This is a genomic window from Micromonospora sp. C51 (assembly GCF_018070435.1).
In the GTDB taxonomy this organism is placed as follows: Bacteria; Actinomycetota; Actinomycetes; order Mycobacteriales; family Micromonosporaceae; genus Micromonospora; species Micromonospora sediminimaris.
In genome coordinates this window covers 1-54368 of record NZ_JAGPXQ010000022.1, presented here as the reverse complement: position 1 = coordinate 54368, position 54368 = coordinate 1, and the positions used below count along the sequence as shown (strand labels likewise).

Here is a 54368-nt window from a genome sequence, read left to right as displayed (position 1 = left end):
GGTCGGCGTGTCGGCCACCTCGACTGCCACACATCACGGACGTGGGATGCGGCTGCGGGGTGTCAGTCTTTGCGGTGTCGGCCGATGGGCAGCTCGCGGGGAAGGGTGAGGGGCGGTTGGTGGCGGGTGCCGGCGCGGGACATGGCCGGCCGGCGGCGTAGGCCGAGCACCGCACCGATCTGCGCGCCGACGATGCTGGCCACGGCCAGCACGGCGGAGACAGCAAGTGGACGGTTCACCCGGTCGGGCTCGCCGGCCCGGGCCGCACCGACCGTCACCACCGGTGCCTGCTCCTGAGGCGTCTCGGCCGGCTCCGGCTGCCGCCCTTCGGGACTGGCCGGTGCGGTAGTGGCCGATCCAGGTCGCTTGGTCGGGTCACCGGGCAGTTCCACCGCCTCACCGGGCCGTTCCACCGAGTCGCCAGGCTTGGCCGGCGTTGGGCGGTTCTGCTCGGTGCGCTCCGCGCCGGGGGCGGGCCGGGGCTTCGGTGCGACCAGCCGGCCGGTGGCGTGTGACCGGGAACCCTGGTCACGCGCCTCGGCAGGAAGGTTGATGAGCTGGCCGGGGTGGATCTGGTCCGGGTCACGCAGCTTGTTGAGGGCGGCCAACCGGTGGTAGTCGTCGAAGTCGTCGAGGTAGCGGTCGGCGACCCCGCCGAGGTAGTCGCCCTTGGCGACCCGGTACACGGGAGCGTCCGTCGAGGTGCCGGCCCCGTCCGCCCACGCGCCTGCCGCCGACCCGGTCGTCGGGGGTGTGGTCGCCGGTCCGGCTGCCGCCGGGGCCGCCATCGCGGGAGCCGGAGTGAACGCGACGGCGGCTGCGGGTCCTCCGCCGTACGCCGTCGCGCCGTACGCCGTGGTGGCGGCTGTGGCGGCGGGGCTGGCGGCGAGGATCAGCGCGACCGATCCGACAAGCGCGGCGGCGGCCCGCTGCTGCCGGCCCAGGCCGGGCAGCCGGGGAGCGGGCCGGTCGAACGCCTGCGCACCCAACTCCACGAGCACCGACAGCGCGAAGGTTGCCCAGCCGAACCAGCCGGCGATGGCCAGCGCCCGCAGGAAGAGTTGCCCGTCGTCGCGGCTGGTCAGTGTGCTGCCGATCTCCGCGAGCGTGGGTACGTGGTCGGGGAGCGGATTGCCGGCGAAGGCCAGCAGCGCGATCGGCCCGCCGACCAGCAGACCGATCAGCACCACCAGCGCACCGAAACCGGTAAGCACCCGACCGATTCGCCGTACGGCGGTGCCACCCGATGCGGCCATGGCTACCTTCCTTCCTAAGACCCGGTCAGCGCCCGCGCGGTCGCCTCACCGGAGACGGTGACGGTGTTGGAGAAGCCGAACAGGCCGAGCGCCGCCCGGTCGTAGGTGACCTCGACGCGTACCCGGATCAGGGTTTCGCCGTCGACCACCGGGAAGGTCACGGTGTAGTCGCTGGCCCCGGCGGTGGCGAGGTAGCTCCGGACGGCGCGGTGGGCCTCGCGTCGGTTGATCCGCTTGGGTCCGCCCTCGATGGCGGTGGCCCGGTCGATGGCCTGGCCGCCCGCGCGGGCCGCCTCGGCGGCCAGGTTCTCGGCGCGTTGCAGCGTCCGCAGCTGACCCGCTCCGTCGAACGCCATGCCGATGATGGCGAGTACGCCGATCATGGCCACGGCCAGGAAGATGCTCACCCGACCGGCGTCGCCACGCCCGGCCGTCATCCCCGGCTCCGGTAGCGGTCCAGCGGCGAGGTGAACGACGCGGCGATTCGTTGTCCATCCGGCATGGTCAGCGCCGGCAGCTTGATGTCCGAATAGGAGACGGTGCAGGCGATCTCGACCGTGACCGAGGCGTTCTGCCCCAGGTCGCTGCTGAAGGCACGGTTGAAGGAGGTCGACCGTCCGTCGACCGCGCCGCGGAAGGTCACCTGAGGGGCCCCCGAGCAGGACACCCCCCGCCAGTCGAGCTGGCGGCGGGCCGCTTCCCGGGCCTCCCGGCGGGCGGTGGCGGCGTCCCGGGATATCGACGCCGCCCGAGCCGCATCGTGCGCGGCCGCCTCCAGCGCGGCGCTGGCCACCGCGGTCCGCCCGGCGACCCCGCCCAGCACCATCATCGCCACGAAGGCCGGTGCCAGCACCGCCACCTCGATCGAGACGGAACCCCGGCTCATGGCTCGGTCCATCGTTCCACCGTCCCGTGTGCCGTCTGCTGGACGGCGAAGCTGACGCCCGGCACCACCGACAGGGCCTTGCCGCTCACCGTGCAGGTCACGTCGGTGTCCGTGGCGGCGCAGCTGGGACCCGGTTCGTCCCAGTCGACCAGCCAGTCCCCGGCGGCCTGGAGGAACTCGGCCGCACGCTCCTCACCGGCACCCGCCGGGGCGTCGTAGAGCCGTTCCGCGTTGACGCCGCTCTGTGCGGCGTTGAGCGCGGTCGACCGGGCGACGAACACGACGGCGACCTGGATCGAGGCGAACAGCATCACCAGGATCGCCGGCAGGGCCACCGCCAGCTCGACCGGATTGCCGCCCCGCTCACCGTCGCCGGGCAGCAGACGGTGCCGGGTGGCGGCGACCACCCGGCACCAGCCGGCGGTGAGGCGACGGGACATCGATCAGTCGGCCGTCGGGTCCTGGTGGGCCGGGATGTTGTCCATCCAGTCGTTGGCCGCACCGAGGGCGGCGGCGGTCACCGCCATCGCCACGGCCACCAAGCCAAAGATGATCACAGCGGTCGGCACCGGGCTGTCGCCACGGTCGCCGCGCAGCTCGGCCAGCCGCGCCCGTAGCGCGACGTGCAGGTAGGTGATTACGGACATCGGGGCTCCTTCACTCGGGTCGGCCTAGAGACGGGCCAGGAACGGGTAGATGGCGAAGCCGAGCAGGACGAAGACCAGCAGCGCGCCGGGGATGTCGAGCCGGCTGGTCACCCCCTCGGCCCGGGCCAGGTTGTCGGTGCGGATCTGATCGCGTAACGAGTCGGCCCGGCTGCGCAGGGTCTCGTGCACCTGCGCGCCCTCGCTGCCGGAGGAGCGCATGATCGCGCCGACATCGCCCAACTCCGGGATGCCGATCCGGTCGGCGAGATCGCGTAGCTCGTCCCAGGGCGAGTGCATCTGCATCTGGGCTATCCGCAGCGCCTCGGAGATCCGGTCGAAGACCCAGCCCTCGCAGATCGCGGCGGCCCGCTCCAGCGACTGCACCGGACCGTGCGCCGCCGACAACTGCAACGCGACCAGGTCGAGGTAGGTACAGACCGCCTGACGGAACTCGTCCCGCGCGGCGTCGGCCTTGGTCAGCACCGACCGGTGCGCCACCAGCGCGCAGAGCAGCGCCAGGCCGAGGCTGCCCAGGACCGGCACGGCCAGCGGCAGCGACACGCCGACGGTGAAGAGGGTGACGCTGAGCAGCGCCGGAGCGGAGAGTCCGATCAGGGCGGACAACAGCAGGGAGAGAGCGTACTGCTCGGGGGTGCGGTCGAGCAGGGCCAGTTGCCGGTGTGGGGGCCGCAGCCAGCGGGCCATCCCGGTGAGCCAGTCAAGCCGCCGGTCGGCGGGGCCGGTGCGGGCGCTTCCCGGCGGCTGGTGCAGCCGGCGCAGCGCCGGACCGAGTGCGGGGGTCGCCGGCACCAGCTCGCGGACCACCAGGAACACGCCCAGGCCGAGCGTGGCACCGGCCACCACGGCGAGGGTGAGGTGCAGGTTCACGCCACCACCTCGCTCGGGTCGGGTGCCGGCAGGAAACGGGCCGGCCGGGGCGGCTGGCTCATCGAGCGCACCCAGGCCAGCAGCGCCACGAAGGCCGCACCGAGCACTGCCATCACCACCTGCCCGAACGGGGTGTCGTACGGCTGGACGTACTCGCGGTTGAGCAGTCCGTACGCGATGGTGGCCAGCGTCATCCCGGTGAGGAACCGGACCGCGAACCGGGGCTGGGTGCGCTTAGCCTCGATCTCCCGGCGGGTCGCGACCTCCGCGGCGGCGGCCGAGGCGATCGAGCCGAGCACGTCGCCGAGGCGCTCACCCCGGTCGGTGAGGTGCAGGATCAGCGCGGCGACCACCTGGTCACAGACCGGGTCGCCGATCTCGTCGGCGAAGGCCAGCAGGGCGGAACGGGCCAGCCAACCGGCCTGGAGCCGGGCGGCGAGCAGGCGCACCTCCTCCTGGATCTCCTCCGGCGCGGTGGTGACCGTGCCGATGATCGCCTGCTGGAGCCCCTGCCCGGTGGCGGAGACATCCTTGAGCCGGCGGGTCCACTCACCGACCGCTTCGATCCGGGCGATGGCCCGCTGCTCGGCCCGGCCGACCGAGAACAGCCACGGGGCGCCCGGCACCGCCACCGCGACCAGCAGGCCCACCACGGGCAGACCGGTCAGCAGGAAGGCCAGCGCACCGGCGACCACCGCGCCGATCAGCAACGCCTGGTACGCCCGCTGCTCGCGGGCCGTGGCACCGGAGCCGCGCCAGAGCCGCCCGAGCCCCGGGCCCGCTCCGGGTGCCCGCCCGGGCGGACGGCGGGTGCCGACGAGCGCGACGACCGCCAGCACCAGGCCGGCCACGCAGGCCGCGCCCGAGACCAGAGCGATCAGCTCGATGTTCGTACGCACCGGCTCACCGCCGACCGAGTCGGGTCTGCCGGGGTCGACGCCAGGCGCCCTGGCCGGCCTCGATCCAGCGGCTCAGCAACCGGGCGTCGTAGCCCACCCGCAGCAACTGGTCCCGGACCCGTTCCGGCAGGTGCCGGGGAACCGCCCGGCCGTCGGGGCCGGGGCCGAAGACCTGCGTGGTGGTGATCCGGCTGCTCTCACCGACGCCCAGCACCTCCTCGACGTGCGAGACGAAGCGGTGCTTCCGCCCGCCGATGCCGGTCTCGTCGTCGACGGTGACGTAGACGATCAGGTCGAGCGCGTTGCCGGCCATCCGGCGGGCCTGGTCGACGGTCATCTCGCGGCCGTGGGCGAGCGCCAACTCGATGATCCGCTCGCTCACCCCGGCCGGGGTACGCGCATGGATCGTGCACATCGATCCCCGGCTGGTGGTCATCGCCTGGAGCATCGGCACGATCTCCCGGGACCGCACCTCACCGACGATGATCCGCAGTACGCCCATCCGCAGCGAGACCGGGATCAGGTCGGCGATGCTCACCTCGCCGGCCGGTCGACCGTCCGGCCCGCGTTCGCCGTGTCCCTCCCGGGCCTCGAAGCTCATCACCGCCCGGTGGCGATCGCCGCGGCGGGCCGGCAGCAGCTCCCGACTCTCCTCCAGCAGCACGTACGGCTCGTCCGGCGGGATCTCGCTCATCATCGCCCGGATCACGGTGGTCTTGCCGGCGCCGGCCAGCCCGGCGACCATGATGTTCAACCCGGCCCGCATCGACGCCCGGAGGAAGTCGCGCAGCAGCGGGTCGATCATCTCGTCCAGGTCGCCCCGGCCACCGGCCAGGTCGTCCAGGGTCACGTCGAGGGTGTTGTGCTTGCGGATCACCGCGTACGGGCGGTGGCTGACCAGGAACACCGCGGCCAGTCGGCTGCCGTCCGGCAGTTGCAGGTCCAGGGTGGGCTTCGAGGTGGACAGCGAGCGTTCCGTCGCGCCGGCCCGGCGGGCCGCCGCCTGAAGGATCTCCACCAACTCGTCGTCGCTGTCCGCGATCGGGTCGGCCCAGTCGACCCCGCCACCGTGCCGGGTGATCCGCACCTGGTCGCAGCCGAGGATGTGCACCTCCTCGATGGTGTCGTCGACAAGCAGGGTCTGGAGTCGACCGAGGCCGGCCAGTTCGGCGGTCACCTGGTCGAGCAGCAGCCGTTCCTCACCCGCGGCCATCGGCGTGCCGGCGCGGCGCACCGCGTCGGCGTACTCGGCGACCAGCTCGACCGCGAGCCGGGCGCGCTCGGTGTCCTCCTCGGCGACGCTGAACTCGCGGCCACGCTGCCATCGGGTGAGCCGCTCGCTGAGCTGCCGGCGCAGCTCGCGCACCACCTGGAAATCCACCCGTGGCCGGGGCGGTGGCGCCGTTGGCGGTGCCGTGACAGGTGCCGAGGCGTTCGGTGGTTGGTGCCAACCGTTTACCGGGGGCAGCGGCGGGGCGGTGGAGGTGGCGCCCGGCGGTTGCCGACGCGGGTCGGACGAGACCGGTTCAAATCGCATCCGGCACCCCCTGGGAGACCGGCCACGCGAGCCGGGCCCGCCGCCGTTCCAGCAGCGCGCCGATCGGCACCTCCAACTCGCGGGCCGCCCGCAGCAACGGTCGGGTGGCCCGCACGGTCCCACCCAGACTCAACACCTCTGCGGTACGCGGATCGTGCGGCAGCCGGGCGATCACCGGAAGCTGAAGGGCCTTGCTGACCTCGCTTCTGCCGTGGCCGCCGCCGATCAGCAGCAGGCGCAGGGTGCCCGACGGCACCCGATGCTCGGCGAAGTCCCGCTCGATGGCCTGGAGCATGGCCCGGGTACCGGACAGGTCGGGCAGCTGCGCCCGGGACACCACCAGCACCACCGAAGCGGCGCGCAGCAGCGGCCAGGGCGGACCGAGGACGTGCAACCGGCCGCAGTCGACAAGCACGTCGTACGGTGGGTCGCCGCGCTCCAACCCGGTGAAGAAGTCCGCGAACCGCTGCCAGAGCGGCGTGACGCTGCCGGCCTGGGCCGGGTCGACCACGCCCGGCAGCAGGAGCCGTTCCCGGCGCGGCGCGTCCAGGTCGACCAGCTGCGACCAGAATGCGCTCTCCAGGCTGCCGTCCCGCAGCTCGCCGACGGCCAGCTCGCCGATGCCGCGCGGCCCGTCGAGCGCGCCACCGAGATAGCCGGCGAGGACCGAGCCGCCGGCCGGGTCACATTCGGCGAGGATCAGCCGCCGGTGCCAGCTCAACGCACAGGCCAGCGCGGTGGTGGTGACCCCCGGCGAACCCTTGGCCGAGACCAGCGCGATGATCGCCATACTCAGGCCGCCTTGGTCAGCACGACCGCGATCCGATCCTGGGCGGCCAGTGCCACCACGGCCGGTACGTCCCGGACAGCGAGCGCCAGGTATACGACGACCTCGTCCCGCCCGTCGGTGGAGACGGCGTCGGTGACGGTCGCGGTGAACCGGGTGGCACCGGACGACGAACCTCCGCCGCTGTCGTTGCTCGGCGTGCTGACCAGCAGTATCTGGTCACCGGGGCGCAGCTTCGGCGCCGGTACCTGGGCCGCGCGCAGCCCGAGAGCGAGCTGCTGCTGCCCGGGGCCGAGCAGTGGATCGTCGGTGAGCTGGGCCATCGTCAGCAGGGAACCCGGGGCCAGCGAGACGGCGGCGCGCATCCCGATCACGTCGGCGAGCCGAGAGGCGGGCACCGGTTCGAGTCCCTGCCCGCCGGCCACCTGCACCGAAACCAGGTCGTCGGCGCGGAGCACGCTGCCCACCTCGACCGCCCGGGCCACCGCCAGGTAGCTGCCGGTCGCCCGGACCGAGGTCACCGCGAACGCCGAACCCAACCCGCCGAGGGCGATCAGCAGGACGGCGAGGCCGAGCAGCCCGGGCCGTACCCGGCGTTGGCGGACCACCCGGGGAGGGGCGACCGGCGCGTCCACCGGAGTGCTTCCGTTGCGGGTCGCCACGCTCATCGGGTCACACCTTTCGTTCGCGACTGCGGGGCTCGCAGGACCGGCTCACTCCTCGCGCTCACGGACCTCACCTTTCGTTCGCGACTGCGGGGCTCGCAGGACCGGCTCACTCCTCGCGCTCACGGACCTCACCTTTCGTTCGCGACTGCGGGGCTCGCAGGACCGGCTCACTCCTCGCGCTCACCGGGTCACCACCTGAAGCTCGTTGATCTGGATGCCGACCGGGCCGGTGGTGCGGGTGACACCGCCGATGCTTCCGCTGTCGCCGCCACTGCTGGTCCACGTCACCGACCAGTACGTGGTCGCCCGGACCGTGTACGTGCCGGCCTCCGGGTAGCCGCTGTGGTAGCCGCAGTCGGGGGAGGGCTGTCCGGCGTAGGAACCTCGGCGGTCGTACGGGGTACCGGGGCCGGTGCAGGTGACCTCGTCGCCGTTGCCCATGTCCCAGACCACCCGGTCGACCTCGGCCTGAATCGTCACGGTCAGGCCACGGTCCGTGGCTTCGGCGCTCAACGGGCCGAACTGGTTGGCACCCCGTTCGGCCCACATCCAGACCGGCAATCCCACCAGCCCGGGGCCCACGGACTTGCGGGGCGCGACCGCCGCCCGGGGCGCGAGCAGGGTGATCGAGGCGAACGCCCGACGGGCCAGTTCCTCCGGGTCCGGCGGAGCGCCGAAGCCCTGCGGCGGCGCGTCCAGCAGCACTGTCCGCTGGTCACCGACGGCCCCGCCGTAGCAGGTGCGCACGTACCACTGCTGGCCCTCGGGCGCCTCCGGCTGCGGCTCGGCCAGCTTGTAGTAGCAGCCGTCGCCGCTGTTGAACCAGCCGAGCACGTCGTCGTAGCAGGGAATGGTGCGGCCCTCCCATTGGCAGACGCCGCCTCCGCCTCCGCCGCCGTTGTCGCCGCCGCTGCCGTTGTCCCCACCGTTGCCGCCGCCACCGGGGGTACCCGGGTCGTCGTCCCAGACGTTGCAGTTCGGTTGGGCCGGCGGGCATTCGGCACCGGGGTCGGCGGCGGTCGCCGGAACCGCGCCGCCAGTCGCCAGCAGCACCGCCAACGCGCCGCCGAGCAGCACCCGCCGGAGCGTGACGGTAGGGGCGGCGTCCGGTCGGCGCCGATGGCCGGCGCGGTCGGGCCGCGACGGTCGGCTGGACGGCGACGGCCGGCCGGCCCGCCGCTCGTGGCCGCTACTGGCGCTGTGCCCGGTCAGCACGGCTGGTCCTGGTGGGCCGCGCCGGTGCTGATCCGCCAGCGGCCGTCGGGATAACGGGTCGCGGTGGCGGTCGCCAGGTGGCGGGAGCCTCGGGTGCCTGGTACGACCTTGTCGTCGGCGACGTAGATCAGCCGGTAGTTGCTGGCATCGACGCAGTCCTGGATCTCCACTGTGGGGGGTGTGGCGTCCAGGTCCATCGAGATGACGGTGGGCCCTTCGGAGCGCAGCGTGCCGGCGCTCACCGCGCCGTTCTGGCGGGCCTGCCGCAGGCTGAACCGGACCCTGGTCAGCAGCGGGTCAGCGAGGAACCGGGTCAGCGCCGGCTCCTGTGGGTCGCTGCGCCGGCTCGCCGTGCGGGACGCCGTGAGGTAGCCGGAGTAGGCCGCCAGCGCCGCCTTCTCCGCAGCAGCCTCCTCGGCGGCCCGCGCGGCGCCGGCTGGTCTGTTCCGGTCGGGTGTCGCGGTGGTGGACGCCTCCTGGGTGCTGCCGCAGGCGGTGCTCGTGCCGACCGTGGCCACCGCGACCAGGCCGGCCGTCCAGCGGCTCAGCTGCCGTGCTCGCACCTCGTGCCCTCCTCGGTGCCGACCGGCGAACGTCGAAGCCAGCGTCGCCGGGCGTGCGGCGGCGCGATCGGGCGGATCTCTCCGGCCCCTGTTTCGCGCCCAGCCGCATTTGCTCTTGTGGATCTCCTGTTAATGCACTGGCCTGGCTGCTCGTCGGTAACGGACGTGGGTTGCGTCACATCCAAGGGGCGAGCATAGGCTGACGCTGGCCGATGCAACAGAGGCAATTCATTCGAACACGCTGAGTTATGAGTGGTGGTGGTGCCGCATGGTTACCGGTAGGTTGCCGGCATTGATCGACCCGGGGTGCGGCTTGGGCGGGTACGGGCGGCGGGGCGGGCGATCCCACCACCGAGCGGGCGGCCCGCCGGCTGGTCGCAATGGGGCGGGAAATGGCAATCGGTCCGATCCGTCCCCGGCAGAAACGGTGCCAATTGACCGTCAATTGCGATCTATGGGAATTCCATCTGCCCGTTCCGGGCAGCTGATCCGACGGCGGCGCGACGGCCCGGTGGGCGGCGTCGGACCTTCGGACCGCCACCCGAACCGACCGGACACACTACCCTCCGTGAAGGGGTGGTGGAGATGACCCGGCACCCTGCCCCGCCGGTGCCCCGGGTGACCGCGCCGGATGAAGCATCACCCGGGCCCACCGCCCGGTCCTGGCCGCGCGCCTCGGCTCTGCTGACGATCACCCCACTGCTCCGGTACGCCGTCGCCCGGCACGCCGTACCCCCGGGAACCGCCCGCCGGACCGGCTGCGACGCCTGCGGCGCGCCGATCGGCCCACACCGTCCCTGGCCCGCGCTGGGCCCGACCGCCCGCTGCGGCGGCTGCGGGGCCCGGGTCGGTGCCCCGCCGGCCACCGTCGAGCTGACCGCCCTGGCAGCGGTGGCCGCGCTGCTGCTGACCCGCCCACCCGCCGTCGAGTTGGCCGCCGCCGGGTGGTGGTTGGCCTTCGCGGTGCCGTTGCTCTTCATCGACGTCGCGGTGCACCGGCTGCCCGACCGACTGACCTGGCCGGCCGCCGTCGGCACCTGGCTGCTGCTCGGGCTGGCCGCGCTGACCGGGGCCGGTGCGGCACCATGGCTGCGCGCCGTCGCCGCCGGGCTCGGGCTGGCCCTCTTCTTCGCCGCCACCACCCTGTTGCTCGGTACGCGAGGCTTCGGCATCGGCGACGCCAAGCTCGCGCTGAGCGCGGGTGCCCTCCTGGGCTGGTACGGCTGGAGTGTGCCGGTGCTCGGGCTGCTGCTCGCGCTGACCCTGTCCGGGCTGGTCGCCCTGGGCCTGCTGGTGAGCCGGCGGGCCCGCTGGTCGAGTCACCTGCCGTTCGGGCCGTACCTGGTGCTCGGCACGCTAGGCGCGTTGCTGCTGGTGTGGTGAACCGGCCGGTGGGGAACTGTCAGCCCGCAGGGACCGTCGGAGAGTCCTGGAGGCACTGTGCACCCCACCCCTGACCAGCAGCCGGACGAGCCGCAGCCGGACGAGCGGTGGCGGATCCGGCGGACCCGGGACGACCTGGACCGGCTCGGCGAGACCGAGTCGGTCTTCGCGTTGAGCAACGGATGGCTGGGCTGGCGCGGCACCCTCGACGAGGGCCTGCCGGTCGACATGCCGGGCAGCTACCTCAACGGGCTGCACGAACGACGTGAGCTGAATTACCCCGAGAACGGCTACGCCTTCCCGCAGCTCAGCGACACCGTGATCAGCCCGCCGAACGCCACGCTGGTGCGGCTCTGGGTCGGTGACGAGCCGCTGGACCTGCGCACCGGCACGGTGCTCGCCCACGAGCAGGTGCTCGACCTGCGGGCCGGGGTGATCGAACGGCTCACCGAATGGATCTCGCCGGCCGGCTACGGGGTGCGGGTACGCAGCACCCGGCTGGTGTCGCTGCCCCGTCGCCGGGTCGCCGCCGTCGACTGGAGGGTGGAACCCCTGGACGGGCCGGTCGACCTGCGGATCTGCGCGGACCTGCTGGCCAACGAGCATGTCCCCGAGCGGGCCGACGACCCCCGGGCCGCCTCGCTGATCCAGGACCCGCTGACCGCCGAACTGCACCGCGTCGACGGTGCCGACGCGCTGTTGGTGCACCGGACCGAGCGCAGCGAGCAGCGGGTCGCCGTCGCGGTCGCGCACCGGTTGGCGGCACCGGCACACGTCACCACCGACGCCGACGCCACCCCGGATCGGATCCGGTTGACCCTCGCCGGCCCGCTGCGAGCCGGCGAACGGGTGCGGCTGACCAAGTACGCGGCGTACGAGTGGGGGCCCGTTGCCGACTCGTCCGTCGACGAACTGGGGGCGCAGGTGACGGCCGAGGCGGACGCGGCGCGTACGGTCGGCTTCGACGACCTGCTCGCCGAGCAGCGGACCGCCCTGGACGACGCCTGGCGTACCGCCGACGTGCTGCTCGACGGCGACGACGAGTTGCAGCTGGCGATCCGGTTCGCCATGTTCCACCTGATCCAGGCGGGCCGCTCGGACGGCGACCGGACCATCCCCGCCAAGGGGCTGACCGGCAACGGTTACGACGGGCACGTGCTCTGGGACACCGAGGGTTACGTGCTGCCGGTGCTTACCTACATCGCGCCGGCCGTGGCCCGGTCGGCGCTGCGCTGGCGGCACGCGCACCTGCCGCAGGCGTTCGACCGCGCGGCGGAACTGCGGCTCACCGGAGCCACCTTCCCCTGGCGGACCATCGGCGGCCGGGAGTGCTCCGGCTACTGGCCGGCCGGCACCGCCGGGCTGCACGTCAACGCCGACATCGCCGACGCGGTCCTGCGCTACGTCGCGGCCACCGGCGACGAGGACTTCCTGACCGGCCCCGGGCTGGACCTGCTGGTGGCCACCGCCCGGTTGTGGCACGGTTTCGGGCACTTCACCGACGACGGCAGCTTCCACATCGTCGGTGTCACCGGCCCGGACGAGTACGCCGCCCTTGTCGACGACAACCTGTTCACCAACCTGATGGCGCGGCGGAACCTGCGCGGCGCGGCCGACGCCGTCGAGCGGCATCCGGAGGCGGCCGGCCGGCTGGGCGTGGACCCGGCCGAGGTGGCGGGTTGGCGGGCCGCCGCCGAGGCGATGACCATGCCGTACGACCCCAAGCGGGGAGTGCACCAGCAGGCGGCCGGGTTCACCGACCGGCCGGAGTGGAACTTCGCCGACACCGGCGACGACGACTATCCGCTGCTGCTGCACTTTCCCTACCTGGAGCTGTACCGGCACCAGGTGGTCAAGCAGGCCGATCTGGTGCTGGCGATGCTGCGCTGCCCGGGCGAGTTCACCGCCGAGGAGAAGGCCGCCAATTTCGCCTACTACGAGGCGCGGACGGTGCGGGACTCGTCGCTGTCCGCCGCGCCGCAGGGGGTGCTCGCCGCCGAGCTGGGCCACCTCGATTTGGCGTACGACCTGTTCGCCGAGTCGGTGCTCCAGGACCTGGAGGATCTCGGCGACAAGACGGGCGACGGGCTGCACCTGGCCTCGCTGGGCGGGGCCTGGCTGGCGCTGGTGCAGGGCTTCGGTGGCCTGCGCGACGACCGGGAACTGTTGTCGTTCGACCCGCGGCTGCCCGACCGGATCGACCGCCTCGCGTTCAGCCTGCTCTGGCACGGCCAGCGGCTGCACGTCACGCTGACCGCCGACGAGGCCCGCTACGAGCTGCCGGACGCCGACGCTGACGTGGCGATCGAGCTGTGGCATCACGGTGAGCGGCTGCGGGTGGCCGCCGACCATCCGACCACCCGACCCATGCCCCCACTACCCGATCTCGGCCCCGAACCACCCTCGCCACCCGGCCGTCGCCCGGCCCGCCGCTGACCGCATGGGTGTCAGTGGACCGGCTCACCCTGGTCACCGTGGACCGGGCCGCCGGACATCCGCTGCCGCACGGCCGCCAGATCCTCGAAGGCGTACGCCCAGTTGTGGCACTTGAAGCTGCGCAGTCCCTCGATCGGTGACCGACAGTCGGCGCAGCGTACGCCGGGGATGGCGGCGGGCAGACCGGTGTTGACGTAGCGGCGGTCGCCGAGGATCACCGTCGCGATCATCATCGGGTCGTGCACGCCCTTCAGGGCCGAGGCGACGATGTCGTACCAGGTGATCCGACGACCGCACTTCGGGCAGTCCGGCTGGTCGCCGCTGACCCAGAGGGGCGCGCCGATGGTCCGGGGCGGCATGTTGAGCAGCTTCTCGATCCGCCGTACGTCGGACTCCGGGGTGGTCCAGCGGTGCCGGCCGGGCAGTGCGGCGGGCGAGTCGTAGACGGCTTGGAACAGGGCGGGGTCGACCTCGACGGTCTCGCGTTCGCTGGTCATCGGCGTCCTCCGGACTTCTCGGCGCCCCCACCGTGGTCACCGGCGGGTGGCGGGCACAACCGGATCAACGACACGGCGGGACGGCCGGCCCCGGTTGGGGCGTACCCGGGTGGGAGCACGACCCCGAACCGGGCCGGCCGAGGCGGTCAGGCTGGTGAGGCGGCGAGCGGCGTGGTCGGCGTCGTTCGCGGCGTCTCGGTGAGTGCCCGCTTCCGGACGCCGAAGACGACCAGGTAGCCGAGAATCCAGAGTTCGCCGACGGTCGCGGGGACCACCAGCAGGTCGCCGACGATCCCGGCGCCGGGGGCGAGGTACCCGACGAACGTCATCAGCACGTAGCCCACACCACCGGCGACGAGGATCCAGCCGAGGGCCCGGGGCAGCCAACCCGAACGCAGCACGCACCAGCCCATCGGCATCAGCCAGAGGCCGAAGAAGAGCCCGCCCACCGCCCACAGGTTCTCGCTCACGAGGTACAGCAACTGGACCGTGTCGGCGGCCCCGCCGGCCTCGCCGGTGGCCACCGTGACCGCGGTCCCGAGCATGGCGGCGCTGCCGAGGATGGCGACGGCGTTGACGAGGCCGAAGGCGGCGATGCTGCCGGCGGCGGTGCTGTTGACGGCACGGAACAGCCGGTAGAACCAGACGGCGGCCAGCGTCTGGGTGAGGACGACGAGCAGTTCGAATGCCACTCCGAGGCGCGCCAGTGACTCGTTGGCGACCAGGTTGGCGAGGGTCGCGTCGGCGTCACCGGACTCGAAGATCATGGGTCGGATGGTGAGGAAGCCCAGTGCGCCGGCGATGCCGAGCCCAAGGTAGAAAAGCCCGGTCGTCCGGGCGGTGCGGATCAGTGGATGCATGGTGGCCCCTTCGGTTGCGGCAGCTGCGACGCGGCATCAGCCTTACGTCGTAAGGCAACCATACGTTGTAAGGTCAAGGGAAGATGGGAGCCGCATGGGAGCGAGAAGACGCCGGGAGCCGCTGAGCCGTGAGCGGGCACTGGTCGCCGCGATCGCCCTGGTGGACGCAGAGGGGATGGCGGCGCTGACGATGCGCCGGCTCGCCGCCGACCTCGGCGTCGAGGCGATGTCGCTCTACCACCACCTGCCCGGCAAGGAAGGGCTGCTCGACGGCCTCGTCGATGCCGTGGTCGCCGAGATCGTCGCGGCCGCCGACCAGGCCGAGACGGAGGCGGCCGGCGGAAACTGGCGTACCCGGCTACGGCTACGTTTCCTCGCCGCACGCACGGTCATGCTGCGGCACCCGTGGGCGCCCGCCCTGCTCACTTCCCGCTCGGCCATTCCCGGCGGGGTGTACGGCTACTACGAAGGCATCCTCGCCATCCTGATCGACGGCGGCTTCTCGTACCGGATCGCCCACCGGGCGCTGCACGCGTTCGGCAGCCTGGCCCTCGGCTTCGCCCAGGAGGTCTTCCAACCTGCCGCCGGCGCGGAGGTCGACGCCGACGCGGCGGAGGCGGAGCTGGCCGAGCTGGCCGCACAACTGCCCCACCTGGCGGCTATGGTGGCCGCCGAGCTGCACGACGCCACCGACCCCACACTGGGCTGGTGTGACAGTCAGACCGAGTTCGAGTTCACCCTCGATCTGCTATTCGACGGCCTGGAACAGGCTCGCGGCGCAGCCGGCCCGGCGGCACCCCGTACGCCCGCTTGAAGGCACGACAGAACGCCGCCTCGGACTGGTAGCCGAACCGCCGCGCCACCACCGGCAGTGGTTCGTCACTACGGCCGAGATGATCGTGGGCGAGTTGCAGTCGCCACGCGGCCACGTACCGCATGACGGGTTCGCCGACCAGCGCGGTGAAGCGTGCGGCGAAGGCCGACCGGGACATGCCCGCCTCCCGGGCCAGATCGGTCACGCGCCAGTCCCGCTCGGGCGTACGGTGCAGCGCGGTGAGGGCCCGCCCGATCTGGGGATCACGCAGCGCCGCCAGCCAGCCCTGGCGCGCCTCGGGTGCGGCATCCAACCAGGCTCGGATCGTCTGGATCACCAGCACGTCCGCCAGCCGGGTGAGCATCGTCTCGCCGCCCGGACGCAACGCCTGCGCCTCGCTGGCCACGAACCGGAGCGTGCTGTGCAACCACCCCGTCTCGTCGTCGAACCGGTCCAGGTGCAGCACGGTCGGCAGTTGGGCGACCATTCGCTGCGCCGCGACGTGGTCCAGCCGCAGCACCGCGTACGTGACCTGGGTCAGTTCGCCGCCACCGCCGTACCGCATGATCTCGTAACGCTCGCTGAACCGCTGCACCGGAATCGAGAAGAGTGCCTCGGTCGACGCCTGCGGATCACTGCGGAAGCGGTGCGGAATGCCGTGCGGGATCAGCGTCAGACTGCCCGGCCCGACCAGGCGCGGTTCGACGCCGTCCGCCTCTAGCCAGCACCGCCCAGCCGTGACCACCTGCAACGTCATGCAACCGGGCAGGGCCGGCACCGCCACCCCCCACGGTGCGGTCAGCTCGGCGCGACAGTACAGCGTGCCGGTGAGCCGGAGGAGATGCAGTGTCTCGCCGAGCGGGTCACTGGATGCCGCGACCTCGCAGGCCGGTGTCGTCCACATCGCTCAAGGCTCTCGCAGATGTGCTTATCGTCCAAGCAGCTGGACGACAGGCAAAGAAAGGCGGCAGCGCGATCATTGTTCCACCACCGAAACCGCACCAGGCTGGGTTGGCAGCGAGAAGCAATCCTCTCCGGAACGGAGCCACCCATGTCCCGACCGTCAGTACTCGTCACGGGCGCGACCGGCAAGACCGGCCGACGCGTCGCCGACCGCCTCACCCGCCTCGGACATCCGGTGCGGCAGGCTTCCCGCCGCGGCGAACAGCCCTTCGACTGGGCGAGGCCGGAGACGTGGTCGGCCGCGCTGCGCGGCATCGACGCGGTGTACCTGTGCTACTTCCCGGATCTGGCCGCCCCGCAGGCGTCCGACGTGGTCGAGGCGTTCGTCGACGCCGCCCGTAAGGCGGGCGTGCACCGGCTGGTGCTGCTGTCGGGTCGTGGAGAGGCGGGAGCGCAGCGCTGTGAGGCGATCGTCGCCGGCTCCGGGCTCGGGTACACCATCGTGCGGGCCAGCTGGTTCGCGCAGAACTTCACCGAGGGGCAGTTGGCGCAGGCGGTCCACGACGGCCTGCTCGCGCTGCCGGCGGGCCAGGTCGCCGAGCCGTTCGTCGACGTGGCCGACGTCGCCGACGTCGCCGTCGCCGCGCTCACCGGCGGCCGGCACGACGGGCGGGCGTACGAGGTCACCGGCCCTCGCCTACTGACCTTCGACCAGGCGGCAGCGGAGATCACCGAGGCCACCGGTAGGGAGGTGCGCTACCTGCCGGTCACCGCCGAGCAGTTCCACGACGGCCTGGTCGGACAGGTCGGGCCGGATCACGCCCGGCTGCTCACCGACCTCTGTGTGGAGGTCTTCGACGGGCGCAACGCCAGCCTCGGCGATGGTGTGCGACAGGCGCTCGACCGGCAACCCGGTGATTTCGCCGATGTCTGCCGACAGGCCGTCGCTGCCGGGACGTGGCAGCGGTGAGCGGCCGGAACACACCTGCCGGAGCGCCGCCCGCACGACGGCCCACAGCCGGAAGGGTCGGTCTGACCGTCGCCGGGCTGGTCGCGATCGTCATCGGTGGAGCGTTGTTGACCGTCCCGGCGACGTTCCACGCCGGAAACGGCATCGAGTACGCGGGCAACAGCAGCCTGCTCAGCGAGACCCGTGGTGCCGGAGGGGCGCTGCTGGCCACCGGCGTGCTCGTCATGCTCGGCGGGTACGTCCGACGGCTGACCTACCCCGCCGCCCTGGTCGGTGCCGTGGTCTATCTGGCCTACGGCCTGTCCCGGCTGCTCGGCATGATGCTCGACGGGCCACCGGCCGCCGGGCTCGTGGCCGCCACAGTGGTCGAGTTGATCCTCGGCGTCGTCTGCGGCCGGCTCGTCCTGCGGTACGACCGACAGCCCGTGACACCACTACTGTCAGACGGTGCGTGACATCCCAACGGTGGCGGAGACGTTCCGTACGGCCCGTGGCTTCGGCAGCTCGCCGCTGTACAGCCGGCAGCTCGCCGTCGTCGCGGAGGACAGGTCGCTGCTCGAACTGGCGGCCCGTACCCGCCCCGGCCAGCAGCCGACGTTCGCGCTCTTCGGCGCGGTCCACTACCTGCTGCTGGCCGGGGCGCGCGATCCGCTGGCCGAGTACTACCCGTCCGTGGCCGGTGCCGCCGCTCGTCCGGTCGACGGGGGCACCGGCCCGGCCTTCGCACGCTTCTGCGCGGCGTACTCCCACCGGATCACGTCCCTCCTCGGCACCCGCCTGGTGCAGACCAACCACGTCCAGCGCGCACTGGTGCTACGGCTGGGCCTGGCGCTGCTGCGCCGCACCACCCCCGCGCCCGTGTGCGTCGTGGAGGTGGGCTGTAGCGCGGGGTTGAATCTCCGCGCCGACCGGTACGCCTACACCGTGGGTGGCACGCCGGTCGGCGACCACAGCTCGCCGGTCCACATCGGAGTGGATGTGCCGAACACCGACCCGCTGCCCGACCTTGATCAGCTACCGGAGATCGCCGACGCGGTCGGCATCGACCTGGCTCCGCCGGACCTCACCGACACCGACGACCGGGCATGGCTACGCGCGCTCGTGTGGCCGGAGAACTCGCATCAGGCGGCACAGTTGCAGGCGGCGATGGCCGTGGTGGCGGCCGATCCGCCGCGGGTGGTGGCCGGGAACGCCATTGAGATCGGCCCGACGGTCGCGGCGACGCTTCCGCCGGGACTACCGCGACTCGTCGTGCACACCGCAACGCGGATCCACGTGCCCACCGAGGATCGTCCGGCGTTCGACGCTGCCGTGGCGGCCTTCGGAGCGGACGGACCGCTGCTGCACCTCGCCCTGGAGGACGACCAGCTCGTCGCACCGTCCGGCCGGCCGGGCGTCGGCCTGACCGCCACCGACGCGACGGGAAGCCGGACCATCGCGGTCGCCGACGGCCATCTGGCCTGGTTGGAACCGCTCCCCGCGATGAAAGACCTGGCCTAGCGTTCCCGGCCCGATCGACGCCGCAGAAGTCGGGCCGCGTCGGCTGGTTGCTCATTGGAACAGGCGGGTGATGGCGTGTTGCAGCCGGATGATGTCGGTCATCGTGTACCGGCCCTCGCCCGGCCCGGGATCGGTGCCCACCGGTGGCTGCTGATGCCCGGAGGCAAGGGCCAGGACCTGGTTGGCGGGGTCGGGCAGGTAGGTGAGCCCGACCACCCCGAACCGGGCCTGGCCACGGTCGCGGGCGGCGGCCCGGCCGGACAACTCGTCAAACGTCGGTGCCCGGTCGAAACGGCCGGCGTAGAACTCGATGATCGGGTACCCGTTGTCGCCCGCGACCTCGCGTACGAACGCTGCGTGGAAGCCGGCCTCCACCTGGATGGACACCACGTCGCCGGGGCGGAGGAGCGTCAGGGTCCTGGGCCGGCGTGGCCGGCGCGTCAGCGGTGGCGGCGGCGCGGCGAGGAAGTCCTTGATGGCCGGAGACTGCCGGGCGAAGGCGTCGGAGAGCACGACATCGCGGTTGAGTGCGTCGATGGCAGCCGACGCGTGGGCCGTGACAGCCGCATCGGCGAGGCCGTACCGGTGCAGCAGAACCGCCATCGCCACCCAGCCACGGTGCCGGGTCGCCGCCGCGGCGTCGTCGGCGTCGAGCAGGCACCGCCAGCGGGTGAGAATCGGTGGAACGACCCGTCGCGCCAGCTCGCGGTGATCGTCCGGTACGGCCACCAGCTGCCAGCCCACCCACCGGGCCAGATCCTCGTTCAGCGCCCGGACGAGGACCGGTGCGGCGAGCTTGTCCAGAATCTGCTGATGTCTCACGCCGAGCGAGTCTGACAGACCGCCGCACCCCATCACTGACGCGTCGACGGCAGACCTGCATCCGACCCGCTGCTGCGCAAAATCCCGCCAGATGGGTACGGGGAGAGGCATGGCTCTCGAACAACCCTCAGGCGACCTCTCGTGATCACCGGTACCTGGCCGCTCCTACCCAGCGTGGTCGCGCTGGTCGCCGCCCTCGCGGCGATCCTGTCCGCCGGCCGGGCGTTGGTCCGGACAGCCGACGAACTGGCCGATCGGACCGGGATGGGCGAGGCGGTGGCCGGCGCCCTTCTGCTCGGTGCGGTGACCTCGTTGCCCGGCATCGCCACCACGATCATCGGGTCGGTTCGGCAGGACGCCGAGTTCGCCCTCGCCAACCCGATCGGTGGCATCGCGGTGCAGACGGTGTGGCTGGCCATCGCCGACCTGCTCTACCGCCGTTCGAACATCGAGCACGCGGCGGCGTCCCTGGAGAACGTCTTGCAGGCGGTCGTGCTGGTGGCGCTGCTCTGCCTGCCCGTGGTGGCGTACGCCACGCCTGAACTCACCGTGCTCTGGGTGCACCCGGCGAGCCTGCTGATTCCCGTCATCTACCTGTACGGTCTGGTGCTGCTGCGCCGGCTCCGCCGGGAACCGATGTGGTTCGCCCGGCGTACCACGGAGACCCGTCAGGACGAGCCGGCTGCCGAGACATCCGGAATGAGCCTGCGTCGGCTGTGGCTCCGACTGGCCGCGCTGGCGGCTGTCGTGGCCGCCACCGGCTACCTGATCGGTCAGGGTGGGCTCGGCGTGGTCGCCGCCTCCGGCCTGCCCAGCGGATTCGTGGGCTTCACCATCACCACGGCGATCACCTCGCTGCCGGAGCTGATCACGCTCATCGCGGCGGTCCGCATCGGGGCGCTGACCCTCGGCATCGGCAACATCCTCGGCGGCAACGCGTTCGACTCCCTGATGATCTTCCTCGCCGACGCCGCCTACCGGCCCGGGTCGATCTACTCCGAGGCGAACCTGTCGGGGCTGCTGTTCACCGGCATGACCACCCTGATGACGGCCACCCTGACCGCCGGGCTGCTGATCAGGGAACGCCGGGGCATCGGCTTCGAAGGAGCCGCCATCCCGATCATCTACCTGGCCACCGTCGCGCTGCTGCTCCTGCGGCCCGGCTGAGGGCCGCGAGCCCGCTCCCCTGAGCGGGCTTCCGAAGGTCTGGACCGGGTCACTGCGGAGACGTGACTCTAGAAGCGGTGGGCGTCGCGTCGATGGCGGATCGAGTGGATCTCCACGACGCGTTTGGCCTCGTTGATCCGGTAGATGACCCGGTACGTGCCGCGACGGGCGGAGTGGAAGCCGTCGAAGGGCTCGTCGAGTGGTTTGCCAGCCCGATAGGGGTTGACCGCGATCGCATGCTGGATGGTCTCCGTCGCGGCGACCGCGACCTCCAGCGGCAGGTCCTCGTGTAGGTTGCGGCGGGCTTGGCGGGAGAACATCACCGTGTACGGGCTGTCCGCCTCGCGCGTGTCGTCCCGCCGCCGGCCTTGCGGAGGCATCAGGCCGCCCTACCGCGACGCCGCTCCAGCTCGGCGCGAACCTCGTCCATCGCGAACGTATCGCCGGCCGCGAAATCCTCCCGCGACTGGCGCAGATCAGCGAGGGCCTCGTCGTCGGAAAGCAGGTCGAGCGTCTCCCGCATCGACTCGTACTCGGCGACCGAGATCAGCATCACGTCGGCGCGGCCGTTGCGGGTGATCGTGAAGTGATCGTGCTCCCGCGCGACCCGGTCAGCAAGCTCGGCGATCCGGGCCTTGGCCTCCGTGATTGGAATGGTCTCCATGAAGACCATCTTAGCGACTGGTCAGAATTATGACCAGTCGCCTCACGACGGTGCTCTCGGTGGCCACCCGCGACGCGCTCAAGCGGCCCGGTTAGACGCTCGACCGATGACCGCCGGGCGCTGCTGGTGCCACACCGATCCGCTATCGGTCACCGTAGTGGTAGCAGCAGGCGACGATCTCGAGGTCGTCCTTGGTGATCCGGTAGACCAGCCGGTGTTCGCGGTCGATCCGGCGGGACCAGAAACCGGACAGCTCTCCCCGCAAGGGCTCCGGCTTGCCGATGCCCTCGTACCCGTTGCGCATCACGTCCACGACCAGGTCGTTGACGCGCTTGATCAGCTTACGGTCGATGTGGCTGAGGTACTGGGTCCAGGCTGTCGCGGTGAAGACCAGCCTCACCCGACGTCCCGCCCGGTGTCCGGGTCGGTCAGCTCCCGCTCGGCGGTGTCGCCCTGCTCAAGCTCAGCGATCGATCGGCGTAGGGCTGCGGCATTGCTGGGGCTGCGTAGGAGGTATTCGGTCTCCTTCATCGACTCGTACTCGGCCAGCGACACGATCACCACCGGCTCGTGGCCAGACCGGGTCACCACCACTTCCTCGGCGTCGTTGATGACGCTGTCGAGTTCGGCGGCCAGGTTCTGGCGTAGCTGGGTGAAGTTCACAGTCCGCACGACCACCTCCGGGGTAGGTACAGAAATTTGTACCTCGGGCGGCGCGGGTCTCGTCCCTGGTTCAGCTGGCGATGGATCCACGGGTGCTGCTGTACGAGCCAAGATCGCGGCCCGAACGGCCCGGCGAAGGGCCGCTGACCTGCGTAAGAGTGGGCCGGAGGTACCACCATGCGAACCACACCGCCACGATCGCCGGTGATCCGCTGACCCTGAGTTTGCCCGGCTCACGGACTCCGGGTCGTGCGCGATGATTCCGACACCACCCGCCGGCAGTCGGGCCAGCCACAATGTCTCTGGTCGGCGAACCGGCAGCCCAGATGACGCCAGAAGCTAGAAACGTAGAACATTTAGTTCTACACTCGTGTCCATGGAACGCATCGGTGTCCGGGAGCTGAACCAGAACACGAGCCAGGTTCTGGCTCGGGTAAGTGGCGGCGAGACCGTCGAGATCACCGACCGTGGACACCCGATCGCCCGACTTGTTCCGGTAGGCGATGACAGGTCGATTCTGGCCAAGCTCGTAGCGGCAGGACGAGCCGTCGCCCCCACCGGCGGTGGCTCTGTGCCACTTCCGCCAAAACTCGGTGACGAAGAGGTGGACGTGGCCGCCTCCCTCGCCGCGATGCGTGACGAGGAGCGCTGGTGATCTATCTCGATTCAGCTGCCGTCGTCAAGCTGGTTCGGCAGGAAATGTGCAGTGCCGACCTTGTCTCCTGGCTGAACAAGCACGACGACGTGCCGCTGGTCTCCTCCGCTCTCGTCGAGGTGGAAGTGCCCAGAGCGCTGCGCCGATCAGCTCCGCAAGCGTTGATCGGAGTGCCGGCCGCCGTCGGACGGCTCTTCCGACTGGAGATCGACGGCACGATCCGCGCGACCGCAGCCGCGTTCGCCGAGCCGAGGCTCCGCAGCCTTGACGCCATCCACTTGGCCACTGCCCAAGTGCTGACCAACGAGTCCGGCGCAGCACTGACCGCCTTCGTCACCTACGACCGGCGGCTGCTCGAATGTGCGAAAGAAGCGGGACTACCCGTAGCAAGCCCTGGCCAGAACTGACCCACGAATCAACCACCCGGGTGCAAGGTTCCGGCCGCCGTCCGGCAGTGCGGCCACGGCATCGACCATGGCCTGCGCTTCTGCCACCTTGCACCCATCCGTTTGGGTATCCGTTTCGGGTGGGCCGCCAGGGACTCGAACCCTGAACCTATGGATTAAAAGTCCACAGCTCTGCCATTGAGCTAGCGGCCCGCGCCGCTCAGGTTACCGGACACCGGTGGGGGCGGGCTCGCGGCTTCCGGCCCGCCGTCGATGCGTGGTGGCGGCTCCCGCAAGATCGGGGTGGACGGCGGCTGGCAGGATCGGCTGGGCCGATGCGCGGACCTCGTCGTCGGCCGGGCTGCCCCGCGTCCTGGAGGTGCCGCAGATGTCGGAGCCGATCCGCCTCGCCGTCCTGGCCGGGGCCACGCTGACCACCGGGCTGGTGGCGGGGTTGTTCTTCGCGTACGCCTGCTCGGTGATGCCGGGTCTGGCCGCGACCGACGGTCGGACCCTGGTCGGCAGCATGCAATCGATCAATCGGAAGATCATCAACGGCTGGTTCCTGTCGGCGTTTCTCGGTGGGCCGCTGCTCGTGGCGGTGGCCGTCGTCGGGTATCTCGGCACCGGCGGTGCGGTGCTCGGCTGGCTCGTCGCCGCGCTGGTCAGCCATCTGGTCACGCTCGGTGTCACGGGCCGGTGGAACGTGCCGCTCAACAACCGGTTGGAAGCTGCCGGGCCAGTCGACGGGATCGACGATCTGGCGGGGGTGCGGCAGTGGTTCGAGACGCCCTGGGTGCGGTGGAACCTGATCCGTACCGTCAGCTCGGTCGCCGCCTTCGCGTGCCTGATCGGCGCACTGCTCGCCCGATGAGCGACCGGTGCGGGGGTTCCCCGAGGCCGGCGGGGCGCCGCGACTCGATGCCGGCCGGCGCGCGCAGGACGTCGGCCCGATGGCTGCGCTTGGAAAGCGGCTGACCGGGTACGGACCGGGCATGCGGATCGTGGTCGTGGGAGCGAGCGGGAACGTCGGTTCGGCGGTGCTGCGCCGGTTGCGGCGCGAGCGCGACGTGGAGATCGTCGGGGTGGCGCGGCGGCTGCCGCCGGCGGGGGCGGGTGAGCCGTACGACGCGGTGCGGTGGCACTCCTGCGACATCGGCCTGGCCGGTGCGGCGGATGAGCTGGCCGGTGTCTTCGCCGGTGCCGATGCGGTGGTGCACCTGGCCTGGCAGATCCAGCCCAGTCACGACCAGCACGTGTTGCGCCGTACCAATGTCGGCGGCAGCCGGGCGGTGGTCGACGCGGTGCTGCGCGCCCGGGTGCCGGCCCTGGTGTACGCCTCGTCGGTCGGCACCTACGCACCCGGTCCGAAGGACATGCCGGTCAGCGAGCGCTGGCCGGCCACCGGGGTGCCCGGGTCGTCGTACAGCCGGGACAAGGCGACGGTGGAGGAGATGCTCGACGGGATCGAGCGGAGCCATCCGGCGCTCCGCCTGGTCCGGCTGCGTCCTGGGTTGATTTTCCAGCGGGACGCCGGCACCGAGATCAGCCGGTACTTCCTCGGCCCGCTGGCACCGGTGCGGCTGCTGCGGTTCGGCCGGCTGCCGCTGGTGCCGACCAACCGGCGGCTGCGGATGCAGGTGGTGCACGCCGACGATGTGGCTGACGCGTACGCCCGCGCGATCATGGGGGATGCCCGCGGTGCCTTCAACGTCGCCGCGGACCCGGTGCTGACTCCCGAGCTGGTGGCCCGGCACTTCCACGGCTGGACGGTGCCGGTGGCCGCTCCGGTGCTGCGGGCGGCTGCGGCGCTCACTTGGCGGGCGCGGCTGCAACCGGTCGACGCCGGCTGGGTCGAGTTGGCCCTCAACGTGCCGCTGATGTCCAGCGAGCGGGCCGAGACCGAGCTTGGCTGGCACCCGAGCGTCGACTCGGTCACCGCGCTGCGGGAACTCTTCAGCGGCCTTGCCGAACGTGCCCGTACCGCCAGCCCACCCCTGTCCCTCGCGCCCACCCTCCCGGCGGGCCAGGGAAACCCCTACTGACCCCGCCTCCGCCGCCGCTGTTGACCAAGAGCTTTGAGTCGAAGAACCGCCTCGACCGTGACGCAAACTTCTTGATCAACCGAAAGCGTTCGACGGGTCAGCGGATGGTGGAGGCGGTGAAGGTGGGCTTGCCGGAGCCCAGGTAGAAGATGCCGGGGTAGGTCTGGAAGCCGTGGCTGGGGTTGCGGCGCAGGGTCGATTTCTCGACGCGCAGGGTGCCGGTGCGGTCGTTGCTGACGAAGAAGACGGCCCCACCGCCCTCCCGGGCGTCGTTGTCCTCGACGACCGTGCCGGCGAGGCGTACGGAGAACTTGTTGCCGTCGCAGTAGATCGCCCCGCCGCTGCCGCCGCCAGGCGTGCCGGAGCGGGCCGGGTTGGCACCCTCGCCTACCGCCTCGTTGTCCCGCAGCACGCTGTTGAGGACCACCCAGGACACGCCGATGCTGCTCAACGCGCCGCCGTTGGCGCAGGATCCGCCGGTGAACGTGCTGTTGACCACGTACACCGGCTGGTCGTCGTGCTGGTCGAGGACCCGGATCGCGGCGCCGCCCAGGTCCGGTCCGGTGCGGTCGCAGCGGTTGTCGACGAAGCGCGAGTTGACCACCTTGAACCGGCCGCCCCGCACGAAGATCGCCCCACCGCCGCCGCCGTCGGTGCGCTGCCCGGTGGAGTCGCCGTCGGCGAAGGTGAGGTTCTGCACGGTCAGTTGCGGGTGGTCCTGGTCGTCGCAGTGCGAGGTGGTCCAGCCCTGCAACGCGTCGCAGGTGTTCATGTAGAGAATGCGCCGCCTACCCTGCCCGCTGAGGGTGACCTTGCCACCGCCGTCGAGCACCACCTGCGGGCCGTTGGCGTTGCGTACCTTGGCGGTGGCGGTCATCCGGATGGTCACCGGGTCGGGGCCGCAGTCGAAGGTGATGATCCCACCGGCCGCGACCGCCCGGATGACGGCGGCGGAGGTGCAGCTGTCGGCGGTGCCGTTGCCGACGGTACGGGTCGGTTTCGACGTGTCGACCGCCTGCCCGGCCGCCGGTACGGTCACCCGTCCGGTCGGGTTGCCGGTGTCGCGTCCGCCCCGGGACGCGCCGGTCGGCTTGGGGCTGGCACTGCCGGTCGGGCTGCTGCCCAAGCCGGTCTGGGCCGCCGGGGTGGCCTGCGCGCCCGGTGCCTGCCCCGGCGCGCTCGGCGTCGCGGAAGTGCCGCTCGCCGGGGCCTGCGCGCCGCGCGGGTCGGCGCTCGGCACGGACGGGCTGCACGCGGCCAGGTTGACGATGGCGACGCCGAACGCGACCGCGGCAATGGAGGATCTGAGGCGCACCCCGTGATGCTAGGGCCTGTGTCAATGAAGCCGAGCCCCGCCGTGGGCCGGACGGATCAGGCGATCGGCACGTGGTGCAGGTGCCGCCGCCGGCGCAGCCGGACGGCGAAGACGCCGGCCACCGTCACGATCAGCAGCACCGTGACCACCAGCCCGTGCAGAGAACCGCGGGTCAGGTAACCGTCGTCGGTGTGGTCCACCGCCCAGGTGGCGATCTCCCGGCTGGACCAGAACGGCGTCAGCTTCGCCCCCGCGTCGGCCGGGTCGAGCAGCATCTGCATCGCCACCACGGTGAGCAGCAGCAGCGTGCCCTCCAACTCGCGGGGCAGCAGGGCACCGATCAACATGCCGAACGGCGCGGCCACGGCCACGCAGCAGAGCATCGCCACGGCGATCCCGCCGTACCGCAGGTTGGTCGCGTCGACGACGGTGAGCAGGAAGAACGGCACCGAGATCGCCAATCCGAGCCCCCACAGGCCGAGCATCCGACCGAGGTAGAGGTGGTGCGGCCGGTAGCCGGTGAGCCGGAGCCGGGGCTCCAGTTCGCGGGCCGCGCTGGTGGCGAAGAGGGCCGCGGTGCTGACCGCCCAGCTGATGCCGAGCAGCAGTGCGCGCACCGACTGCCCGACGTAGGAGTCACGCCGGATCAGCCAGAAGGTCAACGGCATCAACAGCAGGAGCAGGAGTACGCCCCGGCGGCGCGCCAGCTCCCGCAGCGTCATCTCGGCCACGGTGACCAGCCGGTTCACGATCGGCCTCCCTGGTGAGCGGGGGTCAGGTCGAGCACCACGTCGACCCGGTCGAGTTGGTTGAGCAGGTGGGTCACCACGACGATGGCCCGCCCCTCGTCGCGTAGCCGGGTCAGCTGGTCCCAGAGGTTGACGTAGCTACCCTGGTCGAAGCCCTGGTACGGCTCGTCGAGCAACAGCACGTCCGGCTGCGCCAGGGTGGACATGGTGAGGTTCAGCTTCTGCCGCGTACCGCCGGAGAGGTGGCGGGCGAGCACGGCGTTCTCGGCGTCCCAGCCGAGCTGCCGGGCCGCCGCCCGGCCGGCCCGCCGGGCCGGCCCCCGTGGCACACCCTGACCGGCACCCACCAGCACGAAGTGCTCGTCGGGCAGCAGGAAGTCGGCGGTGCCGCCCTGCTGCGGGCAGTAGCCCAGCCGGCCCGAGACGGTCACCTCCCCGGCGTCCGGCGAGACCAGGCCGGCGCAGATCCGCAGGAAGGTGCTCTTGCCGCAGCCGTTCGCGCCGACCACGGCGGCGATCTGCCCGGCCCGTACGGTCAGCGACGCGTCGCGGAGCACCACCTGCCGGCCGTACCGCTTGGTGATGCCCCGGGCGTGCAGCCGGACGGGGCCCGGACGCGGGCCGGGCGTGGTGCCGATGCTCTCCACGATGGCGGCCGCGTACGCCTGCGGCGAGCCGAAGACCAGCCACGGATCACCGCCGCCTTCGCGCAGGTGGGTGGCCGCCTCGGCGACCACGTGCCGGGCGGCGTCGCCGCCCACCCGGCGCTGGTACAGCTCGGCCGCGAATGCGCGCAGCCAGTCGTCGGCGTTCACCCGTCGACCCCCTTCGTGACGATGCCGGTCACCGGGGCCACGAACGCCAACCAGGCGTTGCCGCCGTGCCGCAGCGCCGCTCGCCCGTCGTCGGTGAGTTGGTAGTACTTGCGGGCGGGACCGGAATCGCCCTCCCGCCACCGCGCGGTGACCAGCCCGGTGCGTTGCAGCCGCAGCAGCACCGGGTAGAGCGTGCCGCCCTGGATCGGTCCGACGCCCGCGGCGTCGAGCGACTGGGCGAGCTGATAGCCGTAGGACTCGCCGTCGCGCAGCAGGGCGAGCACGCAGAGATCGAGCACCCCGCGCAGCCATTGCCCCCGACGGTCGGAATCCACCCGCCGAACCCTAGTGCCGCTACCTAGATGGCACAACTACCTAGTGCGGTACGGCGGTCCAACCGACCGGTGCCGGCGTACCTCAACCGGTCACGACATCGGAGATCACCACGGTGACGTTGTCCGGCGCACCGGCCTGGTGGGCGAGTTTCACCAACTGCTCGCCGCACTGGTGGCGGTCGGCGTGCATGCCCAGCGTGGCGGCGATCGCGTCGTCGGCCACGTAGTCGGAGAGCCCGTCGCTGCACAGCAGCAGCCGGTCACCGGCGGCCAGGATCACCGCGCCCATCGTCGGTGGCGCGTCGGCACCCTGCACCGCCCGGGTCACCAGCGAGCGCTGCGGGTGGTGGCGGGCCTGGTCGGGGGAGAGGGCGCCCTGGTCGACAAGCGCCTGCACGAACGTGTCGTCCCGGGTCAGCTGGCGCAGTTGGCCGTCGCGGAGCAGGTAGCAGCGGGAGTCGCCGACCTGCGCCAGCACCAGCGTTTCCCCGGCCAGCAGGGCCGCGGTCAGCGTCGTACCCATGCCGTCGCGGGCCGGGTCGGCGGCGATCGCGGCGTGGATGCGCTGGTTGGCGGTGCTCACCACGGCGCGCAGCGCCTCGGCGGCGGCGTCCGGTGCGGTCGGCGGAACCAACTCGTCGAGGATCCGGATGACGATCTCACTGGCCACCTCGCCGGCGGGCAGTCCACCCATGCCGTCGGCCACCGCGACGAGGCGCTCGCCGGCGAGGGCGGAGTCCTCGTTGTTGGTCCGGACCAGACCGATGTCGTTGAGGATGGCCGAGCGGAGGATCAGCGTCATGGGACAAGCTTGCCAAGAAGACCCTTCCCGCGTCTCTACGCACTACTGCGTAGGGTTGAGGAATGTTGCCGGTGTCCATGGTTGGGCGTGCCGGTGAGCTGGCTGAGCTGGACCGGGCCTGGTCGAGCGTGGTCCTGGGCCGCCGCCGCTCCCCGGCCGTCGCGGTCGTCACCGGGGGGCCGGGCGTGGGCAAGAGTCTGCTGGTCGCCGCCGCGCTGGACGCCTTCACCCCGCGACCGGAGGTGGTGCTCAGCGGTGCCGCCCGGGTGCACAGTCCCGCGCCGTACGACTGGTTGGCGGCGGTACTGAGCGGACGGGACACCACCCGGCTCAACCTGCCGGCCGACGCGCTGGCCTGGCTCGCCCAGCAGCCCACCGCGCCACGCGAGCGCTACGCCCCCGGCACCCTGCTCCGGCTGGCCGTGCGTACCGTCCGGGTGCTGGTCGGTGCCGGTCCGGCGGTGCTGGTGGTGGAGGACCTGCACGCCCTCGACCCGGCCAGCCTCAACCTGGTCGGCGAACTGGCCACCGCCGATGGGCTGCCGGCCCTGCTGGTGGTGGCGACCAGGCCCGCCGCGCGCGCGGTCTCACCGGAACTCGCCGGCCGCACCCTGGCGCGCCTGTGTGGGGTACGCGGAGTGGTACGCCAGCACCTCGGCCCGCTGCGTCCGGCCGAGGTCGCCGAGGTGCTGTCCCAGGTGTACGCGGACCCCCGACCCGAGTTGGTGCAGGAGGTCTGGCGGCGCACCGACGGCAACCCGTACGCGCTCACCGAACTGCTCGCCGCGCACGCCGGGCAGGATCCCGACGCCCTGCTGGCACCGGCGGCACCCCCGTCGGGCTCGCGTCTCGCGCCCGAGTCGAGTCCGGCGGGGGTGCCGACGTCCCGCCGGGCCGTGCCCGAGGCCCCGTCCCGGGTCTGCCTGACCGGTCGGGAGGCGGAGGTGCTCGACTGCCTGGTCGCCGGGATGTCCAACAAGCAGGTGGCCCGCGCCCTGGGCATCTCGGTACGCACGGTCACCGTGCACGTCTCCAACCTGCTCCGTAAGACCGGCACCGCCTCCCGTACCGAGGTGGCCCTCTGGGCGGTCCGCCAACGACCCGCCCAGCCCCAGAGCGTCGATCATGAAGTTGTTGCCCCGGCAAGCGCGTACCCGCGGCAATAACTTCATGATCGACAGAGCGGGTCCGGGGTGTGGGTGGGGGTTACTCCTCTGGGGGGAGGGTGGTGGCGGGGGTATTTAGGGTTACCTCGGTGGGGGTGACTGTGGAGATCTGGTCGGCGAGGACGTAGACGGCACCGGTGGGCACCAGGTCGGTGGAGACCTTCAGGTAGCCGGTACGCAGCAGTCGGGCGGCGAGGTCCGCCGGCACGTCCGGCTCCTCCACGGTCGCGGATTCGATCAGTTCGTCCAGGCTGCTGCCGGGGTCGGTGGTCGGTGCCTGCACGGTCACCGCGTTCGGGTCGCCGCGTTGGACGAGGTCCACGGTGCCCACGTCGACGCCGGCCGAGTCGATCACCCGCATGCCGGTGGTGACCCGCGAGAGGGTGGTCCGTTGATCGATGCCCTGCTGCTCCATCCCCGCGCGGTTCCCGCCCTCCCCTCCCCCTAAACCCACCCCACCCCCCACCCCTCGGGCCCCAGCACCCTGTTGATCAAGAAGTTTTGGTCGGGAAGGCCGCGAACTCCGACCAAAACTTCTTGATCAACGCGGGCCGGGGCGGGGGGTTAGTTCGCGCCAGGTGTCGGTGCCTTGGAGCAGTGCGCGGATGGTGTCCTCGGCCGCGTCGACGGTGTCGTACTCGTAGAACCGGGAGACGCCCTCGGCGCCGCCGGCGCGCTGCTCGACGAACCATCGGTCGGCATCCGCCCGGAGGAAGACGTCCCGCCGGGCCAGCCGCCCCCATTTCCCGTTCCACCAGTGCTTTCGCTGCTCCATGGCGGGACTCTATCGAACATCTGTTCGACACAAGTCGGCCCCTGCGGGATTCCCGCAGGAGCCGGTGTGCACTTGCCGGATTCAGCGCGCGGCGGGCGGTTCGTCCCGGCGGCCGAGCACGTCGTCCAGGGCGCCGCGCTGCTGAGCCGGGGTGGTCCGGCCGGCGGCGACCAGGGCGTCCCGGATCTCGGTGAGCAGCTTGATCTCCTCGCTCGGCGCGGCCGGCGGCGGCTCCTCGCCCCGCTGACGACGCTCGGCCAGCCGGTTCATCGGAAACACCACCAGGAAGTACAGCGCCGCGGCGGTGAGCAGGAACGTGATCGTCGCGTTGACGAAGGCGATCCAGTCGAAGGCGATGCCCCGGAACTTGGGCGCGGTGCCGGCGATGCCCTTGTCGCTGCCGGTGATGAGCAGCACGAAGACCCGGATCAGTGGATCCAGGAAAGACTTGGTCAGTTGGGTGACCACGCCGGTGAAGGCGGCACCGATGACGACGCCGACCGCGAGGTCGACGACGTTGCCGCGCATGATGAAGTCTTTGAATCCCTTGATCATCCATACTCCCGAGGTGTCCCGTTTTTGTCGGGGACAACCTATGCCCCGGGCGAGGGCTCCAGAAAAGCGCCAGCTTCCCGGGCGGCCAGCTCCGAATCGCCGGCCCTGATCGCCGCCACCAGCCGGGCATGGTCGACGTGCCGCTCCGGCGTCAGCGCGTCGCCCATGGCCTGGGTGAGCGTGCCGCGCATCGCGGTGCCGATCGAGGCGTACAGGTCGGCGAGCATGGTGTTGTGCGCCGCCGCGACCACGGCGGTGTGCAGCGCGGCGTCGGCCGCCACGAAGTCGGCGACGCGGCCGACGCGCCAGGCCGCCTCCCGGGCGGCGAGCGCGTCGTCGAGGGTGGCCAGGTCCTCGGGGGTACGCCGCCGCGCGGCGAGCCGCGCGGCCTCCACCTCGAAGGCGCGGCGTACCTCGATCACCTCGGTCATCCGGTCGTCGGTGAGTCGGCGGGCCACCACCGGGGCGAGTTCGTCGGTGGAGAGCACGTAGGTGCCGGAGCCCTGGCGGCATTCCAGCACCCCGGCGTGGGCCAGGGCGCGGACCGCCTCGCGCACCGTGTTGCGTCCCACGCCGAGCGTCTCGACCAGTTGCGGCTCGGTCGGGATCCGGCCGCCCACCGGCCACTCGCCGTCCATGATTCGCTGCCGGAGCTGGGCGATCGTCTCCCGGACCCGCCGTCCGCGCGGCGGAACCGGGGTGGAATCGACTGCGGGTGGCACTGGTTACAACCTCTCGCCGGAATTCATCCCATGATTGTAGGTTCGAGGTCATGCCCCCGTCACCCCCTGCCGTCCCCGCCGTCCCGACGGACGAGATCACCCGCCAGGCCGTCCCGACGGACGAGATCACCCGCCGGGCCGTCCCGACGGACGCGGTCACCCGCCGGGCCGTCTCGACGGGTGCGGTCACCGGTCAGGGCGTCCCGACCGTCGAGGTTGTAGCGGATGAGGGGTCCCCGGGCGCGGTCAGCCCGGCCGGCGGCGCGGTTTCGACCGCGTCCCGCGCCCACGCGGGATGGCTGGTGTTGGCCGGGATGCTGCTGGTGGCGCTCAACCTGCGGGCCGCCGTCACCAGCCTCGGTGCGCTGCTCGACGAGGTACGCGTCGGCCTGGCTCTCTCCGGGACGATGGCCGGCTTCGTCACCACCCTGCCCACCATCGCGTTCGCCGGGCTCGGGGCGGCCACCCCGTGGCTGGTCCGCCGGTTCTCCCCGGCCAGGCTGCTGGTGCTGGCGATGCTGGCCCTCACCGTCGGGCAGGTCCTGCGGGCGGTCACCGGTTCCGCCGTGGTGTTCCTGTTCACCAGCGCGCTCGCGCTGTCCGGCATCGCGGTGGCGAACATCCTGCTGCCGATGCTGGTCAAGCAGCACTTCCCGCATCGCACCGGGCTGGTCACCGGGGCGTACACGATGGCGCTGACCGTGGGCACGACGGTGGCCGCCGCCTCCGCGGTGCCGGTGGCGCACGCTTTTGGCAGTTGGCGGGCCGGACTGGGCGTCTGGGCCGGGCTGGCGGCGGTGGCCGTACTCCCATGGCTGCCGGCGGCGCTGCGCGGCCGGGCCGCCGCACGACGGAGTGGCACCGCCCTCCGCTCGGGTGTGCGGCCGGGACGTACCCGGCTCGGCTGGGCGATGGCGGTCTACTTCGGGGCGCAGTCGCTGAGCGGGTACGCGATCATGGGCTGGTTGGCCCAGATGTTCCGGGACGCGGGTTTCCGCCCGCAGGACGCCGGGCTACTGCTTGCCGGAGTGACCGCGCTCGGGGTGCCGATCGCGCTGCTGATGCCGACGCTGGCCGGCCGGCTGGGCAGCCTGCGGCCGTTGGTCTTCGCGCTGACCACTGCCTCCAGCCTGGCGTACCTGGGGCTGGCGTTCGCGCCGCGCAGCGGGGCACTGGTGTGGGTGCTGCTGCTGGCGTTCGGACAGGGCGCGTTTCCGCTGATCCTGGCCACCATCGGGCTGCGGGCCCGCACCGCCGACGGCACGGTCGCGCTGTCGGCCTTCGCGCAGAGCACCGGCTACGTCATCGCGGCGTCGGGTCCGCTGCTGGTCGGGATCCTCCACGAGACGACCGGGGGATGGTTGGCGCCGATCGGCTTCCTGCTGGTCGCTCTGGCGGTGCAGACCTGCGCGGGCGTGCTGATCGCTCGTCCCCGCTACATCGAGGACGAGCGCTGAGCCGCCGGGGTCAGGAGGAGGCCGGCGTCGGATCGCCGGCGACCGCCTGCTCGACAGTGGGATACGTGTGCAGTACCTCGACCAGGCCACTCACCTCCAGGATCCGCAGTACGCCGCGTTGTGGCGCGGCGAGTCGGACCACTCCGCCGGCCTCGTCGCAGCTGTTCTTCGCGCGGACGAACACCGACAGACCGGTAGAGTCGCAGAACGAGACGTCCGACAGGTCGAACACGAGGCGACTGCGCCCCTTGTCGAGCAGGTCGGTGATCTGGTCCTGCAACTGCGGTGCGGTGGCCATGTCCAGCTCGCCAGCGACCGACACGACGACCACGTCACCGCGCTGTTCCGTGTGCACCGTCAAGGACATTCGCCAGACCTCCTGTTTATCGGTGGAACGGTATCCCACCCGGACCGCGATACGCAGAACGGGAGCAGGATCAGGTGGCCACTGTCATTCCGTTGCTCTGCGACAAGTAGTTCGTCGGGCCCCGGTGATAGAGTCCGGCCGGTCCAGGTCTAGGGGGTATTGCCATGGCGCTCAGCGCTGACGAGAGCGGTCGGTTGGGTGAGCTGCTGACCAGCCGCGCTGACGAGATCACCCAGCGGTGGACTGAGATCATCGCCGGGCAGTTGCGGGGCCGGCTCAGCCAGGCCGAACTGGTCCGGCAGGTGCAGGAGTTGCACCGCGCCCTGGTCGATGCCCTGAGCAAGGGCGCGGTCGATCTGAACGCCGAGGACGCCACGGAGCTGCGGGCCGTGCTCGCCGAATTCTCCCGTGGGCAGGCCCGGCAGGGCTTCTCCGCCACCGAGACCGCCACCGGCGTGTTCGCCCTCAAGGAGGCGCTGCTCACCCTGCTGGAGGCCGAGCAGAGCGTGGCGACGCTGCGTGACTACGTCGCCTTCTCCGCGTTGGTCGACCAGATGGGTCTGTTCACCTTCGAGACCTTCGTCCGCACCCGGGAGAGCCTGATCGCCGACCAGGCCGAGCAACTGCTGGAGCTGTCCACGCCGGTCGTCAAGCTCTGGGAGGGCGTGGTGGCGGTGCCGCTGGTCGGCACGCTCGACTCGGCCCGCGCCCAGGTGGTGATGGAACGGCTGTTGCAGACCCTGGTCGACACCGGCTCGCCGTACGCGATCATCGACATCACCGGCGTGCCGGCGGTGGACACGCAGGTGGCCCAGCACATCCTGAAGACCGTGGTGGCCGCCCGGCTGATGGGCGCCGACTGCATCATCTCCGGCATCCGGCCACAGATCGCGCAGACCATCGTCGCGCTCGGCATCGAGTTCGGCGACATCGCCACTAAGGCGAGTCTCGCCGACGCGCTGCGGCACGTGCTGCGGCTCACCGGGGTCGACGCCTCCCGCCGCCAGTCGCGTCGGGAGGCGTGATGGAGCGGGTGCCGATCCTCAAGATCGGCGACATCCTGCTGGTCTCCATCCAGGTGGACATGTCCGACCAGACGGCGGTCGCACTTCAGGAAGACCTGGCCGAGCGGATCGTCGCGACCGGCTGCCACGGGGTGATCATCGACATCACCGCACTGGACATCGTCGATTCCTTTGTCGGTCGGATGCTCTCCACCATCGCCTCGATCTCGCGGGTGCTCGACGCGGAGACGGTGGTCGTGGGGATGCGCCCGGCCGTCGCCATCACCCTGGTCGAACTGGGGCTGTCACTCAACGGCATCCGTACCGCACTCAACGTCGAGCGGGGAATGGAACTGATCGCGATCGACCGGGCTGACGACGACCACGACGACCCGGACGACGAACCCGTCCCAGAGCCGACGGCGTCACCGTGACCAGCGGGGTCGACCTGGGCCGCCCCCAGACGCAGTCGGTCGGCAGCGACGAGGACGTCGTACGCGTCCGCCAGCTGGTGCGTACCGTGGCCGTGGCGGTCCGGCTCTCCCTGGTCGACCAGACGAAGGTGGTCACCGCGGCCAGTGAACTCGCCCGCAACACGCTCGTCTACGGCGGCGGCGGGACGGTCGAGGTGACCGCCATCGACAACGGCCGGCGACCCGGCATCAGGATCGTCTTCGCCGACTCCGGTCCCGGCATCGCCGACCTGGATCTCGCGCTGACCGACGGCTACACCACCGGTGGTGGCCTCGGCCTCGGCCTGAGCGGCGCCCGCCGGCTGGTCGACGAGTTCGACGTGCAGACCGCGCCCGGTCAGGGCACCCGGATCACGATCACCAAGTGGTCCCGGTGACCGTCGAACCGGTCACCGACCGGGGCACCTGGTTCCGGGTGGAGAACGGCAGCGCCGGCAGCGCCGTGCGGCGGGCCGCCGAGCGGCTGGGCAGCCAGTTGGGCCTGCCCGCTGGGCGGATCGCCGACCTGGCCATCGTCGCTGCCGAGCTGACCAGCAACCTCATCAAGCACGCCGACGACGGGTTGCTGCTGCTCCGCCCGGTACGCCGCGAGCTGGACGCCGGCGTGGAGATGATCGCGGTCGACACCGGTCCGGGCATGGTCGACCTCGCCGACTCCGCCCGTGACGGGCACTCCACCGCCGGCACCCTCGGCATCGGCCTGGGCGCGATCGTGCGGCAGGCGAGCTGGTTCGACGCGTACTCGCGCCCGGGCCGGGGGACGGTCATCGCCGTGCGGGTCTTCGCCGCGCCGGACACCGCAACGTCCTGGGTCGGCGGGCTGACCCGACCGTTGACCGGGGAGACGGTCAGTGGGGACGGCTACGCGGTCCGCATCGTGGACGATCGACGTCAGGTGATGGTCAGCGACGGTCTGGGGCACGGGCCGCTGGCCGCGGCGGCCACCGACGCCGCGCTCGCCGCCTTTCGGGACGCCCCGGCGGCGGCGCCGGCTGAGGTGGTCGGTCACCTGCACCGGTCGATGTCGCACACCCGGGGTGCGGCCCTCGCCGTGGCCGAGCCGGACCCGACGGCCGGCGTGCTGCGCTACGCCGGGCTCGGCAACATCACCGGCGTCGTGGCCACGGGTGATGGTCGCCGTCGCGGTCTGGTCTCCCTGCCGGGCATCGCCGGGCACCAACGACCGGTGATCCGGCAGTACGACTATCCCTTCGAAGTGGGCAGCCTGCTGGTCATGCACACCGACGGCGTGGTCGACCGGTGGCGGTTCGCCGACTACCCGGGGCTGGCCGGGCGGGCACCCCTGGTGGTGGCCGCCACCCTGCTGCGCGACGCCGGCATCCGGCGCGACGACGCCGGGGTGCTGGTGGCGAGGTCCTGGTTATGACCACGACGCCGTTGCTGAAGATGACACTGCGGGTGGAGCAGGACATCTTCGTGGTCCGCCAGCGCGGCCGGGAGGTCGCCGCAGCGGTCGGCCTGGAGCATCAGGACCAGGTCCGGATCGCCACCGCCTTGAGCGAGGTCGCTCGTGACCTGTTACGGGCGGTCGGCGGGGCCGACGTGGTGTTCGCCGTTGCCGACGCGCCGGACGGGCGCGGTCACCTGCGGGTCGATCTCACCCCGGTGGCACCCCTGCCAGGTGGGCGGTACGAGCCGGAGTCGGGCGCGGTGGCACGCCTGGTGGACACATTGAGCGTGTTGACGGTCGAGCGGGATACGGTCATCAGGATGTCACGACGGGTTCCGGCCACCGCCCGGGCGCTCACCCCCGAGCGCCTGGCGGAGTTGCGCGCCCAACTCGCCGAAAGCGCTCCGGGCACCGCCGAGGAGGAACTCGCCACCCAGAACCTCCAACTGATCAACGCCCTGGACGAGGTACGCAACCAGCGCGACGAGTTGGCTCGGCTCAACGAGGAGCTGGAGCAGACCAACCAGGGCGTGATGGCGCTCTACCAGCAGCTCACCGACGAGTTGGAGGCGACCAACCAGGGTGTGGTGGCCCTCTACGCGGAGCTGGACGAGAAGTCGGCCCAGCTGCGCGCGGCGAGCGAGTCCAAGAGCCGTTTCCTGGCGAACGTCAGCCATGAGCTACGGGCACCGGTGACTGCGATCATCGGGCTGGCCCGCCTGCTCGGCGACTCCGCGTCCGACCCGCTGACCACCGAGCAGGAACGCCAGGTCGGGTTGATCCGTTCCTCGGCGTCAGATCTGCTCACGTTGGTCAACGAGCTGCTCGACCTGGCCAAGGCGGAGTCGGGGCGGATCGAGCCGGAGTTGACCGAGGTGGATCTGCGGGCCGTCTTCGGCCAGTTGCGCGGCACGCTGCGGGCGTTGCCTGCCGCTGACGGAGTCGACCTGGTGGTGGAGGAGCCCGCCACGCCGGCCACGGTACGCACCGACGAGGTGCTGCTTGCCCAGGTGTTACGCAACCTGCTGCACAACGGCCTGAAGTTCACCACCTCGGGTGAGGTCCGGCTGCGGGCCGAACGGCACGGTGACCGTTGGCAGCTGGCCGTCTCCGACACCGGGCCGGGCATCCCACCGGAGCTGCATGATCGGGTGTTCGAGGAGTTCTACCAGGCACCCGGCCCGGCCCGGGTCGGCGGCACCGGCCTCGGCCTGCCGTACGCCCGGCGGCTGGTGAATCTGCTCGGTGGCACTCTTGAGCTGACCAGCGAACCGGGTCGCGGCAGCACCTTCACGGTCTGGCTGCCCACGGACGGGGCGTGACGTGGACGGCGCAGCGACAGTGCTGGTGGTCGACGACAGTCGGACCAAGCGCTACCTCCTGGTGAACTGGCTGACCCGAGCCGGCTTCACCGTGCTGGAGGCGGAGACGGGTGGCGAGGCGCTGAGCCGGGTCGGGGTGGACCCGATCGACCTGGTCGTGCTCGACGTCCGGTTGCCGGACATGAGCGGCTTCGAAGTGTGCGAGCGGATCAAACTGGCGCATCCGGCGTTGCCGGTGATCCACGTGTCCGCGCACGCGGTCGACACGTATGACCGGGCCCAGGGCCTGAACCGAGGGGCGGACGCGTACCTGGCCGAGCCGATCGAGCCGGAGGAACTGGTCGCCACCGCCCAGTCGGTGTTGCGGTACTACCAGGCCCGGCGGCGAGCCGAGCTGCTCGCCGAGCGGCTCACCGGGCTGGCGGACACCACCGTCGCGGTGCACGCCGCGCCGAGCTTCACCAGACTGCTACAGGTGGCGGCGGCCGGCGCTGCGGAGATCTTCAAGAGTCCCGCCGCGGTGGTCGCCGAGACCTTCGACGGGGACTGCCTCGCCGGCGTCTGCGCCGGGCCGGGTGCCGAGCCCCGCGTGGTGACCTGGGTCGTCGACGACACCGGGGTGCCGACCGGCGCCACCGTCAGGGTGCAGGAGCCGGACGGTTGGTCGCTTGTCGACTGGCCGGCCGGCGACACGATCACCGTCGCCGCCGCCCGGCTGCGCGAGGACCGCGCGCCGCTCTACGTCGTGGTGCCCACCGCGACGCAGACCGCCCGCACTCCGGTGCTGGTCCAGCTCGCCCAGGCGGTTGCCTCCGCCGTGGAGGCGCAACGCTCCTTCGACGAGGAACACCGGATCGCGGTGACGCTGCAACGCAGCCTGCTGCCGCGTCAGATCCCGCAGATCAGCGGCCTCGACCTGGCCGTACGCTACGAGCCGGCCAGCGCCCAGACCGAGGTGGGCGGCGACTTCTACGAGTTGGTGATGCTCGACGGTCACCTGTTGCTGGCCATCGGGGACGTGGCCGGTCACTCCCTGCACGCCGCCACCATCATGGCCGAGCTGCGGCACGCGCTGCGGGCGTACGCGGTGGAGGGGCACCAGCCGGGCGAGATCCTGCACCGGGTCAACGAGCTGATGCGTACGCTGCTGCCCAGCGAGCTGGCGACGATCTGTGTGCTGCTGCTGGAGCCGACCACCGGTCACATCCGGCTGGCCAGCGCCGGCCACCTACCCCCGTTGATCATCCAGGACGGCAAGGTGGAGTACGTGCAGCATGCCGCGCCCCTGCTCGGGGTGCGTGCGCCCCGCCCCGCCGACCTGGAGTTCGTGCTGCCGGCCGGGGCGACGATGGTCTTCTACACCGATGGCCTGATCGAACGACGGGACGCGACGATCGACGAGGGGCTGGCCGCCCTCTCGGCGTGTGCCGCCCAGGTCGACGACGACCTCGACCGGTACTGCGAACGGCTGCTCGTCGAACTGGCCCCGGACGAGATCCAGGACGACGTCGCCGTGGTCGTCCTGCGTCGCCGCTGAGGTGCGACGCCCTCGGTGGCGAGCGGCCCCTTCCTAACCCCGACTCTGGGCGTACGCGGCGGGGGAGACGCCGGTCGTCGCGGTGAAGTCGCGTACCAGGTGAGCCTGATCGCTGTAGCCGAGTTCGGCGGCGAGCCCGGCCCAGTCGAGCGGCCCGTCCGCCGCCCGCTCGATCGCCTCGTGCAGCCGGTAGCGGCGGATCACCCACTTGGGACCGACCCCGACGTGGGTGAGGAAGAGCCGCTGCAACCGGCGGACGGAGACGCCGTGCTCGCGGGCGAACTCGTCGACCCGGCGTACGTTCCGGTCGGTTCGGATCGTCTCGACCAGGCGCATCACCTCGTCGTTGACGGGATCTGCTCGGGGTGCCCAGCCGGTCAGCAGTGCGTCCAGCGCCTGGCAACGTTCGGTGTCCGTACCGGCGCAGACCACGTGATCGGGTGCGGCACCGGGGAGCGGCTGCCGTCGGCCGGTCAGCTCGGCGACCGACCGCCGCCAGAACGGATGGAAGCCGCCGGGCCGGAACTGCACGCCGCTGACCCGCCCGGAACCGGTCAGGGTGACCGAGAAAAGTTCCTGGCCGACGCCGGCCACCTCCGCGCGCTCCGGGCCGTCACCGTCGCGCTGGAACACCAGGTTGACCGCCGGATGCGGGACGATCCGCTGCTCGAACGGTTCGCTGAGGTCCCAGTCGATCAGCCAGTAGTGCTCCACCCAGTGGCGTAGCGGAACCGCGGGCAGGCGCCGTCGGAACCGTACCCGCCGCTTCAACCCGGCCGGGTCGAGGATGCCGCGGCTGTCGCCGCGCGGCTGTCGCATTTGTTCAAGACCGCCCTCATACGCTGGCCCTATGGCCACTCAGACTAGCGACCTGCTGGCGGCTGCCGCGCCGCGAACCGTGGCGGTGGTCCGGCAGATCAGCGATGATCAGCTCGACCTGCCTACGCCCTGCCAGGACTATCAGGTCCGTGACCTGCTGAACCACCTGTACGAGGTGGTGGTCAACTTCCAGGCGCTCGCCGGGCGTTCGCCGGTGACCTGGGCCGACAAGCCTGACCATCTCACCGACGGCTGGCGGGACCGGTTCGAGACCGAGACCGGCCGGTTGGTCGAGGCGTGGTCGGACCCGGCCAGCGAGGAGGGTGTCTCGCCGGGAATGGGCATGCCGCAGCCGGTGGTGGGTGCGATGGCGCTGCTCGACCTGACCGTGCACGGCTGGGATCTCGCGGTCGCCACCGGTCAGCCGTACGAGCCGGCGCCCGAGGCGCTGCCCGCGCTGCACGAGTTGGCCGCTCAGCTCGCTCCGACCGCCCGGCAGATGGGTGTGTTCGGCGAGGCGGTGCCGGTCGACGGCACCCTGTCGGAGTTGCCCCGGCTGCTCGGCCTGACCGGCCGCGACCCGGCCTGGACACCGCGCTAGGCCAGAGACTTGACGCCACTATTCACTGAGTGAATAGTGGTCTGGTGTCCACACCGCACCTGCTGCTGGGGCTGCTCGCCACCGGCACCATGCACGGGTACGACCTGAAGCGGGCCCACGACACCCGGCTGCCGCAGGCCCGCCCGTTGGCGTTCGGGCAGGTCTACGCCACGCTGGGGCGGCTGCTGCGGGACGGTTTGGTGGCCTCGACCGGGCCGGAGCGTCTCGCCGGCCCGGATCGGACGGCGTACACGCTGACCGAGCAGGGGCGGGCCACGCTGGACCAGTGGCTGAGCAGCGTCGAGCCACCGATGCCGTACGTGAACAGTCCGCTGTTCGCGAAGGTCGTGGTGGCGCTGCTGGTGGCCGACGTGGACCGGGCGCGGGCCTACCTCGTCGCGCAGCGGCGCGCGCACACCGAGCGGTTGCGCGAGCTGACCGCACTGAAGACGGCCCCGTCGGCCACTGTCGACGACATCGTGGCGGCCGACTACGCCATCGCCCATCTCGACGCCGACCTGCGGTGGTTGCACACCACCCTCGACCGGGTCGCCGACTGGCACCGGGAGGTGCACTCGTGACGCAACTTCAGGCTCGCGGTCTGGTGAAGTCGTACGGACCCACACCCGCGCTGCGGGGCATCACCCTCGACGTCGACGAGGGGGAGATAGTCGCGGTGACCGGGCCGAGCGGCTGCGGCAAGTCCACCCTGCTGCACTGCCTCGCCGGCATCCTGCGGCCCGACGCGGGCGAGGTGAGCTGGCGTGGGCACCGGCTGGACACCTGGTCCGAGGCGGCCCGCTCCCGGCTGCGGCGTACCGAATTCGGGGTGTTGTTCCAGTTCGGTCAGCTCGTCCCCGAGCTGACCGCGGCGGAGAACGTCGCCCTTCCGTTGTTGCTCGCCGGCACGGGGCGGCGAGCGGCACGGACGGCGGCGCTGACCTGGTTGGAGCGGCTGAGTGTGGCAGAGTGCGCCGACGTGCGTCCCGGCGAGATGTCCGGCGGTCAGCAACAGCGCTGCGCCACCGCCCGGGCACTGGTCACCGAACCACGGGTGCTCTTCGCCGACGAGCCGACCGGCGCGCTGGACACCCTCGCCGGGGAGCAGGTGCTGACCCAACTGGTCCGGCTGGCCCGGGAGCAGCACACAAGCGTCGTCCTGGTCACCCACGAGCCACGGATCGCCGCGTACGCCGATCGTGAGGTCGTCCTGCGCGACGGCGTGATCGACCACACCGGCCTGGGCCTCGACGCGCCGCTCGCCGGCGGTTCCCGGTGAGCCTCGCGACCCTGACCAGGCTGGCCCTCGCCGGCAACCGCACCGACGCGGCCCGGGTGGCGTTGACCGCGTTGAGCGCCCTGCTGGCCACCCTCGCCGGGCTCGCGGCCCTGACGGTGCTGGCCATCGAGAAACCGCCGGGTGACGCGCGGCAGCAGTCCGAGCAGTACGTCAACGCGCTGCTGCGCGAGCCGGGGCTGCGCGGCGGGACGGCGTTCGCGCTGGTGCTGCTGACCATCCCGATCCTGGCCCTGGCCGGTCAGAGCGCCCGACTGGGCGCGCCGTCGCGGGACCGACGGCTCGCCGCGTTGCGGCTGGCCGGTGCGACCCCCGGCCAGGTGACCCGGGTCGCGATGCTGGAGACCGGGCTCGCCGGCCTGGTCGGTACGGTGGTCGGCCTGGCCGCCTATCTCGGCGGGCGGGAGGTGCTGCACCGTCCGGACGCCGACGGCCAGTTGGCCCTGCCCACCGACGTGCTGCCGCCGGTGCCGGCGATGGCGATCATGGTGCTCGGGCTTCCGGTGCTCGCGGCGGCGGCCACCGCCGTCCTGCTCCGTCGGGTCGCCACCACGCCGCTCGGGGTGGTCCGCCGGGCCGGCCGCACCGGGTCACCTCGGCCGTGGCCGGCGCTGCTGATCGGGCTCGGCGTGCTGGCGGCGGCGATGGTCGAACCGATCCAGTGGGCCCTGCGGGGTGCCGCCCTCGAATGGCTCGCCCTGGTCGTCATGCTCGGCATCTTCGGCGCGGTGATGGGGGTGATCTTCGGGGTCGGCTGGATCTCCCACCTGGCCGGGAAGGTGCTGCACCGCTTCGCCAGGCGTCCGGCCGCGCTGCTGGCGGCCCGTCGGCTGACCGACGACCCCTGGGCCAGCAGCCGCACCTTCGCCGCCCTGCTGGCCGCCTTGATCATTGCTGGCGGCGCGGCGGCCTTCCGAGCCTCGTTCCAGCTCAGGGCGGAGCTGGAACAGGAGCAGAACCGGCTGGCCGGCTTCGGTGGCGAGGCCTTCCACGACTCCTTCTACCTGAACACCATGGATCTGGTCGACCTCGCCGTGGCCGCGGCGGTGGCCATCGCCGCCGCCGGCCTGCTCGTCACGCTGGTGGAGGGGATCGTCTCCCGCCGCCGGACGTACGCCGCCCTGGTGGCGACCGGCGTGCCCCGGGCCACCATCGGCACCTCGATCGTCTGGCAGGTGCTGGCCCCGGTGGTGCCCGCCGTGCTGATGGCGCTCGGCGTCGGGTACGCCATCGGCCGACTGCTCAGCGGCGACCTCAGCCCGGGCGCTCGCCGGCCGGACGTACCGCTTGAGCAACTGGCGTTGCAGGGTGCCGGCGCGATCGTCGCGGTGCTGGTCGTGGTCGGGCTGGGCGTGCTCTTCCTGCGGTCCACCACGGCGGTGGAGGAGCTACGCGCCACCTGAGCGACTCGGTTCGCCACGGGCGAGCCTCCTCAGACAGGCTTGGCGGACCAGGTGGCGTCGGCCCGCAGGTAGGTGAGCGTCGCCAGCACCCGGCGGTTGGTGCCGTCGTCCGGTGGCAGGCCGAGCTTGGCCAGGATGTTGCCGATGTGCTTGCCGACCGCTGCCTCGGTGACGTGCAGGCGGCCGGCGATCGCCGCGTTGGACCGCCCCTCGGCGACAAGCACGAGCACCTCCCGCTCGCGGGCGGAGAGGGCGGCGAGCGGGTCCCGGGGCCGGTGCAGCAACCGGCGGACCACGTCCGGATCGACAACAGTGCCGCCGCCGACGACGGTACGCAGGTTGTCGACGAACTCGGTCACCTCGGCGACCCGGTCCTTGAGCAGGTAGCCGACCCGCCGGCCGTCGGCGCTGGCAAGCAGCGCCGAGGCGTACTCCGGCTGCACGTGCTGACTCAACACCACCACGGCCAGGCCGGGTTGCTCGGCGCGCAGCTCCACTGCCGCGCGTAGCCCGTCGTCGCGGTGCCGGGGCGGCATCCGGATGTCGGTCACCACCAGGTCCGGCCGGTGCGCCCGGACGGCGTCCACGAGCGCGGGGGCGGTACCGACGGCGTCGAGCACGTCGAAGCCGAAGCGGGCGAGCAGGGCCACCAGGCCCTCGCGCAGCAGCACCTCGTCCTCGGCGAGCACGACCCGGGTCACGCCTTGCACGGTAGCTCCACCCGGACGACAGTGGGGCCACCCGGCGGGCTGGCCAGCAGCAGGCGGCCCTCGGCGGCGGCCACCCGGTCGGCGAGCCCGGTCAATCCGCTGCCCCGAGCGGGATCCGCGCCGCCCCGCCCGTCGTCCCGGATCTCGACCACCAGCCCGGTGTCGGCGTCGGTGAGCCGGACCTCGGCCCGGGTCGCCTCGGCATGTCGGGCGACGTTGCCGAGCGCCTCCGACACCACGAAGTACGCGGTGGTCTCGACCGTCTCGGGCACCGCGCGGCGCAGGTCGGCGTGCACCTCGACGGGGATTGTCGCCTCGTCGGCGAGTTCCCGGACCGCACCGGCCAACCCCAGGTCGGTGAGGCTCTGCGGACGGATGCCCTGGACGATCTGCCGGAGCAGGACCATCAGTCCCTTCGCCTGCTCGTGCGCCACGGCGAGCGGCCGGGCGGCCGGCGAGTCCTCCGGAACGTCCAGCCGGGCCAGGCCGAGCTGGAGGCTGAGACTTGTCAGCCGGGGGTGCGCGCCGTCGTGCAGGTCACGTTCGATGCGTCGGCGCTCCGCCTCGTACGCGTCGACCAACCGGGCACGCGACCGGGTCACCTCGCGCAGCGCGAGGCCGTCCGGAGCGCCCCGGAGCAGCCACCGCGCGACGGTGCCCTGCGCCACGGCGAGCGCCCCGGCCGCGTACCACAGGGCCGGGACGAGCAGCACCCCGACGATCGCGTGCGGGATCGCCTCGACAGCCGTGTCCGGCGTGGCCCAGAGCAGCACCACCTGGTCACCGCCGGCGATCAGGAAAGGGCTGACGATCAGCACGGCGTCCAGCAGCACCAGCATGGTGAACAGCCAGTACACGGCCGGGACCAGGCCGCCGAGGACGAACAGGTAGGCAGCCTCCCGCCAGGCGGTGCCGGTGGTGTAGCGGGCGGTGAGACCACGCCAGGGCACCGCCGGTAGGTGCCGATTGTCGACCAGGCCGAGCCGGTAGCGTTCGAACGCCGCCACCGGCACGCTGAGCAGCGGCGCCAGCGCCACGATGATCAGTGCGCCGACGGTCAGGAAGACGGTGAGCGCCAGCGACACGGGCCGGCCCTGCCGCGCCGCGTTGGTGGCGGCGACAAGCGGTGCCAGCAGGACAAGCAGCCCGAGTGAGAGTACGCCGGCCAGCGGCACGCTTGTGAACAGGTACGCCAGGGCACGCCACGGCCAGCCGGTCAGCGGGTAACGGCGCTGCCGCAGGGCCTCGGCGAGATGGGTCGGTGCGGCTGATGTCATGCCGCCGACGCTAGTGATCCGACCAGGGCGGACCCAGCCCGCTGGACACCGTCTCCCGGGTATGGCCAGCACTACCTCGTTCCTCGGCGCAGCGGTAGTGCGTCAGCACCACGGCATCGACTGAGGTGGACGCATGCCTGTGCACCGTCTGGGTTCCTACGCCCTGCTGCTCGCCGCGCCGCTGTTCGCCGCCGGGATCGCGGTGACCGCACGGGGATGGCGGCAGCCGCCGTACGACTGGCGTACCCACCACATCAGTGACCTCGGGAACGTCACCTGCGGCCTCTGGGACAGCAGCCGGCCGCGTCCGGTCTGCTCGCCGTGGCATCCGCTGATGAACGGCACGATGATCGCGACCGGGTTCCTGATCATCGCCGGTCTGCTGCTCAGTTGGTCGATGCTCGGCCATGGTGCGGCGGTACGGGCCGTGCAACTCGCCGCGCTGGCAGGTGCCGGTGGATACGTGTTGGCCGGCGTCTACCCGGCGGATGTGGACGAGAATCGGCACTTCCTGGCCGCGCTGCTGGTGTTCGGTGCGGGCAACGGAGCGCTGCTGCTCGCGGCGCTGCCACAGCGGTCGGCGGCGCTCGGCCCGGCCCGTCGGGTCAACCTCCTGCTCGGCCTGACCGGGGCGGCCGGGACGCTGCTCTTCCTCGGGCAGGTGGATCTCGGCTTCGGCGTCGGTGGGCTGGAACGGGTGGCCGTGCTGCCGTTTCTGCTCTGGACGGTCGTGATCGGCAGCGGGCTCAGCCCTCGTCCCGAAGCGGAGCGGGAGGCCCGGCCTGATGCCCCGGCGACGCGGCCGCGTCACTGAGACACCAGGCCGGTCGACGGTCAGGCGCGGCCGAAGCGGTCCAGGGTCCAGGCGTTTATGAACGCCTCCTCCCGCCAGGCGTCGTAGCGCCCGCTCGGCCCGCCGTGACCCGCCTCCATCTCGGTTTTGAGCAGGTAGTCACCCTGCGGCGCGACCGCCCGCAGCCGCGCGATCCACTTTGCCGGCTCGTGGTAGAGCACCCGCGTGTCGTTGAGGCTGGTCATCGCCAGGATCGCCGGGTAGTCCAGAGCGGCGACGTTCTCGTACGGGGTGTACGACTTCATGTACGCGTACACCTCGGGGTCGGCGAGCGGGTTGCCCCACTCCTCCCACTCGGTGACGGTCAGTGGCAGCGACGGGTCCAGGATCGTGTTGAGCGCGTCCACGAACGGCACCTGCGCGACGATGCCGGCGAAGGCGTCCGGCGCCAGGTTGGCCACCGCGCCCATCAGCAGCCCGCCGGCCGAGCCACCCCGGGCGACCAGCCGGTCCGGCGCCGTCCAGCCCGCCTTGGCCAGGTGCCGGGCGCAGGCCACGAAGTCGGTGAAGGTGTTCTTCTTGGCGAGCATCTTGCCGTGGTCGTACCACCGGCGGCCCAGCTCGCCACCGCCCCGGATGTGCGCCACCGCGAAGATCACCCCACGGTCCAGCAGGGACAGCCGGCCGACCGAGAACCACGGGTCCATGCTCGCCTCGTACGAGCCGTAGCCGTAGATGACGCAGGGTGCCGATCCGTCCCGGGGGGTGCCCCGCCGGTACACCAGGGAGATCGGCACCTTGGTGCCGTCGTCGGCGAGTGCCCAGTCGCGCTGCTGCTCGTAGTCCTCCGGCCGGTACACCTGACCGTCCGGCCCGGGCAGCACCGGCCGTCGGCGCAGCAGCGTCATCTCCCGGGTGACCAGGTCGTAGTCGTACACCGAGTCGGGCGTGACGAGCGAGGTGTAGCGCAGCCGCAGCCGGCCGGTGCGGTACTCCGGATTGGCGTCCAGACCGACGGTGTGCAGCGGCTCCGGGAACTCGATGTCGTGGGCGTCACCGCCGCCCACGGGCAGCACCCGCAGCCCGGTCAGGCCGTTGCTGCGTACCGTGACGACCAGGTGGTCGGCGAAGGCGTCGACCGACTCCAGCCGGGTGCCCGGGGAGTGCTCGATCAGCGGCACCCAGTCGCCCGGGGCGTCGGCCGAGGTGTACGCGAGGGCGAAATCCTCGGCGTCGTCGTTGTGCAGGATCAGGAACCGGTGGCCGTGGTGTTCCACCGAGTACTCGACCCCCTGTCGGCGGGGTGCGATCACCGCCGGCTCGCCCGTCGGGTTGCCGGCCGGGATCACCCGTACCTCGCTGGTGAGCTTGCTGGCGATGTCGATGAGGACGAACCGCTCCGAGCGGGTCAGCTCGACACCGACCCAGAACCGCTCGTCGTCCTCGGTGTGCACCACCACGTCCTCGGTGGCGGCGGTGCCGATGACGTGTCGCCAGACCCGGTTGGGTCGCCACGCCTCGTCCACGGTCACGTAGAACAGCACCGAGGCGTCGCCGGACCACGCGGTGCCGTAGAAGGTGCCAGGGATCTCGTCGGGCAGCAGCTCACCGGTGCTGAGGTCCTTGACCCGCAGGGTGAACCGCTCGTCACCGGAGTAGTCGGTGGAGTACGCCAGGTAGCGCCCGTCGGGGCTGACGTCGAAGGCGCCGAGCGAGAAGAAGTCGTGCCCCTTGGCCAACTCGTTGCCGTCCAGCAGGATCTGCTCCCCGTCGAGCGGGGCACCATCGGTGCTGATCGGCGGGGTGGTCTCGTCGGGGCGGACCGCCCGACGGCAGTGCACGCCGTACTGCTGGCCCTCGACGGTGCGGGTGTAGTACCAGTGCTGGCCCTTGCGGGTCGGCACGGACAGGTCGGTCTCCTGGGTACGCCGCCGGATCTCCTCGAACAATGTCGTACGCAGCCCGGACAGGTGCGCCGTCCGGGCCTCGGTCCAGGCGTTCTCGGCGTTCAGATAGTTGATCGTTTCCGGATCGTCCTTGGTGGCGAGCCAGGCGTACTCGTCGACGACGGTGTCGCCGTGGTGGACGCGTTCGGTCGGCACCCGCCTGGCCGCGGGAACGGGGGTCTCGGTGGTCACGGCGCCACGTTACCGGCCGTAGCGACATGTGGCGCGGTGCAATTCCACCTCCGATCGTTCGAACACATGTACGATCGCCGGCATGGCGCCACCCCCTTCCGCCGGTACGTCCGGTGTTCGCGACATCACCCGCCGACTGAGCGAGATCTGCGGTCCGCGCTTCGCGCGTCGCGCCGGCCCCGCCGACGAGGTGGCCGGGAGCACGGCCCGCTGGGTGGCGGTGCCCGGTGGTCCGCACGCCGCTGCGCAGGTGCTGCGGCTGGCCGCCCGGCACGACCTGAGCGTGGTGCCCCGAGGGGCCGGCACCAAGATCGACTGGGGTGCGCCACCCGAACGGGTCGACATCATGCTCGACACCGGGAGACTGGCCGGCATCGGCCACCAGCCGCCGGACCGGGGCACGGCCGTGATCGGCGCCGGTACGCCGCTGCGTGCGGTACAGGCCACCCTGGAGCGCACCGGCCGGCGGCTCGCGTTGGACGCTCCCTCACCCGGCGCCACGCTCGGCGGGGTGCTGGCGGCCGACGAGGCCGGTCCATTGCGTCACCGGCACGGCACCGCCTGCGACCAGCTCGTCGGCCTGCGCTACCTGGCCGCCGACGGTGAGCTGGCCGAGGCGGGCGGTGGGGCGGCCGGGCTGGCCGAGGCGCGACTGCTGTGCGGCTCGGAGGGAGCACTCGGCGTGCTGGTCAGCGCGACGCTGCGGGTGCAGGCGGTGCCGGCCGCCCGGGTCTGGGTGACCCGGCCGGTGTGGACCCCACTGGAGGTGCACGACCTGATCCAGGCGGTGCTCGCCGCCCGGCTCGACCCGGCCGCGATCGAGCTCGACCTGCCGGTCAGCACCGGCTGTCGCCCACGACGGGACCGCCGTGCCGAGTCGATGGCACTGCACCCGTCGATGACCGGGCGCGCGTCGACCGGCCCGGCGGGCACCGGCTCGCTGGTGGTGCTCCTGGAGGGCGGTCCCGCGGAGGTGGCGGAGCGCACCGACCGGTTGATCGGTCTCTTCGGCGCCAGCACGGTGGTCGACCGGACGGCGCCACCGTGGTGGCGCAGCTACCCCTTCGCCCCTGGCGACACGGCCTTGCGACTGGAGGTGCCGATGACCGATCTGCACGCCGCCGTCTACGCCCTGCGCGACGCGGCCGGTGGGCCGGTGCCGGTACGCGGCTCGGCCGGGCTCGGCGTGGTGCACGCCGCCCTGCCCGGGGCGATGGCCCCGAGCCGGGTCGCGTCGATCCTGGCCGCGGTGCGTGGCGTGCTGCTCGCCCGACAGGGCCGGTGCGTGGTGCTCGCCGCCCCGCCGGCCGTCCGCCACACCGTCGACCTGTGGGGCGAGCGGGCCGACCTGGCCCAGCTACGCGCCGTCAAGCAGCACCTGGACCCGACCCACCGCCTCGCCCCCGGCCGTCTCCCCGGCGGTCTCTGATGCGGTGTCACGGAACGGTGGCGGTGTCGAGATCCTTGGCCGGCGCGTGCTAATCCGGCAGCGCGTCGTTGCGGAGGACGAGGATGGCGATGTCGTCGCGGGGCTCCTCGACCGAGAAGTTGATCGCGGTGGAGCGTAACCGTGCCGCCACCACGTCCGCCGAGTAACCGGCCAGCGGCGCGGCCGCGTCGCGCAGCCGCCCCGTGCCGAACAGCTCCCGGCCCCGGCGACGCTCGGTCACCCCGTCGGTGTAGAAGACCAGGCAGTCGCCCGGGGCGAGGGCGAGCTGCGCGGTGGGGGAGGCGATCGTGTCGAGCAGCCCGAGTGCGGTACCACCGGTGCCGACGAAGGCGGCCGGTCCGCCGCTGGATCGCAGCAGCACCGGCCGGTCGTGCCCAGCCAGGTGCAGCCCGACGTCGAGCCGGTCGCCCTCACCCGGCCCGACCGCCGCCAACGCCAGCGTGCAGTAGCGGCCGGCACCCCGATCCACGAGCGTCTGGTTGAGCCGGGCCAGCACCTCGGGCAGCGGCTTGCCGTCGCCGGCCAGCACCCGGATGACGTCCCGGACCAGCCCGGTGACCGCCGCCGCCTGTACTCCCTTGCCGGAGACGTCGCCGATCACCACCAGCCAGCGCCCGTCCGGCAGCGGCACCACGTCGTAGAAGTCGCCGCCGACGTCGACGTCTCCGCCGGTCGGCACGTACTCGGCGGCGAAGCCGATGCCCTCCACCACCGGCAGGACCGGCGGCAGTAACGACTGTTGCAGGGTCTGGGCCACCCGGCGGCGCTCGGCATGGATGCGGGCGTTCTCGATGGCGAGGGCGGCCCGTCGGGCCACGTCCTCCAGCACCGCGATCTCGTCCGGATCCTGCCGGTGCCGCTGGTGCCGTCCGACGGCCAGGGTGCCGAGGCGCTGCCCTCGGGCGATCAGCGGTACGGCGAAGCCCTCCATCGGCGCGCCGAGCGGGGTCCGGGTGCCGTTGCGGCTGGCCTCACGCAGCCGAGCCAGGATGGAATCAGGGCCGGCCTCGCGGAGCGTGGCGTGCAGCTGCGGCAGCATCGACTCGTCGGCGTGGCTGGCCGCCGCGAGCCGGAGCCGGCCCCACTCGTCGGTGGTGTGCACCGCGCACCACTGGCCGAGCCGGGGCACCACCAGCTGCGGGATGAGCGCCATGGTCAGTTCCACGTCCAGCGACTGGGCGAGCAGCTCGCTGGCCTCGGCGAGGAAGGTCAGCCAGGCCTGCCGGCGTACGTCCGCGCGGCGCAGCCGGTCGTTCTCCAGGTGCAGCGAGAGCCGCTCGGCGGTCAGCACCGCCAACGGCTGGGCGTACGCGGTGGGCGCGGCGTCCAGTTCCAGCTCACCGGCGTACGGGCGGTGCACGGCCAGCGGCACCCGGAGCAGGTCGTTACCGGCCCGGGGCTGGCGGCCGTACCGGGCGAGGACCTGGGCGCCCTGACCGTCGCCGCGGTCCAGCCGGACCACCCCACCGGCGGCGCCGACCATCTCCGCCACCCGGGTCAGCAGGCCGGCGGCGAAGTCCGGCAGCGGATCCTCGGCGTACGGGTCGGGGGTGGTCTGCATCAGCGCGTTCATCGCACCGGGGCTGGGCACGGCGGTCTGTCCGGCGCTGTCCGGTTGGGCGGCGCTCGCCGGTGGCGCGGGTGTGGCCGGTCCCTTGCCCTTGCGGTCGGACCGGTCCAGCCGGAACCACACCCCCTTGCCGGTGCGCAGGTAGGTGGTGCCCCAGCGGCTGGCGAAGTGGTCGACCAGCAGCAGCCCACGCCCCCGTTCGGCGACCTCGGCGATGTCGGTCGCCTGGTTGCGTACGCCGACGGTCAGCTCGTCGACCGGGCCGGCGGCGAAGTCGGAGACCGTCACGGTCAGCCCCGCCTGGTCGGCGGTGACCTCGATGTCCAGTTCGGTGCGGGCGTGCTCGACCGCGTTGGTGGACAGCTCGGTGGTCAACAGAAGTGCCTCGTTGAGCAGTTCGTCCAGGTCCGCCTCCGCGAGCACGGACCGGACGACCGCGCGCGCTGCGGCCGGTGTACGGCGGTCGGCGGGCAGCCGGACGCGCCGCGCATGCTCGTCTGGGCCCGTCTTCGCCGCGGGCCCCGCCTCCGCTGACACCCTCGTATCCTCCACCGACACCCCTGAAGTGCCAAGCCGATCACCACCGGGTCTTTGCCGTCGGACGGTGCCGTGCCGTGGCGTTTTCGAGGTCACGGGGACAATGATGGGGTGGCCGGTGGGAGCCGGTGTACCCCGAGGTGAGCGAGGAATGATGACCACGGCGAAACAGTCGGTGACCGCGGAGACCTCCGCCGCCGACCACGAGGCGGTCCTCACCGAGCTGGCGGAGGCGCTACGGCGGGTCCGTGGCGGTGATCTCAAGGTGCGGTTGCCCCGGCGATCGGGCGCGGCCGGTGAGGTGGCGGACGCCTTCAACGACGTGGTGTCGCTCCAGGAGCGGCAGCACCTGGATCTGCGCCGGATCAGTCGGGTCGTGGGCCGCGACGGCCGGCTGACCGAGCGGCTGGACGAGGAAGGGCTGGACGGCTCCTGGGCGCAGGGGCAGCGGGCGGTCAACTCGCTGATCGACGACCTGGGTCGACCCACCACCGAGATCGCCCGGGTCATCGTGGCGGTCGCCGACGGTGACCTCACCCAGCACATGGCGCTGGAGATCGACGGCCGCCCGCTGCGGGGTGAGTACCTGCGGATCGGTCGCACGGTCAACACCATGGTCGACCAGCTCTCGTCGTTCTCCAACGAGGTGACCCGGGTGGCCCGGGAGGTGGGCACCGAGGGCAAGCTGGGCGGCCAGGCCGACGTCCGCGGCGTCGCCGGCACCTGGAAGGACCTCACCGACTCGGTGAACACCATGGCGTCGAACCTGACCGGTCAGGTCCGGTCGATCTCCCAGGTGGCGACCGCGGTGGCCAAGGGTGACCTCTCGCAGAAGATCACCGTCAGCGCGCGCGGCGAGGTCGCCGAGCTGGCCGACACGATGAACTCGCTCACCGACACGCTGCGCCTCTTCGCCGAGCAGGTGACGCGGGTGGCCCGTGAGGTGGGTACCGAGGGCAAGCTGGGCGGTCAGGCGGAGGTGCCGGGCGTCGCGGGCACCTGGAAGGACCTGACCGACAGCGTCAACTCGATGGCGTCGAACCTGACCGCCCAGGTCCGCAACATCGCCCAGGTCTCCACGGCCGTGGCCCGGGGTGACCTGTCGCAGAAGATCACCGTGGCCGCGCAGGGCGAGATCCTGGAACTCAAGGACACCGTCAACACGATGGTGGACCAGTTGTCGTCGTTCGCCGACGAGGTGACCCGGGTGGCCCGTGAGGTGGGTACCGAGGGCAAGCTGGGCGGTCAGGCCCAGGTGCGCGGCGTCTCCGGCACCTGGCGCGACCTCACCGAGAACGTCAACCAGCTCGCCGGGAACCTGACCAGCCAGGTCCGCAACATCTCCCAGGTCTCCACGGCCGTCGCCAAGGGTGACCTGAGCCAGAAGATCACGGTGGATGCCCGGGGCGAGATCCTGGAGCTGAAGTCGACGGTGAACACGATGGTGGACCAGTTGTCGTCGTTCGCCGACGAGGTGACCCGGGTGGCCCGTGAGGTGGGCACCGAGGGCAAGCTGGGCGGTCAGGCGCAGGTCAAGGGCGTCAGCGGCACGTGGCGGGATCTGACCGACAACGTGAACTCGATGGCGTCGAACCTGACCAGCCAGGTGCGGAACATCGCCTCGGTCACCACGGCGGTGGCGCGGGGCGACCTGTCGCAGAAGATCACGGTGGATGCCCGGGGCGAGATCCTGGAGCTGAAGTCGACGGTGAACACGATGGTGGATCAGCTGTCGTCGTTCGCCGACGAGGTGACCCGGGTGGCCCGCGAGGTGGGCACCGAGGGCAAGCTGGGCGGTCAGGCCCAGGTCAAGGGCGTCAGCGGCACCTGGCGGGACCTCACCGAGAACGTCAACCA

At 71.8% G+C, this 54368-nt stretch carries 61 protein-coding genes and 1 tRNA gene; 26 read left to right on the top strand and 36 right to left on the bottom strand.

The window, feature by feature from the left end; all coding sequences use genetic code 11:
• Positions 1-62: 62 nt before the first annotated feature.
• From KBX50_RS20845 to KBX50_RS20790, 12 genes are all read right to left on the bottom strand, one after another.
• Complete coding sequence (locus KBX50_RS20845; RefSeq protein WP_210939026.1) at positions 63-1256, bottom strand: LysM peptidoglycan-binding domain-containing protein; 1194 nt, start codon at positions 1254-1256, stop codon at positions 63-65.
• Positions 1257-1270: 14 nt separating this feature from the next.
• Positions 1271-1693, bottom strand: coding sequence for a pilus assembly protein TadG-related protein (locus KBX50_RS20840; RefSeq protein ID WP_210939024.1), 423 nt, complete (start codon positions 1691-1693; stop codon positions 1271-1273).
• Positions 1690-2154, bottom strand: coding sequence for a TadE/TadG family type IV pilus assembly protein (locus KBX50_RS20835; protein WP_210939022.1), 465 nt, complete (start codon positions 2152-2154; stop codon positions 1690-1692). The genes KBX50_RS20840 and KBX50_RS20835 overlap by 4 nt, the downstream gene beginning before the upstream one ends.
• Positions 2139-2582, bottom strand: coding sequence for a TadE/TadG family type IV pilus assembly protein (locus tag KBX50_RS20830; RefSeq protein ID WP_210939020.1), 444 nt, complete (start codon positions 2580-2582; stop codon positions 2139-2141). Before KBX50_RS20830 ends, KBX50_RS20835 begins: the two co-directional genes overlap by 16 nt.
• A gap of 3 nt (positions 2583-2585) precedes the next feature.
• Positions 2586-2789, bottom strand: coding sequence for a hypothetical protein (locus tag KBX50_RS20825; RefSeq protein ID WP_093403874.1), 204 nt, complete (start codon positions 2787-2789; stop codon positions 2586-2588).
• Between the two features lie 24 nt (positions 2790-2813).
• Positions 2814-3677 (bottom strand): type II secretion system F family protein, encoded by an 864-nt coding sequence (locus KBX50_RS20820; protein WP_210939018.1) that lies wholly within the window; start codon positions 3675-3677, stop codon positions 2814-2816.
• Complete coding sequence (locus tag KBX50_RS20815) at positions 3674-4576, bottom strand: type II secretion system F family protein (RefSeq protein WP_210939016.1); 903 nt, start codon at positions 4574-4576, stop codon at positions 3674-3676. The genes KBX50_RS20820 and KBX50_RS20815 overlap by 4 nt, the downstream gene beginning before the upstream one ends.
• 4 nt (positions 4577-4580) lie before the next feature.
• Positions 4581-6113 carry a CpaF family protein gene (locus KBX50_RS20810; protein WP_210939015.1) on the bottom strand — a complete coding sequence of 511 codons (1533 nt, stop codon included), beginning with the start codon at positions 6111-6113 and terminating at the stop codon, positions 4581-4583.
• Entirely contained in the window at positions 6103-6903 is an 801-nt protein-coding gene (locus KBX50_RS20805; protein WP_093403879.1) for a ParA family protein, read from the bottom strand. The genes KBX50_RS20810 and KBX50_RS20805 overlap by 11 nt, the downstream gene beginning before the upstream one ends.
• A 2-nt stretch (positions 6904-6905) precedes the next feature.
• On the bottom strand, positions 6906-7568 hold the full coding sequence (locus tag KBX50_RS20800; protein ID WP_210939013.1) for an SAF domain-containing protein: 663 nt from the start codon (positions 7566-7568) through the stop codon (positions 6906-6908).
• Between the two features lie 180 nt (positions 7569-7748).
• Complete coding sequence (locus tag KBX50_RS20795; RefSeq protein WP_210939110.1) at positions 7749-8645, bottom strand: hypothetical protein; 897 nt, start codon at positions 8643-8645, stop codon at positions 7749-7751.
• A gap of 131 nt (positions 8646-8776) precedes the next feature.
• Positions 8777-9346 carry a hypothetical protein gene (locus KBX50_RS20790; protein ID WP_210939011.1) on the bottom strand — a complete coding sequence of 190 codons (570 nt, stop codon included), beginning with the start codon at positions 9344-9346 and terminating at the stop codon, positions 8777-8779.
• Between the two features lie 585 nt (positions 9347-9931).
• Here KBX50_RS20790 and KBX50_RS20785 point away from each other — a divergent pair.
• Both KBX50_RS20785 and KBX50_RS20780 read left to right on the top strand, forming a co-directional pair.
• Positions 9932-10729 carry an A24 family peptidase gene (locus KBX50_RS20785; RefSeq protein WP_210939009.1) on the top strand — a complete coding sequence of 266 codons (798 nt, stop codon included), beginning with the start codon at positions 9932-9934 and terminating at the stop codon, positions 10727-10729.
• 57 nt (positions 10730-10786) lie between these two features.
• Entirely contained in the window at positions 10787-13165 is a 2379-nt protein-coding gene (locus KBX50_RS20780) for a glycoside hydrolase family 65 protein (protein ID WP_210939006.1), read from the top strand.
• 11 nt (positions 13166-13176) lie between these two features.
• Here KBX50_RS20780 and KBX50_RS20775 read toward each other — a convergent pair whose 3' ends face one another.
• Complete coding sequence (locus tag KBX50_RS20775; RefSeq protein ID WP_210939004.1) at positions 13177-13662, bottom strand: hypothetical protein; 486 nt, start codon at positions 13660-13662, stop codon at positions 13177-13179.
• A gap of 146 nt (positions 13663-13808) precedes the next feature.
• Positions 13809-14522 (bottom strand): DUF4386 domain-containing protein, encoded by a 714-nt coding sequence (locus tag KBX50_RS20770; RefSeq protein WP_210939002.1) that lies wholly within the window; start codon positions 14520-14522, stop codon positions 13809-13811.
• A gap of 94 nt (positions 14523-14616) precedes the next feature.
• On the opposite strand from KBX50_RS20770, the gene KBX50_RS20765 reads away from it, so the two are divergent.
• Positions 14617-15336 carry a TetR/AcrR family transcriptional regulator gene (locus tag KBX50_RS20765; RefSeq protein WP_210939000.1) on the top strand — a complete coding sequence of 240 codons (720 nt, stop codon included), beginning with the start codon at positions 14617-14619 and terminating at the stop codon, positions 15334-15336.
• On the opposite strand, the gene KBX50_RS20760 is transcribed toward KBX50_RS20765, so the two are convergent.
• A complete protein-coding gene (locus KBX50_RS20760) occupies positions 15257-16240 on the bottom strand; it encodes an AraC family transcriptional regulator (protein ID WP_210938998.1) in 984 nt (327 codons plus the stop codon). The genes KBX50_RS20765 and KBX50_RS20760 overlap by 80 nt on opposite strands.
• Before the next feature lie 147 nt (positions 16241-16387).
• Here KBX50_RS20760 and KBX50_RS20755 point away from each other — a divergent pair, with 147 nt between their 5' ends.
• From KBX50_RS20755 to KBX50_RS20745, 3 genes are read left to right on the top strand one after another with little or no spacing between them, the layout of a single operon-like run.
• A complete protein-coding gene (locus KBX50_RS20755; RefSeq protein ID WP_210938996.1) occupies positions 16388-17209 on the top strand; it encodes an NAD(P)H-binding protein in 822 nt (273 codons plus the stop codon).
• The gene (locus KBX50_RS20750; protein ID WP_210938994.1) at positions 17206-17664 is read left to right on the top strand and encodes a DUF4345 domain-containing protein; all 459 of its coding nucleotides are present in this window, start codon (positions 17206-17208) and stop codon (positions 17662-17664) included. The genes KBX50_RS20755 and KBX50_RS20750 overlap by 4 nt, the downstream gene beginning before the upstream one ends.
• Positions 17657-18709 (top strand): DUF2332 domain-containing protein, encoded by a 1053-nt coding sequence (locus tag KBX50_RS20745; protein ID WP_210938992.1) that lies wholly within the window; start codon positions 17657-17659, stop codon positions 18707-18709. Before KBX50_RS20750 ends, KBX50_RS20745 begins: the two co-directional genes overlap by 8 nt.
• Before the next feature lie 51 nt (positions 18710-18760).
• On the opposite strand, the gene KBX50_RS20740 is transcribed toward KBX50_RS20745, so the two are convergent.
• On the bottom strand, positions 18761-19531 hold the full coding sequence (locus tag KBX50_RS20740) for a hypothetical protein (RefSeq protein WP_210938990.1): 771 nt from the start codon (positions 19529-19531) through the stop codon (positions 18761-18763).
• Between the two features lie 141 nt (positions 19532-19672).
• On the opposite strand from KBX50_RS20740, the gene KBX50_RS20735 reads away from it, so the two are divergent.
• Positions 19673-20698, top strand: a complete 1026-nt coding sequence (locus tag KBX50_RS20735) for a sodium:calcium symporter (protein ID WP_307871026.1) — start codon at positions 19673-19675, stop codon at positions 20696-20698.
• Between the two features lie 68 nt (positions 20699-20766).
• Here the strand turns inward: KBX50_RS20735 and KBX50_RS20730 are convergent, their stop codons facing one another.
• The 4 genes from KBX50_RS20730 to KBX50_RS33405 all read right to left on the bottom strand — a co-directional run bounded on the left by KBX50_RS20730 (position 20767) and on the right by KBX50_RS33405 (position 22034).
• A complete protein-coding gene (locus KBX50_RS20730; protein ID WP_210938987.1) occupies positions 20767-21078 on the bottom strand; it encodes a type II toxin-antitoxin system RelE/ParE family toxin in 312 nt (103 codons plus the stop codon).
• A complete protein-coding gene (locus KBX50_RS20725) occupies positions 21078-21362 on the bottom strand; it encodes a type II toxin-antitoxin system Phd/YefM family antitoxin (RefSeq protein ID WP_210938985.1) in 285 nt (94 codons plus the stop codon). The genes KBX50_RS20730 and KBX50_RS20725 overlap by 1 nt, the downstream gene beginning before the upstream one ends.
• A 142-nt stretch (positions 21363-21504) precedes the next feature.
• Positions 21505-21762: a Txe/YoeB family addiction module toxin gene (locus tag KBX50_RS20720; protein WP_210938984.1), complete on the bottom strand. Its 258-nt coding sequence runs from the start codon at positions 21760-21762 to the stop codon at positions 21505-21507.
• Complete coding sequence (locus tag KBX50_RS33405; protein WP_210938982.1) at positions 21759-22034, bottom strand: type II toxin-antitoxin system Phd/YefM family antitoxin; 276 nt, start codon at positions 22032-22034, stop codon at positions 21759-21761. The genes KBX50_RS20720 and KBX50_RS33405 overlap by 4 nt, the downstream gene beginning before the upstream one ends.
• Positions 22035-22401: 367 nt before the next feature.
• Here KBX50_RS33405 and KBX50_RS20710 point away from each other — a divergent pair, with 367 nt between their 5' ends.
• The gene (locus KBX50_RS20710) at positions 22402-22680 is read left to right on the top strand and encodes a type II toxin-antitoxin system Phd/YefM family antitoxin (RefSeq protein ID WP_210938980.1); all 279 of its coding nucleotides are present in this window, start codon (positions 22402-22404) and stop codon (positions 22678-22680) included.
• A complete protein-coding gene (locus KBX50_RS20705) occupies positions 22677-23087 on the top strand; it encodes a type II toxin-antitoxin system VapC family toxin (protein WP_210938978.1) in 411 nt (136 codons plus the stop codon). The genes KBX50_RS20710 and KBX50_RS20705 overlap by 4 nt, the downstream gene beginning before the upstream one ends.
• A gap of 120 nt (positions 23088-23207) precedes the next feature.
• Here the strand turns inward: KBX50_RS20705 and KBX50_RS20700 are convergent.
• Positions 23208-23279, bottom strand: a tRNA-Lys gene (locus KBX50_RS20700).
• Between the two features lie 175 nt (positions 23280-23454).
• On the opposite strand from KBX50_RS20700, the gene KBX50_RS20695 reads away from it, so the two are divergent.
• Both KBX50_RS20695 and KBX50_RS20690 read left to right on the top strand, forming a co-directional pair.
• On the top strand, positions 23455-23940 hold the full coding sequence (locus tag KBX50_RS20695) for a DUF1772 domain-containing protein (protein WP_210938976.1): 486 nt from the start codon (positions 23455-23457) through the stop codon (positions 23938-23940).
• A gap of 121 nt (positions 23941-24061) precedes the next feature.
• On the top strand, positions 24062-25111 hold the full coding sequence (locus KBX50_RS20690) for an NAD-dependent epimerase/dehydratase family protein (RefSeq protein ID WP_210939107.1): 1050 nt from the start codon (positions 24062-24064) through the stop codon (positions 25109-25111).
• A 97-nt stretch (positions 25112-25208) separates the two neighbouring features.
• Here KBX50_RS20690 and KBX50_RS20685 read toward each other — a convergent pair whose 3' ends face one another.
• The 5 genes from KBX50_RS20685 to KBX50_RS20665 all read right to left on the bottom strand — a co-directional run bounded on the left by KBX50_RS20685 (position 25209) and on the right by KBX50_RS20665 (position 29127).
• The gene (locus KBX50_RS20685) at positions 25209-26426 is read right to left on the bottom strand and encodes a hypothetical protein (protein ID WP_307871025.1); all 1218 of its coding nucleotides are present in this window, start codon (positions 26424-26426) and stop codon (positions 25209-25211) included.
• 56 nt (positions 26427-26482) lie between these two features.
• Positions 26483-27175: an ABC transporter permease gene (locus KBX50_RS20680; RefSeq protein ID WP_210938974.1), complete on the bottom strand. Its 693-nt coding sequence runs from the start codon at positions 27173-27175 to the stop codon at positions 26483-26485.
• A complete protein-coding gene (locus tag KBX50_RS20675) occupies positions 27172-27990 on the bottom strand; it encodes an ATP-binding cassette domain-containing protein (protein WP_210938972.1) in 819 nt (272 codons plus the stop codon). The genes KBX50_RS20680 and KBX50_RS20675 overlap by 4 nt, the downstream gene beginning before the upstream one ends.
• Complete coding sequence (locus KBX50_RS20670) at positions 27987-28325, bottom strand: PadR family transcriptional regulator (RefSeq protein WP_093403911.1); 339 nt, start codon at positions 28323-28325, stop codon at positions 27987-27989. The genes KBX50_RS20675 and KBX50_RS20670 overlap by 4 nt, the downstream gene beginning before the upstream one ends.
• 82 nt (positions 28326-28407) lie before the next feature.
• Positions 28408-29127, bottom strand: a complete 720-nt coding sequence (locus tag KBX50_RS20665) for a PP2C family serine/threonine-protein phosphatase (RefSeq protein ID WP_210938969.1) — start codon at positions 29125-29127, stop codon at positions 28408-28410.
• A 77-nt stretch (positions 29128-29204) separates the two neighbouring features.
• On the opposite strand from KBX50_RS20665, the gene KBX50_RS20660 reads away from it, so the two are divergent.
• Positions 29205-30293: a LuxR C-terminal-related transcriptional regulator gene (locus tag KBX50_RS20660; protein ID WP_247674117.1), complete on the top strand. Its 1089-nt coding sequence runs from the start codon at positions 29205-29207 to the stop codon at positions 30291-30293.
• Between the two features lie 40 nt (positions 30294-30333).
• On the opposite strand, the gene KBX50_RS20655 is transcribed toward KBX50_RS20660, so the two are convergent.
• The 4 genes from KBX50_RS20655 to KBX50_RS20640 form a co-directional block, all read right to left on the bottom strand.
• Positions 30334-30693: a hypothetical protein gene (locus tag KBX50_RS20655; RefSeq protein WP_210939103.1), complete on the bottom strand. Its 360-nt coding sequence runs from the start codon at positions 30691-30693 to the stop codon at positions 30334-30336.
• A gap of 141 nt (positions 30694-30834) precedes the next feature.
• Entirely contained in the window at positions 30835-31068 is a 234-nt protein-coding gene (locus KBX50_RS20650) for a hypothetical protein (protein WP_210938966.1), read from the bottom strand.
• A gap of 81 nt (positions 31069-31149) precedes the next feature.
• Positions 31150-31623 carry a large conductance mechanosensitive channel protein MscL gene (mscL, locus tag KBX50_RS20645; protein WP_210938964.1) on the bottom strand — a complete coding sequence of 158 codons (474 nt, stop codon included), beginning with the start codon at positions 31621-31623 and terminating at the stop codon, positions 31150-31152.
• A gap of 38 nt (positions 31624-31661) precedes the next feature.
• Positions 31662-32345: a FadR/GntR family transcriptional regulator gene (locus tag KBX50_RS20640; RefSeq protein WP_210938962.1), complete on the bottom strand. Its 684-nt coding sequence runs from the start codon at positions 32343-32345 to the stop codon at positions 31662-31664.
• 50 nt (positions 32346-32395) lie between these two features.
• Here KBX50_RS20640 and KBX50_RS20635 point away from each other — a divergent pair, with 50 nt between their 5' ends.
• Positions 32396-33802 (top strand): MFS transporter, encoded by a 1407-nt coding sequence (locus KBX50_RS20635; protein ID WP_247674107.1) that lies wholly within the window; start codon positions 32396-32398, stop codon positions 33800-33802.
• Positions 33803-33812: 10 nt separating this feature from the next.
• Here KBX50_RS20635 and KBX50_RS20630 read toward each other — a convergent pair whose 3' ends face one another.
• Positions 33813-34169 carry an STAS domain-containing protein gene (locus tag KBX50_RS20630; RefSeq protein WP_093403921.1) on the bottom strand — a complete coding sequence of 119 codons (357 nt, stop codon included), beginning with the start codon at positions 34167-34169 and terminating at the stop codon, positions 33813-33815.
• Between the two features lie 164 nt (positions 34170-34333).
• Here KBX50_RS20630 and KBX50_RS20625 point away from each other — a divergent pair, with 164 nt between their 5' ends.
• The 6 genes from KBX50_RS20625 to KBX50_RS20600 are packed head-to-tail and all read left to right on the top strand — an operon-like array spanning position 34334 to position 39916.
• Positions 34334-35194 carry an STAS domain-containing protein gene (locus KBX50_RS20625; RefSeq protein WP_210938960.1) on the top strand — a complete coding sequence of 287 codons (861 nt, stop codon included), beginning with the start codon at positions 34334-34336 and terminating at the stop codon, positions 35192-35194.
• On the top strand, positions 35194-35607 hold the full coding sequence (locus tag KBX50_RS20620; protein ID WP_210938958.1) for an STAS domain-containing protein: 414 nt from the start codon (positions 35194-35196) through the stop codon (positions 35605-35607). Before KBX50_RS20625 ends, KBX50_RS20620 begins: the two co-directional genes overlap by 1 nt.
• A complete protein-coding gene (locus KBX50_RS20615; protein WP_164446578.1) occupies positions 35604-36023 on the top strand; it encodes an ATP-binding protein in 420 nt (139 codons plus the stop codon). The genes KBX50_RS20620 and KBX50_RS20615 overlap by 4 nt, the downstream gene beginning before the upstream one ends.
• On the top strand, positions 36011-37033 hold the full coding sequence (locus KBX50_RS20610; protein WP_374224683.1) for a SpoIIE family protein phosphatase: 1023 nt from the start codon (positions 36011-36013) through the stop codon (positions 37031-37033). Before KBX50_RS20615 ends, KBX50_RS20610 begins: the two co-directional genes overlap by 13 nt.
• The gene (locus KBX50_RS20605) at positions 37030-38379 is read left to right on the top strand and encodes a sensor histidine kinase (protein WP_247674106.1); all 1350 of its coding nucleotides are present in this window, start codon (positions 37030-37032) and stop codon (positions 38377-38379) included. The genes KBX50_RS20610 and KBX50_RS20605 overlap by 4 nt, the downstream gene beginning before the upstream one ends.
• Before the next feature lies 1 nt (position 38380).
• On the top strand, positions 38381-39916 hold the full coding sequence (locus KBX50_RS20600; protein WP_210938955.1) for a SpoIIE family protein phosphatase: 1536 nt from the start codon (positions 38381-38383) through the stop codon (positions 39914-39916).
• Between the two features lie 33 nt (positions 39917-39949).
• Here the strand turns inward: KBX50_RS20600 and KBX50_RS20595 are convergent, their stop codons facing one another.
• A complete protein-coding gene (locus KBX50_RS20595; RefSeq protein WP_210938953.1) occupies positions 39950-40735 on the bottom strand; it encodes an AraC family transcriptional regulator in 786 nt (261 codons plus the stop codon).
• Between the two features lie 31 nt (positions 40736-40766).
• Between KBX50_RS20595 and KBX50_RS20590 the strand changes: the two genes are divergently transcribed.
• Genes KBX50_RS20590 through KBX50_RS20575 form a run of 4 tightly spaced genes read left to right on the top strand, consistent with a single transcriptional unit; the run spans position 40767 to position 44036 of the window.
• Positions 40767-41336 carry a TIGR03086 family metal-binding protein gene (locus tag KBX50_RS20590; RefSeq protein WP_210938951.1) on the top strand — a complete coding sequence of 190 codons (570 nt, stop codon included), beginning with the start codon at positions 40767-40769 and terminating at the stop codon, positions 41334-41336.
• A gap of 44 nt (positions 41337-41380) precedes the next feature.
• Positions 41381-41917, top strand: a complete 537-nt coding sequence (locus KBX50_RS20585) for a PadR family transcriptional regulator (protein WP_210938950.1) — start codon at positions 41381-41383, stop codon at positions 41915-41917.
• Positions 41914-42615, top strand: a complete 702-nt coding sequence (locus KBX50_RS20580) for an ABC transporter ATP-binding protein (protein WP_210938948.1) — start codon at positions 41914-41916, stop codon at positions 42613-42615. Before KBX50_RS20585 ends, KBX50_RS20580 begins: the two co-directional genes overlap by 4 nt.
• Complete coding sequence (locus tag KBX50_RS20575; protein WP_210938946.1) at positions 42612-44036, top strand: FtsX-like permease family protein; 1425 nt, start codon at positions 42612-42614, stop codon at positions 44034-44036. The genes KBX50_RS20580 and KBX50_RS20575 overlap by 4 nt, the downstream gene beginning before the upstream one ends.
• A 29-nt stretch (positions 44037-44065) precedes the next feature.
• Here the strand turns inward: KBX50_RS20575 and KBX50_RS20570 are convergent, their stop codons facing one another.
• Together KBX50_RS20570 and KBX50_RS20565 are read right to left on the bottom strand one after the other, a co-directional pair.
• Complete coding sequence (locus KBX50_RS20570; RefSeq protein WP_210938944.1) at positions 44066-44746, bottom strand: response regulator transcription factor; 681 nt, start codon at positions 44744-44746, stop codon at positions 44066-44068.
• The gene (locus tag KBX50_RS20565; RefSeq protein ID WP_210938942.1) at positions 44734-46023 is read right to left on the bottom strand and encodes a histidine kinase; all 1290 of its coding nucleotides are present in this window, start codon (positions 46021-46023) and stop codon (positions 44734-44736) included. Before KBX50_RS20565 ends, KBX50_RS20570 begins: the two co-directional genes overlap by 13 nt.
• Before the next feature lie 133 nt (positions 46024-46156).
• On the opposite strand from KBX50_RS20565, the gene KBX50_RS20560 reads away from it, so the two are divergent.
• Positions 46157-46837, top strand: coding sequence for a DUF998 domain-containing protein (locus KBX50_RS20560; protein WP_210938940.1), 681 nt, complete (start codon positions 46157-46159; stop codon positions 46835-46837).
• A 20-nt stretch (positions 46838-46857) separates the two neighbouring features.
• Here KBX50_RS20560 and KBX50_RS20555 read toward each other — a convergent pair whose 3' ends face one another.
• Positions 46858-48954, bottom strand: a complete 2097-nt coding sequence (locus KBX50_RS20555; protein ID WP_210938938.1) for a S9 family peptidase — start codon at positions 48952-48954, stop codon at positions 46858-46860.
• Between the two features lie 82 nt (positions 48955-49036).
• On the opposite strand from KBX50_RS20555, the gene KBX50_RS20550 reads away from it, so the two are divergent.
• Positions 49037-50383: an FAD-binding oxidoreductase gene (locus KBX50_RS20550; protein ID WP_210938936.1), complete on the top strand. Its 1347-nt coding sequence runs from the start codon at positions 49037-49039 to the stop codon at positions 50381-50383.
• A gap of 49 nt (positions 50384-50432) precedes the next feature.
• On the opposite strand, the gene KBX50_RS20545 is transcribed toward KBX50_RS20550, so the two are convergent.
• Entirely contained in the window at positions 50433-52511 is a 2079-nt protein-coding gene (locus KBX50_RS20545) for a SpoIIE family protein phosphatase (RefSeq protein ID WP_210938934.1), read from the bottom strand.
• Positions 52512-52665: 154 nt separating this feature from the next.
• Between KBX50_RS20545 and KBX50_RS20540 the strand changes: the two genes are divergently transcribed.
• On the top strand, positions 52666-54368 hold a 1703-nt coding region (locus KBX50_RS20540; RefSeq protein WP_374224682.1), incomplete at its 3' end, for a HAMP domain-containing protein.

What these genes read in the sequence shown, in the direction of transcription:
- KBX50_RS20845 (WP_210939026.1), bottom strand. Translation starts at nt 1,256, where the DNA reads ATGGCCGCATCGGGTGGCACCGCCGTACGGCGAATCGGTCGGGTGCTT.
- KBX50_RS20710 (WP_210938980.1), top strand. Translation starts at nt 22,402, where the DNA reads ATGGAACGCATCGGTGTCCGGGAGCTGAACCAGAACACGAGCCAGGTT.
- KBX50_RS20565 (WP_210938942.1), bottom strand. Translation starts at nt 46,023, where the DNA reads ATGACATCAGCCGCACCGACCCATCTCGCCGAGGCCCTGCGGCAGCGC.
- KBX50_RS20785 (WP_210939009.1), top strand. Translation starts at nt 9,932, where the DNA reads ATGACCCGGCACCCTGCCCCGCCGGTGCCCCGGGTGACCGCGCCGGAT.
- KBX50_RS20605 (WP_247674106.1), top strand. Translation starts at nt 37,030, where the DNA reads ATGACCACGACGCCGTTGCTGAAGATGACACTGCGGGTGGAGCAGGAC.
- KBX50_RS20765 (WP_210939000.1), top strand. Translation starts at nt 14,617, where the DNA reads ATGGGAGCGAGAAGACGCCGGGAGCCGCTGAGCCGTGAGCGGGCACTG.
- KBX50_RS20760 (WP_210938998.1), bottom strand. Translation starts at nt 16,240, where the DNA reads ATGTGGACGACACCGGCCTGCGAGGTCGCGGCATCCAGTGACCCGCTC.
- KBX50_RS20560 (WP_210938940.1), top strand. Translation starts at nt 46,157, where the DNA reads ATGCCTGTGCACCGTCTGGGTTCCTACGCCCTGCTGCTCGCCGCGCCG.
- KBX50_RS20830 (WP_210939020.1), bottom strand. Translation starts at nt 2,582, where the DNA reads ATGTCCCGTCGCCTCACCGCCGGCTGGTGCCGGGTGGTCGCCGCCACC.
- KBX50_RS20840 (WP_210939024.1), bottom strand. Translation starts at nt 1,693, where the DNA reads ATGACGGCCGGGCGTGGCGACGCCGGTCGGGTGAGCATCTTCCTGGCC.
- KBX50_RS20755 (WP_210938996.1), top strand. Translation starts at nt 16,388, where the DNA reads ATGTCCCGACCGTCAGTACTCGTCACGGGCGCGACCGGCAAGACCGGC.
- KBX50_RS20635 (WP_247674107.1), top strand. Translation starts at nt 32,396, where the DNA reads ATGCCCCCGTCACCCCCTGCCGTCCCCGCCGTCCCGACGGACGAGATC.
- KBX50_RS20810 (WP_210939015.1), bottom strand. Translation starts at nt 6,113, where the DNA reads ATGCGATTTGAACCGGTCTCGTCCGACCCGCGTCGGCAACCGCCGGGC.
- KBX50_RS20775 (WP_210939004.1), bottom strand. Translation starts at nt 13,662, where the DNA reads ATGACCAGCGAACGCGAGACCGTCGAGGTCGACCCCGCCCTGTTCCAA.
- KBX50_RS20800 (WP_210939013.1), bottom strand. Translation starts at nt 7,568, where the DNA reads ATGAGCGTGGCGACCCGCAACGGAAGCACTCCGGTGGACGCGCCGGTC.
- KBX50_RS20660 (WP_247674117.1), top strand. Translation starts at nt 29,205, where the DNA reads ATGGTTGGGCGTGCCGGTGAGCTGGCTGAGCTGGACCGGGCCTGGTCG.
- KBX50_RS20825 (WP_093403874.1), bottom strand. Translation starts at nt 2,789, where the DNA reads ATGTCCGTAATCACCTACCTGCACGTCGCGCTACGGGCGCGGCTGGCC.
- KBX50_RS20665 (WP_210938969.1), bottom strand. Translation starts at nt 29,127, where the DNA reads ATGACGCTGATCCTCCGCTCGGCCATCCTCAACGACATCGGTCTGGTC.
- KBX50_RS20770 (WP_210939002.1), bottom strand. Translation starts at nt 14,522, where the DNA reads ATGCATCCACTGATCCGCACCGCCCGGACGACCGGGCTTTTCTACCTT.
- KBX50_RS20805 (WP_093403879.1), bottom strand. Translation starts at nt 6,903, where the DNA reads ATGGCGATCATCGCGCTGGTCTCGGCCAAGGGTTCGCCGGGGGTCACC.
- mscL (WP_210938964.1), bottom strand. Translation starts at nt 31,623, where the DNA reads ATGATCAAGGGATTCAAAGACTTCATCATGCGCGGCAACGTCGTCGAC.
- KBX50_RS20630 (WP_093403921.1), bottom strand. Translation starts at nt 34,169, where the DNA reads ATGTCCTTGACGGTGCACACGGAACAGCGCGGTGACGTGGTCGTCGTG.
- KBX50_RS20590 (WP_210938951.1), top strand. Translation starts at nt 40,767, where the DNA reads ATGGCCACTCAGACTAGCGACCTGCTGGCGGCTGCCGCGCCGCGAACC.
- KBX50_RS20695 (WP_210938976.1), top strand. Translation starts at nt 23,455, where the DNA reads ATGTCGGAGCCGATCCGCCTCGCCGTCCTGGCCGGGGCCACGCTGACC.
- KBX50_RS20730 (WP_210938987.1), bottom strand. Translation starts at nt 21,078, where the DNA reads ATGCCTCCGCAAGGCCGGCGGCGGGACGACACGCGCGAGGCGGACAGC.
- KBX50_RS20595 (WP_210938953.1), bottom strand. Translation starts at nt 40,735, where the DNA reads ATGCGACAGCCGCGCGGCGACAGCCGCGGCATCCTCGACCCGGCCGGG.
- KBX50_RS20835 (WP_210939022.1), bottom strand. Translation starts at nt 2,154, where the DNA reads ATGGACCGAGCCATGAGCCGGGGTTCCGTCTCGATCGAGGTGGCGGTG.
- KBX50_RS20625 (WP_210938960.1), top strand. Translation starts at nt 34,334, where the DNA reads ATGGCGCTCAGCGCTGACGAGAGCGGTCGGTTGGGTGAGCTGCTGACC.
- KBX50_RS20550 (WP_210938936.1), top strand. Translation starts at nt 49,037, where the DNA reads ATGGCGCCACCCCCTTCCGCCGGTACGTCCGGTGTTCGCGACATCACC.
- KBX50_RS20690 (WP_210939107.1), top strand. Translation starts at nt 24,062, where the DNA reads ATGCGGATCGTGGTCGTGGGAGCGAGCGGGAACGTCGGTTCGGCGGTG.
- KBX50_RS20650 (WP_210938966.1), bottom strand. Translation starts at nt 31,068, where the DNA reads ATGGAGCAGCGAAAGCACTGGTGGAACGGGAAATGGGGGCGGCTGGCC.
- KBX50_RS20620 (WP_210938958.1), top strand. Translation starts at nt 35,194, where the DNA reads ATGGAGCGGGTGCCGATCCTCAAGATCGGCGACATCCTGCTGGTCTCC.
- KBX50_RS20725 (WP_210938985.1), bottom strand. Translation starts at nt 21,362, where the DNA reads ATGGAGACCATTCCAATCACGGAGGCCAAGGCCCGGATCGCCGAGCTT.